This window comes from Pseudomonas sp. GW456-12-10-14-LB2, assembly GCF_002884345.1.
Lineage (GTDB): Bacteria > Pseudomonadota > Gammaproteobacteria > Pseudomonadales > Pseudomonadaceae > Aquipseudomonas > Aquipseudomonas paraglycinae.
Window position 1 is genome coordinate 57672 of the sequence record NZ_POHV01000006.1, and the last position, 57671, is coordinate 115342.

Consider the following 57671-nt stretch of genomic DNA (forward strand, 5'->3'; position numbering starts at 1 on the left):
GTAGTGGCTCGACACCAGCAGGTAACGCACGACTTCCGGGTGGTACTTGTCGAGCACGTCGCGAATGGTGAAGAAGTTGTTCAAGGACTTGGACATCTTCTCGCCATTGATGCGGATCATGCCGCAATGCATCCACGCGTTGGCGTAGGTCTTGCCGGTGGCCGCTTCGCTCTGGGCGATTTCGTTTTCGTGGTGCGGGAACTCGAGATCGCTGCCGCCGCCATGAATGTCGAAGGTCTCACCGAGGCAGCAGGTGGACATCACCGAGCACTCGATGTGCCAGCCCGGACGCCCGGCGCCCCACGGCGATTCCCAGCTCGGCTCGCCCGGTTTGACGCCTTTCCACAGCACGAAGTCCAGCGGATCTTCCTTCGCTTCGTCGACCTCGATCCGCGCACCGATGCGCAGGTCTTCGATCTTCTTGCGCGAGAGCTTGCCGTAGCCCATGAACTTGCCGACGCGGTAGTACACGTCGCCATTGCCCGGGGCGTAGGCGTAACCCTTGTCGATCAGGGTCTGGATCATCGCGTGCATGCCAGGGATGTGATCCGTGGCGCGCGGCTCCATGTCCGGCTTCTTGATGTTCAGGCGCGCTTCGTCTTCGTGCATCGCGGCGATCATGCGCTCGGTCAACGCTTCGAACGACTCGCCGTTCTCGTTGGCCCGGTTGATGATCTTGTCGTCGATGTCGGTGATGTTGCGCACGTAGGTCAGGTCATAACCGCTGAACCGCAACCAGCGGGTCACCAGGTCGAACGCGACCATGCTGCGGCCATGGCCCAGGTGGCAGTAGTCGTACACGGTCATCCCGCAGACATACATGCGCACCTTGTTGCCATCCAGCGGCTTGAAGACTTCTTTGCTCTTGGTGAGCGTGTTGTAGATCGTAAGCACGGTGTTTCCTTAAGACTTGATCACTGGCCCCACGAATCGCGCAGGGTCACGGTACGGTTGAATACCGGCTGACCTGGTTTCGAGTCCTTGATATCCGCGACGAAGTAGCCTTCGCGCTCGAACTGGAAACGGTCTTCCGGCTGTGCATTGCCCAGCGAAGGCTCGGCACGACAACCGGTCAGCACTTGCAGTGAGTCAGGGTTGATGTTGTCCAGGAAACTCGCGCTGTCTTCGGCCTTCTCTGGGTTCGGAGAACGGAACAGGCGATCGTACAGACGCACTTCGCACTCGATGCTGGCAGCGGCCGGCACCCAGTGGATCACGCCCTTGACCTTGCGGCCTTCAGGGTTCTTGCCCAGGGTGTCCGGATCGTACGAGCAACGCAGCTCGACGATGTTGCCGTCGGCGTCCTTGATCGCTTCGTCGGCACGGATCACGTAGCTGCCGCGCAGACGCACTTCGCCGTTCGGCTCCAGGCGCTTGTAGCCCTTTGGCGGCTCTTCCATGAAGTCATCGCGGTCGATGTAGATTTCACGGGCGAACGGCAGCTTGCGCACGCCGAGTTCTTCTTTCTGCGGATGACGCGGCAGTTCGAGGTTCTCGACCTGATCTTCCGGGTAGTTGGTGATCACGACTTTCAACGGACGCAGCACGCACATGGCGCGCGGGGCGTTCGCGTCCAGGTCCTGACGGATGCTGAACTCGAGCATGCCGAAGTCGACCACGCCGTCGGAACGGTTGGTGCCGATCATCTCGCAGAAATTGCGGATCGACGCCGGGGTGTAGCCACGACGGCGGAAGCCCGACAGCGTGGACATGCGCGGATCGTCCCAGCCGTTGACGTGTTTCTCGTCAACCAGTTGCTTGAGCTTGCGCTTGCTGGTGATGGTGTAGTTGAGGTTCAGACGGCTGAACTCGTACTGACGCGGGTGCGCCGGCACTGGCAGTGCGTCGAGGAACCACTCGTACAGCGGACGATGGCTTTCGAACTCCAGGGTGCAGATCGAGTGGGTGATGCCTTCGATGGCGTCCGACTGACCGTGGGTGAAGTCGTAGTTCGGGTAGATGCACCACTTGTCACCGGTCTGATGGTGATGGGCGTGGCGGATGCGGTACATGATCGGGTCGCGCAGGTTCATGTTCGGCGAGGCCATGTCGATCTTGGCGCGCAGCACACGGGCACCGTCCGGGAACTCACCGGCGCGCATGCGGGCGAACCAGTCCAGGTTCTCTTCCACCGAACGGTCGCGGAACGGGCTGTTCTTGCCCGGCTCGGTCAGGCTGCCACGGTATTCCTTGGCTTGCTCGGGCGTCAGGTCGTCGACGTAGGCCTTGCCGGCCTTGATCAGCTCGATGGCCCAGTCGTGCAGCTGGTCGAAGTATTGCGAGGCGTAGCGCACTTCGCCGGACCATTCGAAGCCCAGCCATTTGACGTCGCTTTCGATCGCGTCGATGTATTCCTGGTCTTCCTTGGCCGGGTTGGTGTCGTCGAAACGCAGGTGAGTGACGCCGCCGAACTCCTGGGCCAGGCCGAAGTTCACACAGATCGACTTGGCGTGGCCGATGTGCAGGTAGCCGTTGGGCTCAGGCGGGAAACGGGTGACGATCTGCGTGTGCTTGCCCGAGTCCAGGTCTGCCTGGATGATCGGCCGCAGGAAATTGACCGGCACGGCAGGGCCGGACTTGGCATTCGAGGTAGGGTCGACAGTGGGCTTGCTCATAGGATCCTTGACTTACATGTGCGCGGCCGCAGAGGGGGCCAGACAAAACAAAGCCGCTATCATAGCCGATGCTGTCAAGGGGCTGACAGAGCAGGCCCTATAAAGGAGTGCATTTAATCGCAGGGATTTGGAAAAACAGCCTCGAAATTCGCGCCTGTCACGCTAAACTGCGCACCTTGGCCCTCACGGGCTGAACCGGTAAAGGGCGCAAATGTCCCAATACCCACGAATTCCTTATAAAGAGTAGCGATCATGACTCAAGTAAAACTGACCACCAACTTCGGTGACATCCTCATCGAACTGAACGCTGAAAAAGCCCCGATCACCGTGGCCAACTTCATCGAGTATGTGAAAAAGGGTCACTACGAGAACGTCGTGTTCCACCGCGTCATCAAAGGTTTCATGATCCAGGGCGGCGGTTTCGAGCCAGGCATGAAAGAAAAGAAAGACAAGAGCCCGAGCATCCAGAACGAAGCCGACAACGGCCTGAAGAACGAGAAGTACACCCTGGCCATGGCCCGTACCATGGACCCGCATTCGGCTTCGGCGCAGTTCTTCATCAACGCCTCCGACAACAGCTTCCTGAACCACACCGCCAAGACCGCTCAGGGCTGGGGTTATGCCGTGTTCGGTAAAGTGGTTGCGGGCACCGACGTTGTCGACAAGATCGAAGGCGTTTCCACCACCTCCAAGGCAGGTCACCAGGACGTACCCGCAGACGACGTGATCATCGAGAAAGCCGAGATCATCGAAGCGTGATATTGCTGATTTCAGACTTGCATCTGGAAGAGGAGCGCCCGGACATTACCCGGGCGTTTCTGGATTTGCTCGCCGGACGCGCCCGCTCGGCGAGTGCGTTGTACATTCTGGGCGACTTTTTCGAGGCGTGGATTGGCGACGACGCCATGACCCCCTTCCAGCGTTCCATCTGCCAGGCCCTGCGCGACTTGAGCGACAGCGGCACGGCCATTTTTCTGATGCACGGCAATCGCGACTTCATGCTCGGCAAGGCCTTCTGCAAAGAGGCCGGCTGCACGCTGTTGAAGGATCCGAGTGTCGTGCAGTTTTACGGCGAACCGGTACTGCTGATGCACGGCGACAGCCTGTGCACCCGCGACGAAGCCTATATGAAGCTGCGCCGCTACCTGCGCAACCCGCTCAGCCTGTTCATCCTGCGCAACCTGCCCTTGCGCACCCGGCACAAGCTTGCGCGCAAGTTGCGCAGCGAGAGCCGGGCGCAGACGCGGATGAAGGCCAATGACATCGTCGATGTCACGCCGGAGGAAATTCCGCGGATCATGCAGGAGTTCGGGGTGAAAACCCTGGTTCACGGGCACACCCATCGCCCGGCCATCCATAAATTGCAGATCGGCGACCAAGCGGCGAAGCGGATCGTGCTGGGGGATTGGGATCGTCAGGGTTGGGCGTTACAGGTGGATGAGAACGGGTTTGCGTTGGCGCCATTCGACTTTGCCCAGCCGCTGGCATTGCCGCACGGCTGAAGATCGCTACCCCCCTCACCCCAGCCCTCTCCCCCAGGGGGGCGAGGGGGAAAGGGAGCAGAGCGTTGTGCTGTTCAAACCTGAGTTCGACTCGAGCTCGCAAGCCAGATCCTTAAAGACCTGAGTACAACTCGGTATATCAAGTCGGCGTAACTCGAACATCCCACTCGGTCAGTCCCCTCTCCCTCCGGGAGAGGGTTAGGGTGAGGGAAAGCTCTTGATCTTAGTGCCCGGAAGCCGCCGGCCCTGCCTTCGCAGCAAACGGCGGTTTAGCCAGCCAAACAATCAGAATCAACCCCATGAACCCCCAGCCCAGCAGCGTGAAGTAATCCACTGTGGAGAGCATGTACGCCTGACTGGTGAGGATCTGATCCATCTGCGCATAGGCCGATTGGCTCGCACCACCCAGCGAATGCAAAGTCTCGCGAGTCGCCGGCTCATAAGTGCTGATGCTTTCGCTCATATACGCATGATGCTGATCCGCCCGGCGAATCCAGATCCACGTAGTCAACGACGCCGCAAAGCTGCCGCCCAGTGTCCGCAGGAACGTCGCCAGACCCGCGCCATCGGCAATCTGGCTCGGCGGCAGGTCCGACATCAGAATGCTCAGGGTCGGCATGAAGAACAGCGCCACCCCAATCCCCATGAACAACTGCACCAATGCGATGTGCTGGAAGTCCACTTCGTTGGTGAACTCGGCACGCATGAAGCAGCTCAGGCCGATCGCCAGGAACGCCAACCCGGCCAGCAGACGCAGGTCGAACTTGTGCGCGTACTTGCCGACAAACGGCGACAGCAGCACCGGCAGAATGCCGATCGGCGCCACCGCCAGCCCGGCCCAGGTCGCGGTGTAGCCCATCTGGGTCTGCAACCACTGCGGCAGGATCAGGTTGATGCCGAAGAACCCGGCGTAACCCAGCACCAGTACCAGCGTGCCGATGCGGAAGTTGCGATAGGCAAACAGCCGCAGGTTGACCACCGGATGCTGGTCGGTCATTTCCCAGATCACGAACACCGCCAGCGCGATCACCGAAATCGCCGCGCCGATGATGATGAAGTTCGACTCGAACCAGTCCAGGTCATTGCCCTTGTCGAGGATCACCTGCAACGCGCCCACGCCGATGATCAGCGTGATCAGCCCGACGTAATCCATCGGCTGATGACTGGTGACCACCGGGCGCTTGGCCAACTGCTGGCGCACCACCATCACCGCGAAAATCCCGATCGGCACGTTGATGAAGAAAATCCACGGCCAGCTGTAACTGTCGGTGATCCAGCCGCCGAGGATCGGCCCGGCAATCGGCGCCACCACCGTGACCATCGCCAGCAACGCCAGGGCCATGCCCCGCCTCGCCGGCGGATACACCGCAATCAGCAGCGTCTGGGTCATCGGGTACAACGGCCCGGCCACCAGGCCTTGCAGCACGCGGAAGCCGATCAGTTCCGGCATCGACGTGGAAATACCGCAGAGGAACGAAGCCAGCACAAACAGGATGGTCGCCCACAGAAACAGCTTCACCTCGCCGAAGCGACGGCTCAGCCACCCAGTGAGTGGCAGCGCGATGGCGTTGCTCACGGCGAACGAGGTGATGACCCAGGTGCCCTGCTCCGAACTCACGCCAAGGTTGCCGGAAATGGTCGGCAACGCCACGTTGGCGATCGTGGTGTCGAGCACCTGCATGAAAGTCGCCAGCGACAGGCCGATGGTGCTGAGCAACAGGCTGGGCGGCGTGAAAGAGGCGTTATTGCTCATCGCGAATCCTATGAAGCCGGGTTGGCGCCGTGTCTGTTACGGACACAGCTGCCCTTTGTGGGAGCAAGCTCGCTCCCACAGGGGAAAGAGGTCAGCGTTGCGCGGTCTTGCTGACCGCCGCGCTGTTGTCGTGGATCAACTGGGTGATCATCGCGTCGGCTTCGGCCAGTTGGCGGTCGTAGACGTTGGTGCTGAACGAGGCCTTTTGCGGCGGCTGCTGGGCCAGTACCGGACCGCTCTGGTCGTGCAGGTTGACCTCGACATTGGTCGACAGACCGACGCGCAGCGGGTGTTTGGCCAGCTCTTCGGCGTTGACGTGAATCCGTACCGGCACACGCTGCACGATCTTGATCCAGTTACCGGTGGCGTTCTGCGCCGGCAACAGGGCGAACGCGCTGCCGGTGCCTGCGCCGAGGCTGTCGACGGTGCCGCTGAACTTCACGTCGCTGCCGTAGATGTCCGACTCGATCTCCACCGGTTGGCCGATGCGCATGTCACGCAGCTGGGTTTCCTTGAAGTTGGCGTCGATCCACAGCTGATCCAGCGGAATCACCGCCATCAGCGCGGTGCCCGGCTGCACACGCTGGCCGAGTTGCACGGTGCGCTTGGCGACGTAACCGGTGACCGGTGCAATCAGCGTGCTGCGAGCATTGGTCAGGTAGGCCTGGCGCAGTTGCGCAGCGGCGGCCATCACATCGGGATGCGACGAGACCACGGTGTCATCGACCAGCGCGCTGGTGGTTTTCAGTTGCTGTTTGGCGTTGGCCAGGGCGTTCTGCGCCGAGGTCAGGTCATCGCGGGCGTGGGACAGTTCTTCCTGGGAAATCGCCCCGCCGGCCGCGAGGTTTTTCCGCCGGTTGAAGTTGTCCTGGGCTTTCTGCACTTCGGCCTGTTGCGCGTTGACCTGGGCCTTCATGCCGTCGACGTTGCTGTACAGGCCGCGGACCTGACGCACGGTGCGGGCCAGATTGGCCTTGGCACTTTGCAGGCCGACTTCGGCGTCGTTCGGGTCGAAGTTGATCAGCACCTGGCCTTCATGCACCAGATCGCCATCGTCGGCACCGATGCTGACCACGGTGCCGGTCACCAGCGGGGTGATTTCCACCACGTTGCCGTTGACGTAGGCGTCGTCGGTGCTTTCGCTCCAGCGCCCGATGAATTCGTGATACGCCCAGACACCGGCACCGGCGAGGGCAACCACAACGGCCAGCACCAGCAGCATCACTTTGCGTTTGCGCGGATTGCCAGTGTCCTGGGCGTTGTCTTGAGCTTGTGTGTTTTCGGCAGTGGCCATGACAAGTACCTTGAATTAGTTGTGCGGCGTGGCTGGGGTGGCGTTGGCTGCGGTCAGGGTTTGCCCCTGGAAGCCGCCGCCCAGCGCTTGCATCAGTTGAATCGACAGGTCGATCTGCTCGGCATTCAGGTTGGCCAGCTGACGCTGGGCCTGCAGCAATTGCTGCTCGATGCTGAGCACGTCCAGGTAGTTGCCGATGCCGGAACCGTAACGCTGGACGACGGTGTTGTAAGAGTCCTGGGCAATCTCGGTCGCGTGCTGCTGGGCGCCGATCTGCCGGCCGATGTCGCGCAACTGGTTGATCGTGTCGCTGACATCGCCCAGGGCTTTCACCAGGCTTTTGTTGTACTGCGCCACGGCGAGGTCGTAATCGGCGTCACGGGCATCGAGGTTGGCGCGCAGGCGTCCGCCATCGAAGATCGGCACCGAAATCGTCGGGGCAATGTTGAAGAAGCGACTGGCGGAACCGAACATCGCGTCCCCCAACAAGGATTCGGCACCGGCCGAAGCCGACAGGTTCAAGTTGGGATAGAAGCGGGTCTTGGCCGAATCGATGTCCTTGCTCGCCGCCTCGACACGCCAGCGCGCGGCGACCAGATCCGGGCGACGGCCCAGCAGTTCGGCGGGAAGCACCGATGGCAGTGCGACAGCGCTGGCTTGCAGGACTTTCGGCCGAGCGATTTCGTTACCGCGATCCGGGCCTTTGCCGAGCAATACGGCCAGGGCGATTTTGGCGCTGTTCAGGCGCTTTTCAGCGTCGATCAGGCTGGCTTCGGAGCTGGCTTCCAGGCTTTGGGTCTGCTGGAACTGGTACTGGCTGTCGATCCCGGAACTCAGGCGGCGCTGGCTCAGGTCGAGCATCTGTTTGGTGCGTTTGAGGTCTTCGTTGGCCAGGTCATAAACGATGTGCGCCTGACCGAGATCGCTGTAGGCCCGGGCCACGTCGGCGGCGAGGGTCAGTTGCGCGGCCTGACGGTCGACTTCGGCGGCGCGGGCCTGACCGAGTGCGGCTTCCCAGGCGTCACGCTGACCGCCCCACAGGTCGAAGTTGTAATTGAAGCCGGCGCTGATGTTGCGCACGGTGGAGTAAGCCCCGCCCTGCCCCAGCGGATCCTGATCCCGGGCCAGACGCGAACGGCTGATGCCGGCGCTGGCGTCGAGGGTCGGATAACGCTCGGCATCGGCGGCGTACGCGGCGGCGCTGGCCTGATGGGCGCGGGCGTCGGCGATCTGCATGTCCGGGCTGTCTTTCAGGGCTTCGCGGATCAGACCGTCGAGCTGCGGATCGCCGAGGCTGGTCCACCAGTCGCTCTTCGGCCACGCGGCCTGGGACAGGGTGACGCCGTTGAGCGATTGCCCGGTCTGCAGGGTTTTCGCATCGAGGCTGGTACCCTGGGTATCGAGGCCACTGTAGTTGGCGCAACCGGCGAGGATCATCGCCGACAGCACCAGTGTCAGGCTGCTGCGCAAGGTTTTACCGCTCATTGTGTTCACCTAACCGCTGGATGGTGATCGGGTCACCGGCTGCCAGCAAAATTTTCTTGAGGATGTATTCCAGGGTTTTCAACTCGTCCGGGGTCACGGCGCCGGCCAGTTCATTCATGGCGTCGGCGCCGATGTGCGGCAGGCGATCGGCCAGTTGCTGGCCCTGCTCGGTGAGTTTGAGTTGCACCTGACGGCGATCGCCTTCGCTCCGTTGGCGAACCAGGAAACCTTTCTGCTCCAGACGGTCGAGCATGCGAGTCATCGAACCGCTGTCCAGCGACAGATGCCGGCACAGCTCGGCCGGGGTGTCGACGCCGAACTGGGCCATGATGATCAACACCTTGAACTGCGCGGCGGTGATGCCGTGGGGTTCCATGTGGGTGTCGATGATCTTGTCCTTGAGCAAGGCGGCACGGCCGAGCAACAGGCCGAGATGGCAATGCTGGAATTCGTCGGGGGTGAAATGCTTCATGTGCTCACCTAATAACTGCCTAGGCAGTGAATGTATGTCGAGATGTTACTGCCTAGGCAGCGAATGTCAACGTAATAGTTAGGTTGCTTTGTAATTAGTTGACCAGTGGGCTGGGTTTTCTGTTGTCCATGCAGACGCCATCGCGAGCGGGCTCGCTCCCGCAGGGGATCTCACGCATACACGGATCAATGTGGGGCGAGCCTGCTCGCGATGGCAGCAACTCGGTGCAGAGCCCGTCAGGATTTGTCGGAGGGATGATTCATCGGTGGTGGCTGAAGGGGATGGACTTCACGCCCACGCAACGCAGTTGCCACATAACCGCAGGCGCGCCTGGCTCCCGCGTAAATGCCGTGCCAGCCCGGCGGTGCCGGCTCGATGGCGGCATGCAACGCCCGCGCATAATCAAGCACCAGGCCCGGTGTCCAGGCCATGGCCTCGGCGCGCTTGCGCACTTGGGCCGCGACCCAGAATTCGGGACTGATGATGACCCGGGCGAAATCCAGCATGCTCGAATGCCTCCGGTTCATCGCGCCTTCAAGGGCTGCCTCAAGGCTGTGCGCAACGGCACTCGAACAGTTGCGGCTGGTGAGGTTGTAGGTGGTGGTCTGTCGATAGGCCGCCCAGAACGCCTGAAGCCGCGCGGCGTCGTAGTGCGCGAAGCTGACCTGAACCGACGACGGGCACCAGTCGGCCTCTTCGCTCGCATAGTCCGGCAGAAACCGCCCCACCACGTCGTTGTTCGGCGTAGCTCGCAGCAACCGCACGAAATCCCCCGCCGAGCGATCGATATCGTCCAGCGGGTAATGGCTGATGTAAATGTCCGGCCCGCATTCCAGTGCCGCGTGGCCGGCAGAGATGACGCCGTTGATATCGACCGCCGCGATATAACGATTGAGGAAGCGGTTGCGCACCAGGGTGTCTTCAACCGTGCCGCTGGGTGTCCAGACATGGATCACCATTGCGCTGTTGCATGCAGGGGCATGGACCGGGGAAGGCGTCACCGGCGACGGTCTGTTCTTGAACCGCCATGCCTGCTGCAACAAGGCACAGCCCGAAAGAAAGATGCTCATGCCGATGCAGAACGGCACCGTCCCCTTATAGAGGCTCGGATACGGTTCGAGGATGAACACGCCAAAGCCGATCTCGAACAGCGCCACCAGCAGTGACATTCGCCAACCGACAAAGCGCACCACCACCGCAGCCGCCAGTCGAAAACCGCCATCGAGCAGAAAAGCCGCACCGAACAGCACCGCGAGAATCACACCGGCAGCATGCTGTCGGTCGACGATCAGCAGCCCCAGCAGCAGAAACGCCAGACCGCGAGCCTTGCGCAAAACCGCCGCTGTACCGGTTTTCGGGGCCGGCACCAGCAGAATGATCAGGGCTTCGAGCAACAACAGATAGCCGAACACATGCAGCGGAAAATACAGAACGCCGTCCAGCGCATCGATGAAGATGGCCACTCCGGCCGCGCCCCAGACAACGCCGGTCAATGCCAGGGCTGACCAGCGCCGGCGTACAAAATCGTGACCGAGCAAGACCATACTCAAACGAACCATTGGCGCCCCCGGGGCGTTTCGGGCAGCCGCAAACGGCGCCCTTCAAGCTGCGGTCAGTCTAATACATCCAGAAAAAAGCCGGATCGTGGTGACACGATCCGGCCAGGGGGAACGCGGGCTAGAAATCCCGCTTGTAGAAGATGTCCAGCGAACTGGCCACGCCGCTGGCGGCTTCGAGGTAGACCTTCTTGCTCAGCTTGTAGCGCAAGGCGATGGTGTTGGCCGGCTCGAACACGCCGACGCCGTAACGCAGGCTGAGTTTTTCCGAGATGTTGCCGCTGGCCACCACGCTGGTGGTGTTGCCGCTGCCCTGGGTGTCGAGCTGGAAGTCCTGAATGCCCAAATCACTGGCCAGACTGCTGGTGACCCCGGAACTGCCCATCAGACCCAGACCGAGCGCCGCCTGCGCGAGCATGTTGTTGTCCTCGCCGGTGGTGCTCAGCGGACGCCCCAGCACCAGATAAGACAGCGCTTGTTCCTGGCTCATGGCCGGTTCCGAGAAGATCTGTGTCGTCGGCTGCTCGGCGCTGCCGCTCAGGCGGATACCGGCGATCACATCATCGGTCTGGCGAATCGCTTCGATGTCCAGATATGGCTGATCGATCGGGCCGGCAAACAGCAGACGCGCGCGACGCACCGTCAGGCGCTGACCATAAGCGCGGTAGCGTCCGTCGTTGAGCCACAGCTCGCCACGGGTGTCCATGTTGTCGCCGATGTGCACCTGGCCTTGCAGGTTGGCGGTCAGGCCGAACCCGGCGAAGCTCAACTTGTCCTGGCCGACCACCACGTCGATGTCCATTTTCATCGCCAGCGGCGGCTTGCCCTCTTCGGTCTGCGCGCCGACGATGATCGTGTCATCGGAGACTTTCACCGTCGATGGCGGCAGTTCGCGCACGGTGATTTCGCCTTTCGGTACCAGCACCTTGCCGGCAATCGCCAGCTCATCGCCGGCCATGGAAATCTTCAGGTCCGGCGCTACTTCCAGTTTCGCGTAGGGCTCGACCGTGACCGGCAATTGCGTGCCCTTGAGCGCCAGATCCACCACCAGCGCCTGACCCCAGGCGATGTTGCCGTTCAGACTGCCCTGCCCGCTCTTGCCGCTTTTCCAGCCGCCGTTCAATTGCACGGCTTCACCGGCGATCACCGCTTGCAGTTGCAACGCTTGCAGCTCGATCGGCAACTCCGGCCCGGACACTTCGCCGTCGCTAAGCTGCACGGTGCCGTTGACCAGCGGCGCGAGCAGCCCGCCGGAAATCGTGCCGCTGCCGTTCAGCCGCCCGGTGAGTTTCTCGACCATCGGCACAAACGGCCGCGCCACCGACAGATCCAGTCCGCTGAGGCGGAATGTACCGCTGAGCGGTTTGTTCTTCGGCAGCGGGTTGAGCTGCGCCTGCACCATCAGCTCACCGAGCTTGCCGCCGACGAAGTTGAGATCAGTGTCGATGCGTTTCGGCGTGAGTTTGCTGGTGAGCTTGAGGGTCTGGTACGGGAAGTCGACCCACTGATCCTTTTCCTTCATGCGCAAGGTGCCGCCGCTGGCGTCAACGCTGATCTGGCCGTTCGGGCCGCTGGCCGGCAGGTCCAGTTGCAGGTCGGCGTTGAGCTTGCCCTGCCAGGCGAAATCCTTCGGCAACCACTGCGCCAGGCTTTCGATCGGGAACTGCTTGAGGTGATAACGCAGCTTCGGCTCCGGCATAAGGCGTTGATCTTCACCGCACAGGCTGGCATTGCCGGACATCCAGCAATGGGCGCCAAAGTTGATCTTGCCGTCGGCCAGACGTTCGAGTTTGGCCGGGTTTTGCAGCTTCCAGTCTTGGCCGCCGGCCTGAATGTCGCCGCTGGCCAGACGCCCGCGCCAGTTGCCCTTGTCCAGATTGCCGTCCAGACCCAACGCCAGTTTGAGCTTCGGCCCGAGCAGGTCGAGGTTGAGTTTCTGGTTTTTGATATCGCCCTGGGCGCTGGCGGTCAGGGTGCCCAGCGACGTGTCGCCGGCCTGGATGCCGCTGCCCTTCAGATCGATTTTCGCCCGTTGCGCGCTGTCGAGGGTGGCATCGAGGTTGAGACTTTGCAGGCGGTTGTCCTGGAACGCCAGTTGCGAACCTTGCAGGCCGAGCTTGCCCTGCGGCGCCTTGAGCGTACCGGCGACATCGACCCGACCGTTGATCTGCCCGCGCAGTTGCGGCCAGAGCTGGGCCAGACGCGCCAGTTTGATGTCGATCTGCCCGTTGAGCTTCTGTTGCAGGCTGCCCTTGCCGTTGATGCTGTTGTCGCCGAGACGGATTTGCAGAGTATTCAGATTCCACTGCTCGCCAGCGCCGTCAGCCTTGGCTTGCAGGATCGCCGGTTGCCCGCGTAGCTTGCCTTTCAGATCGAGATCGGCATTCAGGCTCAGGCGCTCGTTCTTCATTTCGCCTTTGCTTTTCAACGGGCCGGCCAGGGTGCCCGGCAACTCCGCAACCCAGTACGCCGGGTTGAGCGCCGACAACTCCAGCGCGGTATCCCAGGCAATGCCATCGGCGAACTGCACGTCCACATGGCCTTCGGCCTTGCCCTGCCCGGCTTCGAGTTTCAGTTGTGGCAGGAAAATCTGCTTGAGATTGCCGCTGAACGGACTGCTCAGGGTGAACGCTCCCGCCGGCCCATCTGCAGCGGCGGCAAAGTTACCGAGGTACTGACCGTCGGTGTAGGAGACTTCGCCGGTGAAGGTACGCAACGTGACCTGCGGCTCGTCGATCTCCGGATAGAGCCGGTGCCAGGGAAAATCCAGCCAGTTGATATTGGCTTGGGCGCTGAGGCCTTTGCTCCAGTCGACGTTGCCGGTGAGCTTCAGGCTTTGCTTATCGTTGGCTGTCAGGTCGAGGCCGGCAATCTGCGCGCCTTTGGCGTCGACCTTGCCTTTGAGCAGCAACGCCACCGGGCCTTTTTCAGCAGGCAGTGTCGCATTGCCGAGCAATTGGTAAGCGTTCTTCAGGTCGCCTTCGCCGGTCAATACCAACTGATTGAATTGCAGGGTTTCCGGCAGATCGGCGCTCGGCTTGAACGCCTCCGAGGTGATCCGCACCTTGGCCGGCAGGTCTTCTACCAGCGGTTGCAGCTCGCCGCTCAACTGGCCGTCGAGGTAGCCACGGCTGTCGGCGTGCAGGTTGAGGGTTTTCAGCAGGTCGCCGTCGACTTTCAGCGCCAGCGTCCACGGTTCGGGTGCCGGCGACGGCAAGGTCAGATCACCGGTGATGTTCAGCGGCCAGTTGCCGGTCGGTTGCAACAGGCCGGACAGGTTCAGGCTCAACTCGTCGCGTTGCAGTTTCACGCTGTCGATCTGCATGCCCTTGGCGGTCCAGTGCGCCGCCAGTTGCAGGCCTTTCAACTCTTCACTGCCGTTGAACAGCAGGCTGCCGACCTGCACGTCGCCCAGCTCGATGGCCACTGGCAATTGCAGATCAGGAAGTTTGATCGGGCCGCTTTCAGTGACTTCTTCGCTCGGCGGGAATCGCAGGCCGACGGTATCGGCCTTGAGCTGTTGGATGCACAACGTCATGCGCGTCAGGCACAGCGGCGACCATTCGAAGATCGGCTTGCTCAGCTCGACGCGGCTGGTGTCTTGCTGCCAGAGCAGATGATCGGCACTCCACTGCCCACCGAGGCGACCCTGGAAATTGTCGACGCTCAAACCCGGCACCAGACCCAGCACCCCACGGCTGCCGGCCTGCGTTCCGAGCACAGCGGTAATGCTCAATACAATCAGCAGCACCAGCGACAACAGCGCCAGCGCCGATATTTTCAAACCACGCTTCACAGCTCAGGCCCCATGGAAAAGTGCAGCCGGATGCCGCCATCGTCGTCGAGCGCATGGGCCAGGTCGAGGCGGATCGGCCCCACCGGCGAAACCCAGCGCACACCGATACCGACCCCGGTCTTGAGGTTCGGCAGTTCGAGTTTATTGAAGGAGTTGCCCTGATCGACGAAGGTCGCCACGCGCCACTTCTCGGCAATCGAATATTGGTACTCGACGCTGCCGGCCACCATGTAGCGCCCGCCGATGCGGTCGCCCTCGGAGTTCTCCGGGGACAGGCTCTGATAGTCGTAGCCACGCACGCTCTGATCGCCACCGGCGAAGAAGCGCAGCGACGGCGGCACCGATTTGTAGCCGTTGGTGGCGCTGCCGCCGACCTGCACCCGGCCGAGCAAGCGATGCTTGTCGAACACGGTAGTCAGGCCCTTGATCAGCGCCGTGCCATAAAGCAGGTTGTTGTCCGAACCGAGGCCTTCTTTCGCCACTTTGCTTTCGAAGGTCAGGCGATAGCCGTTGTGCGGGTCGATGCGGTTGTCACTCTTGAGGTAGGAATAGCTGACGCCGGGCATCAGCAAGGTGCTCAGACCAGAGTCGTCGCCGAGCTGGTATTCCTCGCGCTGCCATTTCAGCGAGATCACCCGCTGCCAGCCGCTGGGCAATTTGCTGTGCCATTCCGGGCCGAAGGTCAGCAGCTTGCTCAAGGTGTCGGAACCGTCGATGTCCTCGTATTGATAACCGCCGGCCCAGCGCAGCTTGTCGGTCAGCGGCGGGTCCAGCGGGATGTCGTAGAACAGGCCGACGTTTTGCCGTGGCGCCGACAGTTCGGCCTCCCAGCCATAACTGTCGCCCTGCGGGTTGACCCAATGGCGGGTCCAGTTGGCCTTGATTCGCGGGCCAACGTCGGTGGAATAACCGAGACCCAGGCCCATGGTGCGCGGCTTGCGGGTGTCGAGTTTGACGTCCACCGGGATCACGTCGTTTTTCGCGGCGGTCGGCGCGGCGTCGACCCGCACGCCTTCAAAATATCCACTCGATTGCAGGTCGCGGTTGAGTTCGGCGATCAGCTCGGAGTCATACGGCTCGCCAGCCTTGAACGGCACCATGCGTTGCAGCAAATCTTCGTCGAACGGGGTGTCGCCTTCAAAGCTGACCTTGCCCAGCGCATAACGCGGGCCGCTTTCGTAGATCAATTCGACGTCGGCGACCCCGGCGCGGGGATCGACCATCAATTTCTGGCTGGTAAAACGGCCGCTGAAGAAGCCGTAGCGCGACGCCTGGTTCTGGATCAGGCGCTTGGCGTCTTCATAACGCCCATGGTTGAGCACCGCGCCGGGCTTGAGCACGTCACTCTTGGGGACTCGAAAGGATTTGAGGGAGGCCGCCGGGCCGTCAACACGCACGGTCACGTTGCGCAGGCGAATCGGCTCGCCGGGATCGATGTTCAGCACCAGACGCGGTTTTTCTCCGCCCTTGACGTCACTTTCGATCTGCGGCTGGTAATAACCCAAGGCCTGGGCCGCCTTGCGCGCCTGTTCTTCGGCGCCGCGACTGAAGCGCTGCAAGGCTTCTTCGTCACGATCGCCGAGGCTGCCGATATAGCCTTCTATATTGGCTTTCAGTTCATCGTTGGACGGTTTGATCCGCACATCCAATTCACTTTGCGCCAGCGCCGCGCAGCTGGTTAACAGCATGAGCACGCCACTGGTAAATCTTCCTGGAAACTTCATAGGCGCGGATGCTATCACGGGCTTGGGAGCGTGATAGAACAGGAAATTTCCCAAAAAGTTCGACGGTCATCCCGTTGCAGTTTGTAACACCTGCGGGTTGGCGTGGAAAAACACGTGCTCGCGCACCGGGCCGACGGCCACTTCACCGATTTCCTCGTAACCCTGACGCTTGTAGAACTCCAGGTAACGCGGGTTGCCGGTGTCGAGGATCACGCCTTGGGAGCTTTCGTCCACCGCGCACCAGTTGTGCACCGCTTGCAACAGCTGTTCGCCGAAGTGTTTGCCCTGAAATTGCGGATGCACGCCGAGCAGCGGCAGCATGTGCACCGAGTCGGTCGGCACGCAGGCTTCAACGGCGGCGTGATACTCCAGATAACGGCGGGTGCAGCGGAAACCGGTGCTCAGCACCATGCGCAAACGCCAGGCCCAACTTTCGGTAACGCCCAGACGCCGTTGCGGCGGCGCGATCAGGGCAATGCCGATCAAGCGGTCGTTGACCAACAGGCCGATGGCCGGCAGATCCTGCAGAAAATGCTGTTTGACCAGCTCCCGCACCGTGGCCCGCACCCGCTGCTCGTAACCCGGACGCTCGGCTTCGAACAGGTAAGCGAAGGTCGGCTCGTGGCGGTAAGCCTGATAAAGAAGGGATCGCGCTTCCCGGGAATAGCCGCGGTCGAGCATATGAATGTCGGCGATGGCGGTTTGGGTTTCAGGCATGACGGTGATTCTCCCTGGACGGGACTCAACAGGCCCCGTTCTTGTTATACGAGCCTTGGGCTGAAGGGATCGTTCCCACACCCGAAAGACATTAGCAGCGCATATGGACTACCGCCACGCTGGCCCAGATCCTACATGTCAGCTAGCATCGCCCTTTTGCCAGGACTGCCGACCATGAAGATCGTTTCCTTCAACATCAACGGACTGCGGGCCCGTCCGCATCAGCTGGCGGCGCTGATCGAAAAGCATCAGCCGGACGTCATCGGCCTGCAGGAAACCAAGGTCCACGACGACCAGTTCCCGCTGGATGAAGTGCGGGCCCTGGGGTATCACGTGTATTTCCACGGCCAGAAAGGCCATTACGGCGTCGCCCTGCTCTCGCGCCAGGAACCGATTGCCGTGCACAAAGGCTTCGCCACCGATGAAGAAGACGCGCAGCGGCGCTTTATCTGGGGCACATTCGCCGACGCCAACGGCGTGCCGGTGACGATCATGAACGGCTATTTCCCACAGGGTGAAAGCCGCGACCACCCGACCAAATTCCCGGCCAAGCAGCGCTTCTACAGCGATCTGCAAGCCCTGCTGGAAAGCCAGTTCCACAACGAACAGCCGCTGGTGGTGATGGGCGACGTCAACATCTCTCCGGAAGACAGCGACATCGGCATCGGCCCGGACAACATGAAGCGCTGGCTGAAAACCGGTAAGTGCAGCTTCCTGCCGGAAGAGCGCGAGTGGATGGCCCGCCTGAAAAACTGGGGCCTGACCGACAGTTTCCGTCATCTGAACCCGGACGTGACCGACACGTTCAGCTGGTTCGACTACCGCAGCCGCGGGTTTGAAGACGAGCCGAAACGTGGCCTGCGCATCGATGTGATTCTGGCGTCCCACGGTTTGCTGCCACGGGTGAAAGCCGCCGGCGTCGACTATGAACTGCGCGGGATGGAAAAGCCTTCGGACCATGCGCCGATCTGGCTGGAATTGAGCTGACCCGCTTGAAGCAGAAGATCACAGCCAGCGGTTGTGATCTTCTGCCCTGTCATCTTTCAGCAACCTCACTGACTTAATCTCCCCGGCAATCCCCTTGGCTGCAATCGGTGCCGGCATGACCCTGCGTGTTCTGTTCATCTTTCTCCTGAGCGCCTGGCTGCAGGTTGGGTTTGCGGCGTTGCCCATTCCCGAGAACGGCCCGGTATTGCGCATCCAGGGTTCCAACACCATCGGCGCGGCGCTCGGCCCAGCGCTGGTGGAAGGCCTGCTTCAAGATCAGGGACTGTTGAAAGTCCACAGCGAAACCCCGGACACCGCCAACGAACAACGGGTCGTCGGTCTGACGGCTCAAGGCCAAAGAGTCGTGGTGGAGATCGCCGCCCACGGTTCGAGCACCGGCTTCACTGCACTCAAGAACGCCAGCGCCGATCTGGCCGCCTCGTCGCGCCCGATCAAGGACAGCGAACTGCTGAACCTGCAAGCCCGGGGCGATCTGAAAAGCCCCGACGCCGAGCAGGTCATCGCCATCGATGGCCTGGCGATCATCCGTCATCCCGACAATCCGCTGAATCAATTGAACACCGAACAACTGGCGCGAATCTTCAGCGGCGAGGCGAAGACGTGGGAAGACATCGGCGGCAAGGGTGGGACGATTCATTTATATGCGCGGGATGATCAGTCCGGCACCTACGACACCTTCAAGGAACTTGTCCTCAGCCGTCGTGGGAAATCCCTGAGCAATGCCGCGAAACGGTTTGAATCCAGCGAGCAGTTGTCCGACGCCGTGAGTGGCGATCCGCAGGCCATCGGTTTCATCGGCCTGCCCTATGTGCGTCAGGCCAAAGCCGTGGCGATTGTCGACGGGCAATCCCAGGCAATGCTGCCGCTCGCCAGCCTGATCGCCACCGAAGACTATCCGCTGTCGCGTCGACTGTTCTTCTATCTGCCACCCGACAGCAAAAATCCGTGGGCCAAGGCATTGGTGGAGTTTGCGCAGAGCCGCCGGGGTCAGGCGATTGTCGCGGCCAACGGTTTTATCGCCCAGACCGTGCAGGCCATCGCCGTCACGCCGAATGCGCTGATGCCCGAGGGTTATCAATCCCTCAGCCGCCACGCCCAGCGTCTGACGGTGAACTTCCGTTTCGAAGAAGGCAGCGCCAGCCTCGACAACAAGGCCCGCCAGGATCTGGCCCGGGTGTTCGACTATATAAAGCACCACGACAAGACCGACCGCGCGGTAACACTGGTGGGCTTCGGCGACGCCAAGGACGACCCGGCACGGGCGGATTTGCTGTCGAAGCTGCGGGCGATGGCGGTACGCAGGGAGCTGGTGAAAAACGGCGTGGTATTGCGCGAGGTGCGCGGGTTTGGCGCGCTGATGCCGGTGGCGACCAACAGCGGGGATGAAGGCCGGATCAAGAATCGGCGGGTTGAGGTTTGGGTTTACTGAATCTGATGGTGATGCGTTGCAGCCACTGACGCCTTCGCGGGCAAGCCCGCTCCCACAGGGATCTTCGGTGAACACAAACGGTGTGAACACCACAGACTTGTGGGAGCTGGCTTGCCAGCGATGAACGACAACGCGCTTTTGGATCAGCGCTCGCTACGCAGCATTTCCTTCGGCACGTACTTGCCGATCTCGAACTTGCCGATCGCCGCGCGGTGCACTTCGTCCGGGCCGTCGGCCAGGCGCAGGGTGCGTTGCATGGCGTACATGTAGGCCAGCGGGAAGTCGTTCGACACCCCTGCCCCGCCATGAATCTGGATCGCCCGGTCGATCACCCGCAACGCGACGTTCGGCGCCACGACTTTGATCTGCGCGATCTCGCTCTTGGCGACTTTGTTACCCACGGTGTCCATCATGTACGCCGCTTTCAGGGTCAGCAGGCGTGCCATGTCGATTTCCATCCGCGAGTCGGCGATCTTGTCGACGTTACCGCCCAGACGCGCCAGCGGTTTGCCGAATGCAGTACGGCTCACCGAACGTTTGCACATCAGTTCCAGTGCACGCTCGGCCATGCCGATCGAACGCATGCAGTGGTGAATCCGGCCTGGGCCAAGGCGACCTTGAGCAATTTCGAAGCCGCGTCCTTCACCGAGCAGGACGTTTTCGTACGGCACTCGCACGTTGTCGAACAGCACTTCGGCGTGACCGTGGGGTGCGTCGTCGTAACCGAACACCGGCAGCGGACGGACGATCTTCACGCCGGGGGTGTCGACCGGCACCAGGATCATCGAGTGCTGGGCATGGCGCGGGGCATCGGGATTGCTCAGGCCCATGAAGATCAGGATCTTGCAGCGCGGATCGCAAGCGCCGGAGGTCCACCATTTCTTGCCGTTGATGACCCACTCGTCGCCATCGCGCACGGCGCGGGCGGCCATGTTGGTGGCGTCGGAGGACGCAACGTCCGGCTCGGTCATGGCGAACGCCGAGCGGATCTCGCCGCGCAGCAGCGGTTCGAGCCAGCGCTGTTTCTGTTCGTCGTTGGCGTAACGCACCAGCACTTCCATGTTGCCGGTGTCGGGTGCCGAGCAGTTGAACGGCTCGGGCCCGAGCAGCGATCGGCCCATGATTTCCGCCAATGGCGCGTATTCGAGGTTGGTCAGGCCGGCGCCCAGTTCCGACTCAGGCAGAAACAAATTCCACAGCCCTTCGGCTTTCGCCTTGGCCTTGAGTTCTTCCATGATCGCCGTCGGCTGCCAGCGATCGCCTTCTGCGACCTGGCGTTCGAACACGGCTTCGGCCGGGTAAACGTAAGTGTCCATGAACGCGGTCACGCGCTCACGCAGTTCTTGCACCTTGGGCGAATAAGCGAAATCCATGAGCAATTACCTTTTTTCGGCAGGTTGTTTAAGTCATGCAATCGATGCTAGAACAGCGTTGATAATTTACCTAGCCTATTCTCGGCGTGTATAAACATTCATCACCGATATATGATTGATTGATTTTCCTGGCCGCCCTGACCCGCGCCATCCACCTATAACAAGAGAGCCGCGTAATGAATCTGAGCAAGGTCGACCTCAACCTTTTCATCGTCTTCGACGCGATCTACACCGAAGCCAACCTGACCCGCGCCGGGCAGATTGTCGGCATTACCCAGCCAGCGGTGTCCAACGCTTTGGCGCGGTTGCGCGAGACCTTCAACGACCCGCTCTTCGTACGCACCGCCCAGGGCATGGTGCCGACGCCCATGGCGCAGAACATCATCGGCCCGGTGCGCAACGCGCTGTCGCTGTTGCGGGTATCGGTTCAGGAAAGCCGCATTTTCAACCCCTCGCAAGCAGTCAAGACTTACCGTATCAGTATGACCGACCTGACTGAGGCTGTGATTCTGCCGCCGCTGTTCCAGCGTCTGCGTCGTCTGGCGCCGACGGTGATCATCGAAAGCTTTCTGTCCAAACGCCGGGAAACCACCAAGGAACTGGCCGCCGGGCGCCTCGACTTTGCCGTGGATGCGCCGCTCAACACTGACCCGCAGGTGCGCCACGTCAAGCTGATGGAAGACCGTTACGTCTGCGCGATGCGCAAGGGTCATCCGCTGGCGACCAAAGAAAAATTCACACTCGACGATTACCTGTCGCTGACCCACATTCATATTTCCAGCCGGCGCAGTGGCCTGGGCCACGTCGATCTGGCCCTGGGCAAAATGGGCATCCAGCGCAAGATCGCCCTGCGCTCGCAGCACTATCTGATGGCGTCCCAGGTGTTGCAGCAGACCGACATGGTGATGACCGTGCCGGAGCGTTTCGCCCGCCGCCATGACCTGCATGCGTTCAATCTGCCGGTCAACGATGTGCCGCCGGTGGAAACCCATTTGTACTGGCACGAAAGCACCGATCAGGACCCGGCCAACCGCTGGATGCGCGAGCAGATGATCGAGTTGTGCCAGCAAGTGACAGCGCACGAGAAGAAGCTCGACAAGCTGCAGGCGCCCGCTACTTGACGTAAACGTCAACCTGCCATTAGCTTAGCGCCAAGACCCTTCTTCGAGCGCTTTCATGAGCAGCCAGACCTATAGCATTTCCGACCTCGCCCGCGAGCTGGACATCACCACCCGGGCGATCCGCTTCTATGAAGAACAAGGCCTGCTCAGCCCCGAGCGCCGAGGCCAGGAACGCATCTATTCGCCACGCGACAAGGTCAGCCTGAAGCTGATCCTGCGGGGCAAGCGCATCGGTTTTTCCCTGGCCGAGTGCCGTGAACTGATCGAGCTCTATGACCCTTCCAGCGGTAACACCAAACAACTCAACAGCATGCTGGCGAAAATCAGCGAGCGCCGGGCACAGCTTGAACAGCAACTGCTGGACATCGAACAGATGAAGCTGGAACTCGACACCGCCGAAGAACGCTGTGTGCAGGCGCTGGAGCAGACGCTCAAGAGTCAGCAAGTCGCGCAGTAGCCTCCCGACAACCACAACAGGTCAACGCCATGTCCCTCCCCTCCCAAGTACGCCTGATCGAAGTCGGCCCGCGTGACGGCCTGCAAAACGAAGCCCAGCCAATCAGCGTCGCCGACAAGGTGCAATTGGTCGAAGCCTTGAGCGCCGCCGGCCTCGGCTATATAGAAGTCGGTAGTTTCGTTTCGCCCAAGTGGGTGCCACAGATGGCCGGTTCCGCCGACGTGTTCGCGCAGATCCAGCGCAAGCCCGGCGTGACCTATGGCGCGCTGGCGCCGAACCTGCGCGGTTTTGAGGATGCGCTGGCCGCCGGGGTCAAGGAAGTCGCGGTGTTTGCCGCCGCGTCCGAAGCGTTTTCGCAGCGCAACATCAATTGCTCGATCAGCGAAAGCCTGGCGCGGTTCGCGCCGATCATGGAATCGGCGAAACAGCACGGCGTTACCGTGCGCGGTTACGTGTCCTGCGTGCTCGGCTGCCCTTATGAAGGCGAGGTCGCCCCGGAACAAGTGGCCATGGTCGCCCGCGAGCTGTACGCGATGGGCTGCTACGAAGTGTCGCTGGGTGACACCATCGGCACCGGCACCGCTGGCGCCACTCGCCGGCTGTTCGAGGTAGTGTCGAAGCAAGTGCCGCGAGAGAAACTCGCCGGCCACTTCCACGACACCTACGGCCAGGCCATGGCCAACATCTACGCCAGCCTGCTGGAAGGCATCGCGGTGTTCGACAGCTCGATCGCCGGCCTCGGCGGCTGCCCGTACGCCAAGGGCGCCAGCGGTAACGTCGCCACCGAAGACGTGGTGTACCTGCTCAACGGCCTGGGCATCGAGACCGGTATCGACCTCGACGCCTTGATTGCCGCCGGCCAGCAGATCAGCTCCGTGCTGGGCCGCCCGACCGGTTCGCGCGTGGCCAAGGCTCGCAGCGCACAGTGAGGGGATGGTGTTACCGCCGAGCGCGAAACGTGGGCACAAGCGAGTAACACGGAAACAAATTGTCTGGTTTTGCCTGAAGGATAAATCCTTCAAAAATCTCAAGCCCTTGATTTACAAGGGTTTTGAAAAGTTGGCACGGCTTCTGCTATCTCTATGGCATAACAAGAATAAAAAGCAGCAAACCAATAAAAATAAGACGTACCGACTCTGACATAACAAGAACAACACGGCAGAGACGCAGCTAACAGATTTTTTTGGAGAAGGTGTGCTTTTCAGGGTATTCCTCGGAATGACCCGCAACCGGGCAGAGAACAATAAAACTACCTTCAGGTAGCTCCCGAATCGGTTGGATCGCTAGACGAGAAAGCAGATCAGCGCTCAAAAAAATACGTTTGCTCTTGACCCCGGATGGGGGTCGCCAAAAAACAGCGGTAAAGGGCCACGGTTGCCAAAAACAACAACAGACCGCCCCTCAATAATAAAAAAGAGCACGCGACGACAAAATTAAAGGGGAGCTTCGGCTCCCCTTTGTGCTGTCTGGCGTTCTGAAATTGTCCGCGACGGAACTCCCCCCATCTCGATCTTCCTGCAAGCGCTTACTCGGCATGATCTCAATAAGGCAATTGATGCCGTGCCTCAACATCCAGCCCCACATACAAGTAATCCCAACAAAAACACGGTGGGTTCACGGCTTTCGCTGTGTGTAAACACGACGCCGCATGCGCGTTTAAAGTACACGAACCGTTACGCCATAAGGGCTACAACACCTTGCGTCGTTGCCTACGCGTACGCCAGAATCCGCCGGCTTACGCGGCTATGGGGTGGGCTATATCGTTTCCCTGTCACTGAAAAACAGTGATCGGGTTTGGTAGCCCGTCTGTAATAGCTGTATGGCAACACCGTATGCAGGCCCTTTTGGGGGCTCTGTCTTATGGTGGTCATGCGTGGGGCTCATTCGTGAGCGCCGGGTTCCTATTGCAGCCGGTCTACCAACCCGCGTATGGCCGCCACCCATCGTTTGGTAGCGTGGGTGATGGCTCCTTGAGATCTGCGATAGGAGTTACACGTATGTTCAAAGCCACACCAAACCCACCAGATACCGATTCAATCCCCTACGACGCCGCACTGGAAGCCGAAAACATAAAATCGGCCACCGAGCGGGCGATCAATCATTACCTCGATCCTGGGGCGCAGAAGACGTCCAAGCCATCGCGCAAGCCGGGCAAGATCTACCTGGTCAATCCAACGATGGATGACGAAACGCTGCTGGTCGAAGCGTGCGAAACGCTGTCGTCGGCCAGTGACATGGCCCGGGATCTCGGCAACACCGTCGATCCGTCGCAGCGCAAGGCGATGCAGATACTGCAGCAGGTCATCATGCTGAGTGAGCTGCTGGTCAATCGTGTGCTGGACAACCATCACGTCTCGCGGTAGTTGCCGCCCCGGTGAGGGGCTTGTCCCCTCACTGCCTGGCAGCCGTCGATAAAAATCCTCAAGCGACTCTTTTCCGGAGTTCCAGCTGATGTCCAAGACCGTCATTCCACCGTTAGAAGATCCGGTGTCCCCCTACGAATTTCCCGATTCAAGAAAGCTCCACGACGCCGCCGAACGCGCCCTCGACTATAACTTGACCCCCGCAGCCCAGATTATGGCCACGCCTTACACCCCCAACGACATGTTCATGGTCAACCCGCAAACCGACACGGAGTCCTTGCTGGCCAACGCCTGCGAATCCCTGGCTTCAGCCACGGTCATGCTCGGTGACTTTGCCGGCCTGCTGGAAGGGCCGAACCGCAAGACCCTGTTGGGCATTGTGCAAGTGGTAATGTTGGGGGAGTTAGCGGTTAATCAGGCGTTGGAAAATGTAGAAGTAAAGCAATAAGCGCCGCTTTCGAAGCCAGGATCCGCGCCCTGGCTTCGAAAGCTCTAATCGTCAGCCCTCGTTGCTACGTAACTCCTCGATACTGATCTCGCGCATCCGGAATTTCTGGATCTTGCCCGTCACCGTCATCGGAAACTCCTCGACGAACTTGAAATGACGCGGCGTCTTGAAGTGAGCGATGCGCTCCTTGCACCACGCTTGCAGCTCTTGTTCGGTCGCGCTGTGGCCGGGGTGGAATTTGATCCAGGCGACGATTTCCTCGCCGTAACGCGAGCATGGAATGCCGATCACCTGCACGTCCGCCACCGCCGGGTGGGTGAAGAAGAACTCTTCCAGTTCACGCGGGTAAATGTTCTCGCCGCCACGGATGATCATGTCCTTGTTACGCCCGGCGATGCACACATAACCCTCGTCGTTCATGCTCGCCAGGTCGCCGGTGTGCATCCAGCCTGCCGCGTCGATGGCTTCGGCGGTGGCATTCGGGTTGTTCCAGTAGCCGAGCATCACGCTGTAGCCACGGGTGCACAGCTCGCCGATGGTGCCGCGTGGCACCGGATTGCCGGCCTCATCGATGATCTTGCTTTCGAGTTGCGGCTGGGTGCGGCCGACGGTGGTGACGCGCAGCTCCAGTTCGTCGGATGGGCCGGTCTGTAGCGAGACAGGGCTGGTTTCGGTCATGCCGTAGGCGATCTGCACTTCGCTCATGTGCATTTCGTTGATGACCCGGCGCATCACTTCGATCGGGCAAGTGGCGCCGGCCATGATCCCGGTGCGCAGGGTCGACAGGTCGAATTCGGCGCGCTGCGGCTGATCGAGCATGGCGATGAACATGGTCGGCACGCCGTACAGCGCGGTAGCTTTTTCTTCGGCGACGGTGCTCAGGGTCAGCAGTGGATCGAAGGCATCGTTGGGATAAATCATCGTGCTGCCGTGGGTGATGCAGCCGAGGTTGCCCATGACCATGCCGAAGCAGTGATACAGCGGCACCGGGATCACCAGGCGATCAGCAGCGGTCAGGCCGAGGCTTTCGCCGACCATGTAACCGTTGTTGAGGATGTTGTAGTGACTGAGGGTCGCGCCCTTGGGGAAACCGGTGGTGCCGGAGGTGTACTGAATGTTGACGGGCTGATCGAAGTGCAGGCTGTCGCTGCGTTCACGCAATTGTGCTGGCGAGACACTGGCGGCCAGATCGGCCAGTTGCGACCACGGGAGAAAACCCGAAGGCGGCTGCGGATCGAGGCTGATCAAGCCGCGCAACTCCGGCAGGCGCTCGCTGCGCAGTTCGCCGATGGATTGCTCGGCCAGTTCCGGCAGCAAGCCTTGCAACATGCCGTGATAGTTGGAGCTCTTGAACGCCCCGGCGCAGACCAACCATTGGCAGCCGGATTGCTTGAGCACGTATTCGAGTTCGGAGCTGCGGTAGGCCGGGTTGATGTTGACCAGGATTACGCCGAGCTTCGCGGTGGCGAACTGAGCGATGCACCACTGCGCGCAGTTCGGCGCCCAGATGCCAAGTCGGTCACCGGTCTGCAAACCCAACGCCAGCAGCGCTCTGGCATGCACGTCTACCGCGTCGGCCAGTTGCCGCCAGGTGTAACGCAGCTGCTGATGGCGCACCACCAGCGCCTCGCCGTCCGGGTACTGCGCGACGGTCTCGTCGAACCTCTGCCCGATGGTCATCGCCAGCAAGGCTTTGTCCTGGGAACCACGGGTGTAGCTGCGCTGCGGGTTTGCACTGGGTTGATCCATGACGACCCCTATTGTCTTTATTAGTGGGTGGTGGAACGGAGCTGCGGCAGCTCCGACCATTCAGAACTGGCCCTACTCTCGCTCAAGTTGACGTTAACGTAAAGGGTGATTGACAGCCATTCGTCACAGGTTTACGTTAACGTAAAGGTGAGAACTGAAACGCCCTTCTCCCCACCCTACAAAAAAGCCAAAAGGTGACCCATGAGCTACCCATCCCTGAACTTTGCCCTCGGCGAAACCATCGACATGCTGCGCGATCAGGTTCAGTCCTTTGTCGCCAAGGAGATCGCCCCGCGTGCCGCGCAGATCGACAGCGACAACCTGTTCCCTGCTGATCTGTGGCGCAAGTTCGGCGACATGGGCCTGCTCGGGATCACCGTGCCGGAAGAGTACGGCGGCGCTGGCCTGGGTTACCTGGCGCACGTCGTGGCGATGGAAGAAATCAGCCGCGGCTCCGCTTCCGTGGCGTTGTCCTACGGCGCCCACTCCAACCTCTGCGTTAACCAGATCAACCGCAACGGCAATCACGAACAGAAAACCAAATACCTGCCGAAGCTGATCAGCGGCGAGCACGTCGGCGCTCTGGCGATGAGCGAGCCGAACGCCGGTTCCGACGTGGTCTCGATGAAACTGCGCGCCGATAAACGCGGCGACCGTTTTGTGCTCAACGGCAGCAAGACCTGGATCACCAACGGCCCCGACGCCAACACCTACGTGATCTACGCCAAGACCGACCTGGAAAAAGGTCCGCACGGCATCACCGCGTTCATCGTCGAGCGTGACTGGAAAGGCTTCAGCCGCAGCAACAAGTTCGACAAGCTCGGCATGCGCGGCTCCAACACTTGCGAGCTGTTCTTCGATGACGTCGAAGTACCGGAGGAAAACATCCTCGGCGTGCTCAACGGCGGCGTGAAAGTGCTGATGAGTGGCCTCGATTACGAGCGCGTCGTGCTGTCCGGTGGCCCGACCGGGATCATGCAGTCGTGCATGGACCTGATCGTGCCGTACATCCATGACCGCAAGCAGTTCGGCCAGAGCATCGGCGAGTTCCAGCTGATCCAGGGCAAAGTCGCCGACATGTACACCCAGCTCAACGCTAGCCGCGCCTACCTTTACGCCGTGGCCCAGGCCTGCGAGCGCAACGAAACCACGCGCAAGGACGCCGCCGGCGTGATCCTCTATACCGCCGAACGCGCCACGCAAATGGCTCTGGACGCGATCCAGATTCTCGGCGGTAACGGCTACATCAACGAATTCCCGGCCGGCCGTCTGCTACGTGACGCCAAGCTGTACGAAATCGGTGCCGGTACCAGTGAGATTCGTCGCATGCTGATCGGTCGCGAACTGTTCAACGAAACCCGCTAAACGGAGCTGTCCATGGCTATCCTGCATACCCAGCTCAACCCTCGTTCATCGGAGTTCGCCGCCAACAGCGCAGCGATGCTCGAACAGGTCGACGCCCTGCACACTCTGCTCGCCCAAGTGGCCCAGGGCGGCGGCGCGAAAGCTCAGGAACGGCACACCTCGCGCGGCAAACTGCTGCCGCGTGAGCGGATCAACCGCTTGCTCGATCCGGGCTCGCCGTTTCTGGAAATCAGTCAGTTGGCCGCCCACGCTGTGTATGGCGAAGAAGTGCCGGCCGCTGGCGTGATTGCCGGGATCGGTCGCGTGGAAGGCGTCGAATGCATGATCGTCGCCAACGACGCGACGGTGAAAGGCGGCTCGTACTACCCGCTGACCGTGAAGAAACACCTGCGTGCCCAGACCATCGCCCAGCAAAACCGTCTGCCATGCATTTATCTGGTGGACTCGGGCGGCGCCAACCTGCCGCGTCAGGACGAAGTGTTTCCGGATCGCGAGCACTTCGGGCGGATCTTCTTCAACCAGGCCAACATGAGCGCCATGGGCATTCCGCAGATTGCGGTGGTCATGGGCTCGTGCACCGCCGGCGGCGCTTACGTGCCGGCGATGGCCGACGAAGCGATCATGGTGCGCAATCAGGCGACGATCTTCCTCGCCGGCCCGCCCTTGGTGAAAGCCGCGACCGGTGAAGTGGTCAGCGCCGAAGATCTCGGCGGGGCCGATGTGCACTGCAGGATTTCCGGGGTCGCCGACCATTACGCCGAAAGCGATGAGCACGCCCTCGCCCTCGCCCGCCGCAGCGTCGCCAACCTCAACTGGCGCAAGCTTGGCGAAGTGCAGCAGCGCACGCCGATTGCGCCGCTGTACGCCAGCGATGAGTTGTACGGCGTGGTTTCGGCGGACGCCAAGCAGCCGTTCGATGTGCGCGAAGTTATTGCGCGACTGGTCGACGGTTCGGTGTTCGATGAATTCAAGGCTTTGTTCGGTACGACGCTGGTGTGCGGTTTCGCTCATCTGCATGGCTACCCGATCGCGATCCTCGCCAACAACGGCATCCTGTTCGCCGAAGCCGCGCAGAAAGGCGCGCACTTCATCGAACTGGCCTGCCAGCGCGGGATTCCGCTGCTGTTTCTGCAGAACATCACAGGCTTCATGGTCGGCCAGAAATATGAGGCCGGCGGCATCGCCAAACACGGCGCCAAACTGGTGACCGCCGTGGCGTGCGCCAAGGTGCCGAAATTCACCGTGATCATCGGCGGCAGCTTCGGCGCCGGTAACTACGGCATGTGCGGGCGGGCCTACGATCCGCGCTTCCTGTGGATGTGGCCGAACGCGCGGATCGGCGTGATGGGCGCCGAACAGGCGGCCGGCGTACTGGTCCAGGTCAAGCGCGAGCAGGCCGAACGCAGCGGCCAGGCGTTCAGCGCCGAGCAGGAAAGCGAGATCAAACAGCCGATCCTCGACCAGTATGAAGAGCAGGGTCACCCCTACTACTCCAGCGCACGGCTATGGGACGACGGTGTCATCGACCCGGCGCAGACCCGCGATGTGCTGGCCCTGGCCTTGTCCGCGTCGTTGAACGCGCCTATCGAACCGAGCCGCTTCGGCGTGTTCCGGATGTGATCGGGAGATCCCTATGAGCGACTTCAACACCCTCGAATTGCACAGCGATCCACGGGGTTTCGCAACCCTGTGGCTGAGCCGCGAAGAAAAGAACAACGCGTTCAACGCCGAGATGATCCGCGAACTGATCCTGGCGCTGGACAAGGTCGCCAGCGATGCCAGCCTGCGCTTTTTACTGGTACGCGGACGCGGCAAACACTTCAGCGCTGGCGCGGATCTGGCCTGGATGCAGCAATCGGCCGAACTCGATTACCACACCAACCTCGACGACGCCCGGGAACTGGCGGAGCTGATGTACAACCTCGCCAAACTGAAAATCCCGACCGTGGCCGTGGTGCAAGGCGCGGCGTTCGGCGGCGCGCTGGGTCTGATCAGTTGCTGCGACATGGCGATTGGCGCCGATGACGCGCAGTTCTGTCTGTCGGAAGTGCGCATTGGCTTGGCGCCGGCGGTGATCAGCCCGTTCGTGGTGCAGGCCATCGGCGAACGCGCGGCGCGGCGTTATGCGCTGACGGCTGAGCGATTCGGCGGGCAGCGGGCGCGGGAAATCGGTTTGTTATCGGAAAGCTATCCGGCAACCGAACTTGAACAGAAAGTCGAGCAATGGATCGACAACCTCCTGCTCAACAGCCCCGCCGCCATGCGCGCCAGCAAGGATCTGCTGCGTGAGGTCGGCAACGGCGCGCTGACCCCGGCCCTGCGCCGTTACACCGAGAACGCCATCGCCCGCATCCGTGTCAGCCCGGAAGGCCAGGAAGGTCTGCGGGCGTTTTTGCAGAAACGTCCACCGAGCTGGCAAGCCGCAACCACCACCAAGGAGCCGCGTTGATGAGCGCACCTGTTCTCACCACCCTGCTGGTGGCCAACCGTGGCGAAATCGCTTGCCGGGTCATGCGTACCGCCAAGGCGCTGGGCCTGACCACCGTCGCCGTGCACAGCGCCACCGACCGTGAAGCGCGGCACAGCCGTGAAGCGGATATCCGCGTCGATCTGGGCGGCAGCAAAGCGGCCGACAGCTATCTGCAAATCGATAAATTGATCGCAGCGGCCAAGGCCAGCGGCGCTCAGGCGATTCATCCGGGTTATGGCTTTCTGTCGGAGAACGCTGGTTTTGCTCGCGCCATTGAAGCCGCCGGCCTGATTTTCCTTGGCCCGCCCGCCTCGGCCATCGACGCGATGGGCAGCAAATCCGCCGCCAAGGCCCTGATGGAAACTGCTGGCGTGCCGCTGGTTCCGGGATATCACGGCGAAGCTCAGGATCTGGACACCTTCCGCGATGCTTGCGAGCGCATTGGTTATCCAGTGCTGCTCAAGGCCACCGCTGGCGGTGGCGGTAAAGGTATGAAAGTTGTCGAGGACGTCAGCCAGTTGGCTGAAGCGCTGGCCTCGGCCCAGCGTGAAGCGCAGTCATCGTTCGGCGATTCGCGGATGCTGGTGGAAAAATACCTGCTCAAGCCGCGCCACGTGGAAATCCAGGTATTCGCCGATCAGCATGGCAATTGCCTGTACCTGAACGAGCGCGACTGCTCGATCCAGCGCCGGCACCAGAAAGTTGTTGAGGAGGCGCCGGCACCGGGGCTGAGTCCGGAGCTGCGTCGTGCGATGGGCGAAGCGGCCGTGCGTTCGGCGCAGGCCATCGGTTACGTCGGCGCTGGCACAGTGGAGTTTTTGCTGGACGCTCGCGGCGAGTTCTTCTTTATGGAGATGAACACGCGGTTGCAGGTCGAGCACCCGGTGACCGAAGCCATCACCGGGCTCGATCTGGTGGCCTGGCAGATTCGTGTCGCCCGTGGCGAAGCGCTGCCGATCACTCAGGATCAGGTGCCGTTGAACGGGCATGCAATTGAGGTTCGGCTGTACGCGGAAGATCCTTCGAATGATTTCCTGCCGGCGACCGGGCGTCTGGATCTGTATCGCGAATCCGCCGCAGGGCCGGGGCGCCGTGTGGACAGCGGCGTTGAGGAAGGCGATGAGATTTCGCCGTTCTATGACCCGATGCTCGGCAAGCTGATTGCCTGGGGCGAGGACCGTGAACAGGCGCGTTTGCGGCTGCTGAGCATGCTCGATGAGTTCGCGATTGGCGGGCTGAAGACCAACATCAACTTCCTGCGGCGGATCATTGGTCATCCGGCGTTTGCGGCGGCGGAGCTGGATACTGGGTTCATTCCGCGCTATCAGGAGCAACTGCTTCCAGCGCCTGCGGCGCTGAGCGATGAGTTCTGGAGTGTGGCGGCGCAGGCTTTTGCGCAGAGTCTGCCGGGGATGGCTCGGGCAGATGATCCGGCCTCTCCTTGGGCGCTTCACAGCGGTTTGCGCGCCGGGTTGCCACGTGAAATTACTCTGCATCTGAGCTGCGAGGGGCAGGATCGGGCGTTGACGCTCGGTGCTGGCGGCAGTGCAAAACTGATCGGCGAGCAACTGATACTCGAGCACGACGGGCTGCGTCGACAGCTGCGGGCGATTCGTCGTGAAGAGGTGCTATTTCTGCAATGGGACGGCGAGTTGCGACGCGTTGAAACGTATGACCCGATCAGCGCTGTCGAAGCCAGTCACAGCCATCAGGGTGGTCTGACGGCGCCGATGAACGGCAGCATCGTCCGAGTGTTGGTGGAGGCCGGGCAAGCGGTTGAAGCCGGTGCGCAACTGGTGGTGCTAGAAGCGATGAAGATGGAGCACAGCATCCGCGCGCCCCACGCCGGGGTGATCAAGGCGCTGTATTGCCAGGAAGGCGAAATGGTCAGCGAAGGCAGCGCACTGGTCGAACTGGAAGAAGCTTGAAAGATGGATCGATCCTACGCCTGGCGAGGATCGATCTGACTAGTATTTGGCCGTTGCCTGAACCACGACGCCGATAATTCGGCACTCGTCGGTCAACAAGGCTTTCGGCCAGGTCGGATTGAGCGGCACCAGGTAACGCTGGCCGCCCTCTTCGATCAGTTTGCGGAAAATCGCCTCGTCGCTGTCAGGCCACTGGGCGATCACCAGTTTTCCGGGCTCGGCTTCCAGCGCCGGGTCCACCAGAATCATCATCCCTTCGCCGATGCTCTGCCCCGTGGGCGCAGTCATCGCATTCCCCATCACGGTAAGCCAGAACGCCGGGCCACGGGCGTGGTAATCCGTCAGTTCGAAACGCCGCTTGTCCTTGGCACTCGAATACGCTGGCTGGCTCTCACGGGCCTCGACCGGCGCATTCCACTCGCTGACCGGGTAGCGAAAGTAAGGGTTGTACTTCTGCGCCAGAGGCATTTCGTCATCCGCATCGATCTGCGGTTCGCGAATCACCACCGCGACCTCGAGATACTCCATGCCCAGCGCTTTCAGCACGCGGTTCATCTGCGTGATGCCGGGCTCGCGGCGCTTGTTCAGCCAATGGCCGATACCGCCCTGAGACATGCCGACGCGCTCGCCGAGCTCGACTTGAGTGACGTTGAGTTCACTCATTTTGGCCTTGACCAACTCAATCCATTTATCCATGTGCGGCACCATACGTGGACGCCTGCGGCCGGCAAAACACATATTGTAGTATTTAAATTCTGGTCACAAATACTGATAGTACTATGCTTGAGTCACGGATTTGAATCGACCAAGGAGTGACCTTTCACCATGAATATCACCAGCAAAGACTTGCCCGACCTGCAAATGGACACCACCTTCACGTCCCCGCAAGGGTGCGCCGCTGCGCAACGGGCGTTGGACTATTACTTGAAACCAGCTGTGTCAGAACCGGAAGTGGATGAGCGCTTTTTCGGCGTAAACAGCAATCTGAGCGGCGAAGAATCCCTGGTCCACGCCTCCGATCTGCTGCGATGTGCAGCAGCGACGGCGTTCAAGGCGGCGGACGGCCTGCAGGGCGTCAATCGGGATCTGGCGTTTTCGGTCGTGCACATGGTGGACATGGCGCGGGCGATGGTTGATCACTCGCTCGATGGCGCAGTTCGCTGAACACGGGAGTTCGGACGGACGGGAAAGAATTTTCCAATCGCGCAGATAAAAACATTTGACTTGCAAATGATAATGATTATTATTGCAAGCAACTGGTCGCGAGATCAGTCGATGGACCAGAGACCTTAGGTCGGTCTTCTGGACTATCTCCTCATCAGGCTAATCACGGTTTTTGACCCGGCTTTTTGCCGGGTCTTTTTTTTGCCAGTTTTCTGGCTTGTGGCTTCAGGCTAATGAAGTCTTTGGATGCCGCAAATTCGATGGCGCGGATAATATCAAAAGAATATTGCTTGGCAAGCGGACCCCGGCCACATTGGGGCAAAGTAACGCCAATTAGCACTTGAGAATCAATCGCACAGCCACTAAGCTGCATCCGCGTCACGGAAGACGCCCCCCGCCGCAACCCGCAATTTCCCTCGGTTTCACCCCTGTCTTGCGTGTAAAGTAGCCGCCATAAAAATCATATTCAGGAACCGATTATGACCGTGGCCAAATCTTCGTTCGACATCAGCGCCAACTTCGACAGCGGCAACATCCAAGTCATCGACATCAGCAATCCGCTCAACCCGGTTCTGGCAATTCGGCCAGATACCCGCAGCGCTCATTTCCAGTGGTTCCACTTCAAGGCCAGCGGCCTGCATGTTCATCAGGAACACTGGTTCCGCCTGGTCAACGCCAGCCAGTCTTCCTACAACAAAGCCTGGACCGGCTATCAGGCGGTCGCTTCCTACGACCACGTCAACTGGTTCCGTATCCCGACTCAATTCGAAGGCGACAGCCTGCGCTTCTGCCTCGAAGCCGAGCAGACCCACGCCTGGTTCGCCTATTTCGAACCTTACAGCCGTGGCCGTCATGACTGGCTGATCGAGCAAGCACTGACCAAGGCCGGCACCGAACTGCTGGCCACCGGCAAAAGCGTCGAAGGCCGCGACATCCAGTTGCTGCGCAAAGGCACTGGCGCCGAAGGTCGCCGCAAGATCTGGATCATCGCCCAGCAGCATCCCGGCGAGCACATGGCCGAGTGGTTCATGGAAGGCGTGATCGAACGCCTGGAGCATCATGACGATCCGGTACTGAACAAACTGCTGGCCAGCGCCGATTTGTACCTGGTGCCGAACATGAACCCGGACGGCGCCTTCCACGGTCACCTGCGCACCAATGCCATGGGCCAGGACCTGAACCGCGCCTGGCAGAACGCCAGTCAGGAAGTCAGCCCCGAAGTACTTTTCGTACAACAGCAGATGGAAAAGTACGGCGTCGATCTGTTCCTCGACGTACACGGAGACGAAGAAATCCCCCACGTGTTCACTGCCGGTTGCGAAGGCAACCCGGGTTACACCCCGCGCCTGGAGAAGCTCGAAGAGCACTTCCGCAGCCACCTGAAGCACACCACCAAAGATTTCCAGACCAAGTACGGCTACACCCGCGACGAACCGGGTCAGGCCAACATGACCCTGGCTTGCAACAGCGTCGGCCAGAAGTTCGACTGCCTGTCGCTGACCCTGGAAATGCCATTCAAGGATCACGATGACGCGCCGAACCCGCTCACCGGCTGGTCGGGCAAACGCTCGAAGCAACTGGGCAAAGACGTGCTGACCACCATCGCAGACATGGTCGACACTTTGCGCTAATCCCCTCGGATTTTCGCTTCACGAAAGATCGCAGCCTGTCTGCGATCTTTTTTTTGCGACGACTTTTACCCAATCAGGTTGCAAATCAAAACTGGATTACTTACCGTCAATCAAGTTTCAACTTGAAACCTGAAAGGATCCGGGACATGAACACTGCAACACTCGATAAAGGTGTCGTACTGCTTTTCGCCATCGCTTGCGGCCTCGCGGTGGGCAACGTGTATTACGCCCAGCCGCTGCTGGATGCGATGGCCGACGCCTTCGGCCTGTCGCCGGGCAGCATCGGTATCGTCATGACGCTGACCCAGGTCGGTTACGGCCTCGGGCTGTTATTGCTCGTGCCCCTCGGCGACATGCTCAACCGCCGCCGGTTGATCGTCACGCAAACGCTGTTGTCCGCCGCTGCCTTGCTGATGATCGCTCTGGCCTCGAACAGCGCCTGGCTACTGATCGGCGTCACCCTGACCGGCCTGCTGGCCGTGGTCACCCAGGTGCTGGTCGCCTACGCCGCTACCCTGGCCGTCCCGGCACAACGCGGAAAGGTTGTGGGCGTGATCACCAGCGGTATCGTCGTCGGCATTTTGCTCGCGCGAACGGTGGCTGGGGGGATGGCTGATCTGGCCGGCTGGCGCTCGATCTATCTGCTGTCGGCGGGGTTGACGCTGGTGATGGCCGCGCTGCTGTTTCGGGTGTTACCCAAAGATGAAGACGCACGATCGACCACGCGTTACGTGGCACTGATCGCCTCAGTGTTCAGCCTCTTTCGTGAGGAACCGGTGCTGCGCCAACGAGCAATCCTCGCCCTGCTCACCTTCGCCAGCGCCATGGTGTTGTGGACGCCGATGGTGTTGCCGCTGGCCGCCCCGCCGCTGTCACTTTCCCACAGTGAAATCGGATTGTTCGGACTCGCTGGCGCGGCAGGCGCACTGGCCGCGGCCAGAGCCGGACATCTGGCGGATCGAGGATTGGGGCAATGGGTCAGCGGCCTGTCGCTGCTGCTGATGCTGGGCTCGTGGCTGCCAATCGCACTTACCCAAACTTCGTTATGGGCACTGCTGCTTGGCGTCATCACCCTGGATCTGGGCTTGCAGGCCGTGCACGTCACCAGCCAGAGCATGATCTACAGCGTCCGCCCAGAGGCACAGAGCCGACTGACTGCCGGCTACATGCTGTTTTACTCGATTGGCAGCGCCTTGGGCTCAATCGCCTCGACGGCCATGTACGCCTGGGCAGGATGGCCGGGCGTGTGCTGGCTGGGTGCCGCAATCAACACGGTCGCGCTGCTTTATTGGTGGAGCACCGTGGCCAAACAGAAACGTGGCGAGGCTGCTTGCGCCCTCGCCACGTCGGACTGACACACGATCAACCGCGATTGCGTCCCCGCAGCATGCTGTCGAGCACCTCGTCGCGGCGCACCCAGCCATGGAACAGCGCCGCCGCCAAATGCAGCAGCACGGTCAGGAACAGCAGATACGCCAGATACCCGTGAGCCTTGCGCAGCAACGCAAATACCTGCGCATCCGCCGGCACGATCGACGGCAATTGCAGCGACGTGCCAAGCATCACCGGATCCCCCGCCGCGCTGATCATCGCCCAGCCCAGCAGTGGCAACACCAACATCAGCGCATACAACAACAGATGAGAAGCCTTGGCCGCCATCACCTGCCAGCCCGGCAGATCCGCCGGCAGCGGCGGCTGACGGGTGCCGAGCCGCACCAGAATGCGCACGATCACCAAAGCGAGTATCGCGATGCCCAATGGTTTGTGCAGATTGATCAACCATTCATGCCGCGCCGACACCGAGGTCACCATGCCGGCGCCGATGAACAACATCGCGATGATCATCAACGCCATCAGCCAGTGCAGCAACCGCGCCAGCGGATTGAAATGAGTCGGTTGCGTGCTCATGGGCGAGCCTCCTTTTTGCCGGTTGGCAGTTGGCTGACTTCGCTGGTGCGACGCAGGTAGGAATCGGCGTAACCGGCCGAACGCGCGGCCAGCAACGGATCGTCGGAACCCTGAATGCCGGCCGGCAGCACCAGCGGATCGTAGTTGATGTCACGGCATTCGCCGCTGAGTTGCGGCTGGGTCTTTTCCAGCACCAGGGTGCCGGCGTTCAACACCTTGCGACCGGCGGGCCAGGTCTTGCTCGCATCGTTCACCGGATCGTCGGCGTTGGCCAAGGTGATGTTCAACTGAAAGCGCAGCGGCCCTTCGGCCAGGCGCTGCACCAGATCCTTCTCAAGGAAATCGCTACCTTCGGGCGCAGTCGCACCGGCAGCATCCTGGGCCAGAGGCGTCATGCTCCAGCGCACTGCTTGCTTCTTGCCGCTGGCATCCACCAGATAGAACGCGTTGACGCTGTTGTAGGTTTCCGTCGCGTAACTGGCCGAGGGTTTGGCGGTTTTTATCCAGGTCAGAAACGGCACGGCTTCCGGGTGTGAGGCAAAAAATGCCGGCACTTTGGTCGGATCCGGTTTACCGGTGGCAGGATCCGGCGATTGCGCCTGCTGCAACTGATAGAACGCCTCGGGCGTGCCGACCGGGAACACCGGCATGCTGTTCATCCCGGTGCGCCACTGCTGGCCGTTTGCCTGAGTGAAACGCAGCGCCAGACTGCGGATCGGTACGGCGCTGTCCGGCGCATACGGACTGCCGGCCGGCAACGCAAAGCGCCCGACCACCGGCGTGCGCGGCTCATTGAACACTTGCGCGACAGAATACGCGCGAGCCTCGCCGCTGCTCTCGAAATGTCCGATCACGCAAACACCTTTGGCGTGATTGCGGCGAAAGCCGGGATGCACACCGTTGTTCTTTTCCAGCACATCGACCAACGCTTTTGGCGTCAGGCGTTGTGGGTCAAATGAACCATGGACGTAGGCAAACGCCCCGGCCAGGGCTGCGACCACCACGGCGATTCCGCCAAGACGCAACACCAGGTTCGCGGCACTCAGTGGCGGGCGTTGAGGCCCGCCGGGCGGTGAGCTGCGATCAACCATGAAAGACTCCAGGGCCATCGGCCATAGGGAAAGGTGCTATGAGACGCACGCCTCGTAGGATTATTCCCTCTGAACTGTAGTTTCTTTCATGGAGTGGCGTCGGAGTCCAATCGCGGCCGGCTAAATCTGATCGAAACGCGGCTCGCGTTTTTCCAGAAACGCCTGCATGCCCTCCTTCTGTCCAGGTGTCGCGAACAGGCCGTGAAACGAGCGTCGTTCAAACAGAATGCCCTCGCGCAATCCCGACTCTGACGCCCGGTCCACCGCTTCCCGGGCAGCCCGTGTCGCCGTGCGGGGAAATCCGCCGATGCGCTGTGCAATGTCCATGGCCTGCTCCAACAGGTGATCGGCGTCTGTCACCCGCGACACCAACCCTGCCTGCTCGGCCTCACGGGCGGACATGGTGCGACCGGTCAGTATCATGTCCATGGCTTTGGCGCGGCCAATCAACCGGGTCAGGCGTTGCGTACCGCCCATGCCCGGCATCACGCCCAGAGTGATTTCCGGCAATGCGAACTTCGCGGACTCGGCCGCCACGATCACGTCGCACATCATTGCCAATTCACAGCCTCCTCCGAATGCGAAGCCCGCCACCGCCGCGACTTTTGGCGTGCGCAGAGCGGCAAACGCATCCCAGCCGGCGAAATGGTCTTCCTTGATCATTTCCAGGCAGGACTTTTCGTACATCTCCTTGATGTCGGCTCCGGCAGCGAAATAATCCCGGGTACCGGTGATGAGGAAACATCCGACACCCGGATCACTGTCCAGCGGTTGCAAGGCCTCCAGCAATTCGCGCATCAGTGATGTATCCAGCGCATTTCGTGCGTGCGGGCGGTTGAGGCGGATCAGTACCACGGGGCCGTGTCGTTCAATCAATAGGTTCATCGCAATCTCTTTGAATAGCGGAGTGAGTGGAAAAACACCGACGCGCCGTCAGGAATCCCAGATCGCGCCGTAGGCCGGAATACCCCGGGATTCCATTTCCTCGACCACTCGCTCGGTCAGCTTCTGATTGGAAATACAGATCACCGCCTCCGCACCGCGGGCTCGAACGGCGGCATACGCCAGCGCCACCAGATCTGGTTTGCCCAACCGGTCGGTGTCCCAGATATGGGCATCGGGTTGTGCCTGCAGGATTTCCTCCACCAGCGCATCACCATAGGTCTCGCGCGGGCTGCGGGTGGACCAGATCAGGTGGATCGGCACCTGCCGCGCCAGCAGATGCGGCAGCACCGGCCCAATGCCACTGCCGGTGGCGACGTACACCACTGACTTGAACAGGGTTTCGATATGGGCGACGCCTGCCGTGGTGATGCCCTTGACCCAGACATGGCTCGGCGGCTGCTCGATCAGTTCACCGGTCCAGTCGCCGGCACGGGAAATGATCAGGCGAAAACCCTGTTCGTCCGGTGCAGGAATGTTGGCAAACGAGTGCCATTCCCACAGCGGATGGCGACTGATTGCGGTAGAGGATCCGGCGAACGGTGTGTGGTGATTGAACCGGGCAATCACCGCATGCGACGACGGTTTGACCAGCGTCACTGGCACCTTGCGCAGGCGCAGCCAGGGCAAGGCAATGCTGAGTGTCAGGAGCGGCAGCATCCAGAATGAAACGGACGTCAACAGTACTTGCGCCAAGTCGGCGCCAGGATGACGATCCCGGGCAAACACCAGCGTCATGCCCCAGAACAGCAGCAGCGCCGCCCAACCGGCGAACCGATGTGTGCGTTCGAAAGCGTTGTGAAACCGTGAGCGAATCCCCGGCAACGCCATGATCGCCATCAGCAGCAACAACCCCAGAAGCGCGGCGCTGATGGCCAGCAGCGTCAGCGAAACCCCACCTGCCCCGTCGGTCCTTTGCCAGATCATCGAGCCGAGCAGCGCAATGAACCAGACAATCGCGGCCATCGCCCCGCCACTGTGCAAACCGCCGAAGTGATAAACCTTGGCCAGCGAGCGACGAATCGCCAGCGGCCAACACGTGGGAGCCCGGGTCGCCAGCCAGAACAGCAGATTGATCAAGTATTGCTGACGAATCAGGATCGCCATCGACAGGTTCGCCAACACCAGCTGCGACAATGCCTCCAACGCAACCTCCGAGGCCGACCACCACTGTCCGACGGTGATCCCGTACACCAGCGCCCCGAGGTTCGCCAGCAACACCAGCGCAACCAGGCGGTTGTAATGTGAAAACAGCGGCAGCGTTCCCAGGCGCCGCCAGAGCGGACGTCGCGGTGGCAGGGCAAAAGCGTCGTCGACCTGACTCATTGCCCCGCCTCCTGCCGGGCGGCAGCGAGCTGCGCCTGATGCGCCTGTGCCCGCTCAAGCAACAAGCGTTTGTCGACCTTGCCCCTTGAAGTCAGCGGGATGTCGTCCACCGGCAGAATCATCGAAGGCACGCAGTAATAGGCCAGTCGTTCTTCGCAACGGCGTCGCGCCACATCGGTGTCCGTGGATGCAGGGAAGACGAAAGCCACCAGATGACGGTTATCGAACTTCAAGGTCACCGCGCGCTCGCAGCCCGGTGCGGACTCCAGCGCAGCCGACACCGAGTCCAGTTCAACGCGAAAGCCCCGGACTTTCACCTGATCGTCCACCCGGCCCAGGTGCTCCAGTTCGCCGTCAGCAGTCCAGCGCCCCAGATCACGGGTGCGAAACATCATGCGGCCCTGTCCCAGAAACGGATCGAGGCGGTAACGCTCGGCAGTCAGGGCAGGATTGCCCAGATACCCGGCCGTCACACAGTCGCCACCGGCCCACATTTCGCCCTGCTCACCCGGCGCGCACAGTTGGCCCGTTTCATCCAGTACATACACGGTGTTGTTCGGCGTTGGCTTGCCGATCGTCAACGGGCCCGTGCCTCGGTAATGCTGCATGGTGTTGACGATGGTGGTTTCTGTGGGGCCGCAAGCATTGTAGAAATCGCAAAAGGACGCCCAGCGATCAGCCAGGGGCTGCGGGCACGGTTCGCCGGCCAGGGCCACCACCTTCACCTGACTGCAGCGCTCCGGATCCAGCGTGGCGAGAATCGATGGGGTCGCGATCAGCACGTCACACTGCTCGGCGGTTTCGGCAATGTCCTTGCCCCGGATCAGCAGCGTCGCGCCATGGGCCAGACAGCCGAGGATTTCCCAGGCGGCCATGTCGAAGGCGATATTGAGAATCTGCCCGACGTTCATGCCCGGCCGCATGCCGAGATTGCCGGGGCCGGTCAGCAGAATGTTGCAGACATTGCGCTGGGTCACCCTGACACCGTTGGGCTGGCCGGTCGTACCGGACGTAAACAACACAAAACACAGGGCATCCGGTGACGAAATGTCCTCCCCCACATTCACGTCATCGGCAGCCGAGCCCGGTGAGTCGATGAACGTATCCAGATGAATGCAATGCTGCCCGGCTGTCAGCGGAATCCCGTGGGCCAGTGTTGAAAGCGTCAACACCACCTGCGTCGAAGCAACCGACATGATGTGGCTCAACTGCGTGGCCGGAGTAATGCCGACATGCTGGGGAATATAGGCGGCCCCCACCTTCAAGGTCGCGAGCATGCCCACCAGCATCGGGATCGAACGTTCGACAAACAGCGCCACGTGATCGCCCGCGGCTACGCCATGACTCGACAACAATCTGGCCAACCGGTTGGCCTGGCGGTTCAATTCGCCATAGGTAAGGCTCTGCCCCTGAAAACGCGCGGCCACATGCTGCGGATGAGTCGCCGCCCGCGCTTCGATCGCACGGTGGATCAACGAGAACTCGGGCTCGGCCACCGGGCCGCAGCCGAATGTCCGCCAGGCGTCATAACCTTCGCTCGGTGTGGCTGGGGTATTCATTACGATTGCATGCATCTCAAACATCCCTTTTGCTCAAATCATCGTTTCAGCCGCTTCGTCCATCGATTGCCTGTTGGCGACATCGATGGCTGCTTGCGCTTGTCGGACGGGTTGAGCCGGGAGATTTGAATCCATTACACGCACTACAGAACGCGGCGAACTTTCCTACGTCGCCAGTAATGAAATCTTTCAACTCCTGGAATGGAATAAGCTGTGTCGAGAGGCGTCTTTCCTACCACTACCGCGCTTCTGGCCCAGAGCATGTCCCTGTCATGAATACACTCGACGAGCAATTACGCGATCTGATTCCCAGATTGCGCCGCTTCGCGCTTTCGCTGACACGCAACAGCAGCAGCGCCGACGACCTGGTACAGGCCAGCCTCGAGCGGGCACTGTCGGCTTGGGGCGAGAAGCGCGCCGACGGCGATCTGCGCGCCTGGCTGTTTTCGATCCTGTACCGGCAGTTTCTCGATGCGCATCGGCGCTCGCGGCGTTATGCGCGGATGCTCGAATTCTTCACCGGCCGCGATGACGCCGAGCCCTCGGTGGAACGCACCGTGATTGCCCAATCGACCTTGCAGGCTTTCGACCGACTGCCCACCGAACAGCGCGCGCTGCTGCTGATGGTATCGGTGGAAGGCCTGACTTATAAGGAGGTCGCCGAGATTCTCGACGTCCCCACCGGCACCGTGATGTCGCGCCTGTCCCGTGCTCGCCAGGCCCTGCGCCAGCTCAGCGACGGGGAAATCAGCAGCCCTTCCTTGCGGATACTCAAATGATCAGTCTGCCCCCCAACGAACGTGACCTGCACGCCTACGTCGACCACCAGCTCAGCGAGGCCGACCGGCATGTGCTGGAAACCTGGCTCACCAGCCATCCGAACGAAGCGGCGCAGGTTCGCGCCTGGCAACAGGACGCCCAGCACCTGCGCGCCGCCCTCGGCGGTGCCTTGCAACAACCGGCCAATCCGGACCTTGATCCGTCGCTGATTCGCCAGCGACTCAAACGCCAGTCGCGCCGCCAATGGGCCAGCGCGGCAATGCTTTTGATTGCCGTCAGCCTCGGCGGTGTCGGTGGCTGGAAAGCCCGGGACATGACCGTGTTTCATCCCCCGGCACCGATGACGGACGCCTTGCAGGCGTACCGCTTGATCGCCCAGCAAGGACTTCTGCCGGCGGACTACAAGGTCGATGGTGACGGCGACATCCAGCGTTGGCTCGACCGTTATTTCACTCAGGCCAATCGCCTGCCGGACCTGACGTCGGCCGGTTTTGCACCGGTCAGCGGCCGTCTGCTGAGCACCGATGAAGGCCCGGCGGCGATGGTGATGTATGAAGACCAGAGCGGGCACAAGGTGAGTTTCTACGTGCGCCCACCGGGACCTAAAAATACCTTTCTGCCCCGGGGCAGCCGCCAGGACGGGGATCTGCAGGCCGAGTACTGGTCCGGCAAGGGCTACAACTACGCAATGGTCAGCCCGACCGATACCCCGGCGGCGAAAATGCTCAAGCAATCCGTGAGTTTCTAGCCGGTTCAGAACCCCACATCCAGCACCACATTGTCCAGATAGGTTCCAGCGGGCGGTGTGGTCTGGTCGGTGTAGATTTTCGCGTTGTAATTGAAGATCTGGCTGCCGGTGCCCAGCCCGTTGCCGGGGTTGACCTCGGCATCGCTGCTGGCCCGACGGGCCGCGCCGACACTGCCCCAACGGGTGGTCCCGGCGCTCTTGAAAATGTCGTAGGCCAGATAGTTGCTGCCGGAAATCATCCGCCGCCGTCCGCCGACACTCAGCGCATTCTGCCCGTCGTTCAGCCCCACGGTGTAGGCACTGCCCTTGGTGCAGGCGAGGTTGATGGTCTGCCCGGTCACCGGGGTGAACGCACTGACCACCGGCGCGCTGCCGAAAGCGATGTTCGGGGCAGTGATGGTGCAGTCGTTGGACACCGTCAGGTTGACCGTCAGCGTCGTCGTGCCGCTGTTGATGTCACGACCCAGGCACAGCCCGCCCGCACCGATGCCCGAACAATAATTCCAGTTCCAGAAAATGCTCAGGGTTTCGGTGTATACCCCCGCCGCCACGTTGCTGCCGATGGTGGTCCCGAAATAGAGCGGAACGGTTTTCGGCACCGTACCGCCCAGCAAACCCAAGGCATCGATAATGCCGTTGCGGGCGAAGTCATAGGCGGTGCCACGCGTCAGCGGGTAACTGGTGCTGTTGTTGGCGTAGATCGTGTAACCGATCACGTCGCCGGTGGGCCCGAGCAAACCGCTCTGGGTCGAGGTAACGGTGGCCCAGAAATGATCATTGTTGGTCAACAGAGACAGCAGCGAACCGGTGCAACTCAAGCCTCCGTTCAAGGTGGAACTGGGTTGCGAGGTGGTGCGCACGGCAATCGAACTGATGTTCCCGAACCCGGCCGGTGTGGTGGTGACCACCGAACACAGCGCCTGCGCCAGTCCCGGCAACAGCAACAGCAGCCACAAAACAAACCGCGCCCGGATCATTGGCACACCAGCGGGCCGATCAGCGGCACTTCATCCTGCTGCAGGTCGACGCTGAATTGCGCCTGGCAGGTCTTGCCGTCCGCGAGAGTCACCCGCAGCGAATTCTGCGCCTGAAGATTTTCCAGATAGACCAGTCCATCCCAGCCGACCACCGTCCGCGTACCGCTCTGCTCGTGCAGCACTCCACTGCCCAGCGGCAATTCCTTTTGTTGCGCGTCCACCAGCACGATACTCGCGGCGATCACCCGGCTCAGCGGAAACTCCAGCAGATAGCCACTGCCCCGGCGCACCGCTACACGCTGTTCGACATTCGGGCTGCGTACGTTGGCCGGAAGGTTCAGCGGATCGATTTCGTACTTGCCGCGGTAATAGGCGCTGCTCCACGGCACCAGCAAGTGGCCGTTACGGTCGGTCTGGCCGACCTGCTGGTTCTCGTAACGCACCGGAATGTCCGCGTAGCCGTCGGTGCTGACCACCACGAACGCATCGTCGATGCGATTGGCAGCGAACACTTGATCGTCCATCCACACCAGCGAACCGCTGGCATCGGCCCAACGGGTTTCGGCGTCGGACGTGCCGTAGACGCCCGCCTGCAATTGCACCGATTGCAGGCGCCAGGTCAGGTCCGCCTGACGGTAATCGGCGCCGTCGCCCTTGGCATAGCCGAGATTGAAGCCCACCCCGCCCTCGGACGGTACGGCGCGGCTGTAGTTGACCCGTTGCTGCGTCTGTCCGGTCTTGCTGCGTTCGCTGCTGATGGCCAGGCTGCCGCGCAGGTCGAACGGAATCACCAGTTGCGCCTGCACCGCCCAGTTGCTGTCGCCGATTTCGCGGTTGGCCGACAGGTAGAAACTGCTGTTGCGCCACAGCGGTTTGCTCCAGCTCAGGTTGAGCAACCGTGTGCGCGTTTCGTCTGCCGCACGAATGTCAAAATACCCCACGCCGAGACTGCCCCAGCGTTCGAGATTGAGGCTCAGGGTCGCCTGCTCACTGCGCTTGCTGAGTGTGGTGTAAGGGCTGTCGACCACGGTCAGGTCGGCGTAACGGTCGCGGCGTTGCAAACGCTGATAGGAAAAGCTGTAGCGTTGGCCGCTGTATTGATAACCGAGGCTCAGTTGCTGACCGCCATCGCCGTCGAAACGACTCTGGCTGATCGCGCTGTTGAGCACCCCGAAATTGCCCAGCCGCAAGTTACCGCCCAGCCCGCCGAGCGTCAGGGTATCCGCCGCCTCGGCGTGACTCTCCAGAGTAAAGGTGTCGCTGACGCCATAACGCAAACTGCCCGAGGTGACGCCCGGCCCATAGCTGAAATCCTTCAGGCCGTAATCCCGGCGTAGCGTACCGGCGGCCACCGAAAAATCGCTCAGGCCCTTTTGCAGCAGGCTGCTGGTGACATAGAACGGCACCGTGGTCGACACCTGCCGGCCCAGCGCATCGGTGGTCACCACCACCGCCTCACCCGCGCCGTTGATAAACGGAATGTTGGTCAGGGTGTACGGCCCCGGTTGCAGGTCGGTGCTGCTGGATTTGTAGCCGTTGATGAACAGATCCACCGAGGACGGCACCGCCGCTTCCCCGGCAAATTGCGGTAGCGGATAGGTCACCAGATCCGGACGCACTGCAAAATCCCTTGAGAACTGCACACCGCCCAGCCGCACCGAACTGCTCCAGGGCAAGGCGCCGCTGACCACGTCCCCGGCCTCGTAGGTCAGCATCCGTTCGTCATCGGAGTAACGCCAGGTGGTGTCGTAACGCAGATAACCGTTGTCCAGCGTGCTGACCGCATCCCCCGACAACGTACGGCGATATTGCCCGGTGTTCGACAACGTGCCCCAACTGTCGAACACCCGCACTTCGTTCCACGCCGCCAGATAGGTGCCGGCGTCGTCGGTGTCATTGAGGTACAGGTCATAGTTGAACAACGCGCCGAAACTGCTCAGCGCCGGGGTGCGCGGATAGACTTCACGGTTGCCGATGAACTGCTCCGGCAGCCAGTCCGGTGGCACGTCGAGCAGCAGTCGCTGGCTGACGCTGTCGTAATCGCTGTGCAGGCCCGGCAGGCCGTCGAGATCGACTTCGGTACCCGCCTCTTCCGGCAGCTTCATGCCGGTGTCGCGCAATACGCTGGCCGGCAGGAACAGGCGCCCGCCGCGCTGCTCCACCGCCACCACCCGACCGGTATTCATCTGGTTGACCACCAGTTCCAGAAACAACTGTGCATCGCTGACGGCCTCCATGCCGCTGGGAGGCGGCGGCAATTCGCCGGCCCCGGATGGATGAATGAACATCAGGCACCACGCGCCGGTCATGAGCCACAACGGACGCTGAATACGTCGAGCCCATCCTGGACTCATTAGCGTGTTACGTCCGTCAATGGACTGATTCCTCCTGAAACCGCTGGTGCCGAAACCCGAAAGTTTCGACATGACTCGCTACGGCTATCGCGCCGGCGGAATGCTCTGCACCTTCGCCGCGCCATTGATCCGCCCGGCCAGCTCTCCCGCCACCGGTCCCGGTGCCGGCCAGCGCATTACCGCGCCGGGCAATACGTAGCCGAGCAATCCCTCGGCCAGCGGCTTGCTTTGGCTGCCCTGCTTTATGGCCACATCGGTCAGTCGCGCATGAACCGCGCCCTGATTGCGCACTTCCACATAAGGACGCCTCTCCACCGCCACCGTGCGCCAGCTCAGTTGCGGCAGGCCGATGCCCTTGGGGTCACGTTGACGGGCGCTGTCTTCCTTGCTCCACAGGCCCGCGCCATAGGCGAACAGCGGCACCGAGTAGCGCATCTGGAAGCGAATCGCCGCAGCGGTCTTGCCGTCTTCGGCAACGGGGGGCTGAGCCGAGGGGATTTCATCGATGATGATCCGGTACGCCAGTTCCTGGCCTGGCGGCACGTCCTTGGTGCGGGTCAGGCGCACCAGTTGCTTCTGGCCCGGCTCGATCTTCGCCACTGGCGGGCTGCCGATCACCTCGCGCTGATTGCGGTATTGCTCTTCGAAACCGCTCTGGCTCCAGCCGAACACGCGGATCTGCAGGTTGGCGGTTTCCGTGCCGCGATTTTCCAGCCACAGCGCACTGGCCTGCTGATCGGCCTCCAGCACCGGATCGATCGGCCAGATCAGCACCGAACTGGCGGCCTGGGCCTTGAGCGTCCCGAACATGACCAGCGCCAGCACGGCGCAACAAACGGACGAATAGCGTGACGTGAAAAACCCCATAAACCTGCTCCTTGTCATTTCACATCACCACGACAGCTGCACCTGCAACACATCGCTGTATGTCCCCCCGGGCTGATTGCCCGGCAATTGCACCTGACCGTAGATCGGCAGACTGATGTTGTTCGCATCGCTGTAGGCCACTGCCACACTCTGGCCGATGCCCAGGCTCTGGCTGTACGCCGCATCGCGAAACAGCGCATACGCCACCTTCGCGCTGCCTCCACTGATCTGCATGCGTCGCCCGCCGCTGTTGTACTGGCCGCCATCGACCGTCATGTTCAGCGCCACCCCCGGCGTGCATTGCAGCGTGACGCCACCGGTCGCCGCGACCTGCACCGTGCCGGTGGCCAGCGCCGAACGCGAACCGAAATTCAGCCCGCCATAGTTCGATACGCCCCCCACCACCAGACAACCCGGTGTCACCGTGGCACTGACCTGAAAACTCTGGCTGGTCACCGCCGCCAACGGCAGCGGCAAGCTGCCCGCACATAGCAGAAGCAGCGCCGCACAGCGATGTCGGCCCATGACACTAGAACGTCAGTTCAACGGAAATCGTGTCGGTGTAGGTGCCCGCCGGCAGCCCGGCCTTGCCCACCGCCTGACCGTAGATGTTCACGGTCTGCGCCACACCGGTACTGGCGGCGAGGTTGATCACCCCGTCGATGGCCAGCAATTGCGAGTGCCCGGCGTCGGTGTACAGATCGTACGGCACATAGTTGGCAACCCCGTCGTACAACGCGCGGGTACCACCCGGCGAGAGCCCGTCATGGGCGCCGGCGCGGACCTTGACCGTCGGCGTGGTGCCGGCCGAGCACAGGATCGACAACGCCCCGCCCCCGCCGCCCAGCACCTGCCCGGTGGCCGTGGTGAACAGGCTGTTGGCGGTGCCGAAGTTCAACGCACCGAAGTTCAGCCCGGTAGAACCGCCGGAACCGTTGACCTGGCAACTGCTGATCAGGATCAGGCTGGAGGTGATCTGGCCGGTGACCGTGGTGGCGGCATTGACGCTGGAAGCGAGCGTCAGGCCGAGCAACGACAAACCTATCCTTGATGCAATCGTACGCATGGTGTCCGTCCTCTACGGGGTTACCAGTCGAGCGTCACCGTCAGGGTGTCGGTATAGACACCGGCCGGTACCGCACGGGTGTTCGCCACCACCGAGCCAAATACCGGGATGGGTATCTGTGCGCCGCTGGTGACAGCGAAATTGTGTTGTTGACCGATGCTGTAGCTCTGGCTGCCCGAGGCATCGAGGAATAGCTGATAGGGGAGCGTCTGGCGCCCGTTGCTCAGGCGGCGTGTGGTGCCGTCGCCATGGCTACCGCCGTCGATGGTCACGGTGAACCCGGTGACCGAAGGATTGCAGGCGACATTCAGCTGGCCGCTGTCCGCTTCGCTGAGACTGGCCTTGATCGGTGCGTTCCAGGTCGGGCCCTGCTGGCCGAAATCGAGAGAGCCCAGCCCATCCACCGGGCTGGCGGGGCTGGTTGCGTTGGTCACTTCGCAGCCGGCAATCAGCGTCAGCCGCGCAAGGATCTGCCCACTGACTGCCGCTGCCGCGGTCTCGGTGAACAACAGCAATGTGGCTGCGGCGATTACCCGCCCGTGTCTGCCCATCATTGAGCCCCTACTCCTTCAGGATCACTCGACCACTGCGCTCGTCATTGAACGCCCTTCCCTGCGCCACCCGGCTCAACCGGATGGCTGAAAAAACTCCCCGATCACCAGGTGACCGTCACCTTCACCAGATCCGAATACCGGCTGACCCGTGGCACCTCCGCCATCCGCTCGATCCGCCCGTATAACGGCAAGTCCACCGTGCCGCTATCCGGCACCCGGCCGCTGACCGGCACGTCTACCACCAGCGGCACCCGCCGTGCGGCGTCCTGATACAGGCGATAAGGAATCGGCTTGCTGCCGGCCTCCCCCGCCATATAACGCACCTCGCCAACGCCACCGTGCAGGCCGCCATCGACGCGCAACTGGTACGGGGTGTCCGGATTGCATTCCAGACGCGGCAGGCGCGAATTGGTCAGCGCCGCACCGAGTGGCCCGTCCCGGTCGCCGAGCCGCGCCGTGGTGCCGAAATCGAGCACGCCCAGTTGCTCGATACCGGCCTCGCGTTGCTGGCCGATCAACTGGCAACCGCGCTGCACATCGACCCGCACCTCGACCTGAAGGTCGGCGGCGTGGACCGGTATCGCGAGCCCGCCCAGCAATGCCCAGACCATCCCTGCATTCACCGCCCGTTCCTTGATGGCGACAGCGTCTCTGTCGTTACAGTGTTTCAGGTTAGCAACGCACGCCGATTGCGCCAGTCGATTGGATCCAGTTACCCGCCGGGATTTGTTTCGAAAGGTTGGCAACACGTCGATTTAAAGTGTTGAAAAATCCTGTACACGCCGCAGATTGCTCTGCGGAAAAACGACAAGGCGCAGTGGAAGCAAAACTATCCGTCTGGTTAAACTACCCCGCCGCGCTCGCGGGGAGCCGGCCCGATGATGACGGAGTGAATGCAGTGCCCGCCCGACCGCCCGAACGTTCGCGTCTGACCCAGCGCTGGTCAGCCTTGCGCCATTTCTTCGGCAAACGCTCCGTCACAAACGCGGGCCAGTGCGCCGCCAGCGCGCAATCGGTGCGTGACTATTTCCGGCAAAAGGCCCACGGCCAGGGCTACACCCTCAGCCACAGCCAGCAGCGGGTCATCGACTGCATGGCTCATCAGGCCGGTCTGTTGTTCGGCACCCCTGCGCAAACCCCGCCCAGCCTGTATCTGCACGGAGCGGTCGGGCGCGGCAAGAGCTGGTTGCTGGACGGATTTTTCCAGGCGTTGCCGATCGAGCAAAAACGCCGCCTGCACTTCCACGGGTTCTTTGCCCAGTTGCATCAGGGCATGTTCGAGCACCGCGACCGCGATGACGCCCTCGCCGTCACTCTCGATACGTTGCTGACGGACTGTCGGGTGCTGTGTTTCGACGAATTTCATGTACATGACATCGGCGATGCGATGCTCATCACCCGTCTGTTCAAGGCGCTGTTCAAGCGCGGAATCCTGTTGCTGGTGACCTCCAACTACCCGCCCGAAGGTTTGCTGCCCAACCCGCTGTACCACGCGCGGTTCAAACCGGTAATCGACCTGATCAATGCGCGCATGCAGGTCATTGAAGTCGGTGGCCCGCACGATTACCGCAGCCAGGCGCGTCGTCACGCGCATCAGGTGTTCACTCAGGGCCATTACGTCTGGCCGGCCAGCCCGGCGCAGCGCCAGGCCTTGAACCTGCCGCCACTCGACGCCACGCCGTTGCCTCTGGCGGTCGGCAGCCGGCATTTGCAGGCGCGGCTGTGCGAAGACCGGCGCATCGGTTTCACCTTCAACGACCTCTGCGAACAGCCCACGGCGGTGATGGATTATCTGGAACTGTGTCGACGCTTCGACCACTGGATCATCGACGAACTGCCGGAGCTGGGCGAATGTTCGATCGCCGCCCAGCAGCGCTTTATCAACCTGATCGACGTACTCTACGACCAGGACAAACACCTGACCCTGCTCGGCCAACTCCCCTTACACGAAAGCCTCGGCGGCCAGGCCATCGATCTGGCCCGCACCCGCAGCCGGCTCGGGCAATTGCGCGAAGTGCACGAACAGGGCTGATTTGCCGTTATCATGCGGCCCATTTCCGGCGCCCCGCGCCTTCTCGAAAGCGATCCTTTTCATGCACACCCTTGCACAACTGCGCGCTGGCGAACTGTCGGGCATCACCCGGCTGGATCTGGCCGAAGGCCTGACTGAATTTCCGCCGGAGATTTTCAACCTGGCCGACACGCTGGAAGTGCTCAACCTCAGCGGCAATGCCCTGAGCAGCCTGCCGGACGACTTGCATCGTCTGACGCGCCTGCGCGTGCTGTTCTGCTCCGACAATCGGTTCACCCAATTGCCGGCGTGCCTGGGCCAGTGCCAGACGCTGTCGATGATCGGTTTCAAGGCCAACCGCATCACTCAGATACCCGGCGCGGCGCTGCCGCCGCAGTTGCGCTGGCTGATCTTGACCGACAACGCCATCGAAACCCTGCCCACGGAACTGGGCGAGCGCCCGTTGCTGCAAAAACTCATGCTTGCCGGCAATCGCCTGCGCACCCTGCCGCCGTCACTGAGTCAGTGCCATCGGCTGGAGCTGATCCGCATCGCCGCCAATCAGTTGACCGAGTTGCCGCAATGGCTGCTGACCCTGCCAAGCCTGACCTGGCTGGCCTACGCCGGCAATCCGCTGGAAACCGAAGCCGATGCCGCCGCCCTCGACAAAGCGCCCCTGATAGACTGGTCGGCGCTGCAGCTGGAGCAACGGCTGGGCGAAGGCGCTTCCGGGGTCATTTACCGGGCGCAGTGGCAGCCTGCGGATCAGCAGGCCACGCCAGTGGCGGTCAAGCTGTACAAGGGTGAAATGACCAGCGACGGCTCGCCGCTGCATGAAATGAACGCGTGCATCACCGCCGGGCTGCACCCGAACCTGATCCGCGTCGAAGGCCGCATCGACCAGCATCCCGATGACCAGCAAGGCCTGGTGATGCAGTTGATCGATCCGAGTTACCGCAACCTCGCCGGGTTGCCGAGCCTGGCGTCCTGTTCACGGGATGTGTATGCCGAGGATTGCCGTTTCAGTGCCGATGTTGCCCTGCGCATCGCCCGGGGCATTGCGTCGGTCGCCGGGCATCTGCATCGTCACGGCATCACCCACGGTGATCTCTACGGACACAACATTCTGTTGAACGATCAGGGCGACTGTCTGCTGGGGGATTTTGGTGCGGCGTCGTTCCATGCCACGGCGGACACGCCTGAAACCCGTGCACTGCAACGCCTCGAAGTGCGGGCGTTCGGGATTCTGCTGGGGGAACTGCTGGCGCGCATCGACTCGGGGTTGAGCGATGAACAGCGACAGGTGCTGGAAGCCCTGGAACAGCGCTGCTGTCAGCCGCAAGTGCTGGCGCGGCCGGGGTTTGGCGAGATCGTTGAGGTGCTGCAACAGTAATGACCGCTGCGCGGTCAATCGCGAGCGGGCTCGCTCCCACGATCGACTTGTATCACCCCTGTAAAGGGGAACAACACTGATCAAGTGTGGGAGCGAGCCTGCTCGCGATTGCGGTGTTACTGACTCGAAAAATCAGCCGGCCAGACCGACGAACATGTCCTGCACGTCGTCATGGTTGTCCAGGCCTTCGAGGAACGCCTCGACTTCAGCCATCTGCTCGTCGCTCAGGCCGCTGACCGGGTTCTTCGGCTGGTAGCCCAGTTTGGCCGACAGCACGGTGAAGCCTTGTTCCGGCAGGGCTTTCTGCACCGAGTCCAGATCAGTCGGGTCGGTCAGGAACAGGGTCGCGCCCTCTTCGCCCGGCTCGAAATCCTGGGCGCCGGCTTCGATCGCGGCCATCTCAGGATCGGCGTCCGGGGTGTCCGGCGACGCTTCGATCATGCCGACATGGTTGAAGTCCCAGGCAACGGAACCGGAAGCACCCAGTTGGCCCTTGCGGAACGCCACGCGGATTTCCGCCACGGTGCGGTTGATGTTGTCGGTCACGCACTCGACGATCAGCGGCACCTGATGCGGTGCGAAACCTTCGTAGGTCACGCGATGGTATTGAACGGTTTCGCCCAGCAGGCCAGCACCCTTCTTGATGGCGCGGTCCAGGGTTTCCTTGGGCATCGAGGCTTTCTTGGCCTGTTCGACCACCAGACGCAGGTGTGCGTTGGTGGCGGTATCGGCACCGTTACGCGCAGCAATGGTGATTTCCTTCACCAGTTTGCCGAAGATCTTGCCCTTGGCGTTGGCTGCCGCTTCTTTGTGTTTAACCTTCCACTGTGCGCCCATTACTCACTCTCTTGATCTGTGGCGCCGAGACATCTATTGGCCGACGCATGGCGCCAAGTTTATACGGCCTAAAGTCGGCAATCGACCAAAAATTCCGATGCGCATCGACATCTTCTACGCGCCTTGTAGGGCGATTCTGAAAAACCGGTTTGCCACGTCCATTCAACGTCGTGTTTTCGTACCCTCTGTGGCCCGTATTGCCTGAACAGAGCCCGCCCGAATGCTCAATGACAAGGAAAGTCCGTTTTCGCTGACCCTGGCCGAAGGCGGGATAAGCCTGCCGGTCCTGCGCTTCAGCGGTCATGAAGCGCTGAATCAGCCCTTTCGGTTTGAAATCGAAGTCATGGGCCTGGCACCCGCGTGGTCACCCGGCACGCTGCTGCATCAGGCGGCGTTTCTGCACCTGGATGACGACCACGGGATTCACGGCATCATCCAAAGCGCCAGTTGCGAACACCGCGCGACGCACCGGATCGCCTACCAACTGGTGCTGATGCCGCATCTGCAAGCGCTGGAGCAACATCCCGTACGCCGGGTCTTCACGCAACTGAACGTGCCGGCCATCCTTGAGCAACTGCTCAGCGAACATCACCTGCCTGCCCACAGCTACCGGATCGAGATGACCGTCGGCCACTACCCGCCGCGCCCGTTCTGCATTCAGTACGAGGAAACCGATCTGGCCTTTTTGCAACGGCTTTGTGAAGAGGAAGGCATCCACTATCACTTCGAACATCAGCCGGACGGCCATGTGGTGGTGTTCGCCGATGACAGTCTGAGCCTGCCGCAGCAACCGACGGCGATTGCTTTCAACACGCAGATCGATGCGCCGGCAACCGGCCTCAGCAGCCTGTTCCAGCGCCATGAGGCGGTGCTGCCTCAGATTCCTGCCGGCGTGCGTGAGCGAGGGCATTCGATTACGGGCCAGGAGGCCGCCAATCACACACTGGACAGTGCCTTCGCGCCACCGGGATTTCTGCCGACTGCGCACCGCCACGCGGCCCAGCGCAGTCGTCGCCTGCTGGAACGCCAACGCTGCCGGTCGCGCTCGATTCAGGGCCGCAGCGATTGTCCGCGACTGCTCAGCGGGCGCCTGCTGCAAGTCATGGAGCACCCGGTAAACGCGTTCAACGAGCAGTGGCTGATCACCGATTTGCGTCATCAGGGCCAGCAACCTTCGATTCTCGATCCCGTGCCGACGGTTCGTCGCTATCACAACGACTTCACCGCGCTGCCCTGGTCGACCCCGTTTCGCCCGCCGCCGAAACAACCGTGCCCGGGCATTCCGGGGTATCAGCCGGCGCAAGTGCTTGGCGCGCCGGGGCAACCGGCGCAGGTGGACGATCAGGGACGGATCGCCGTGCGGTTATGGCCTGACCAACCTGATGCCAGCGCCAGCGAAGGACTGTGGTTGCCAGTGGTCATGCCCCACGTCGGCGGCGGCCTGCCTCGGGAAGATCTGCCCTGCGCCGGCAGCGAGGTCTGGGTGAGTTTTCTCGACAGCGATCCCGACCGGCCGATCCTCTGCCTCGACGTCTGCCGACCCCGACCGGCACAGCCGAAAGAAACCGAGCCCGACGACGACCTCTTGCTCGACTGGCTGCTCAACCGCTCCGCCCCGCCGCGCTGACGATCAACCTTTGTCGGCCTTGCCCGCCGCCGCTGCGAATTTCGCCAGACGCACATCGAGGTGCCGGGGCCGCCGACCGTGATCCTCGGCGCGCTCCTTGCGGCGAATGGCGTTGCGCACCATCAGCGAGCCGAGGTAGCGGATCGGCTCCGGCGGAAAGTAACCCAGCGGCCCATTGACCAGCGGCGAGCGCGTCCACGGGTTGTCGAGGCCCTGCACCAGCGAGGCGAGAATCTGCCCGCCCATGTGGCACGGCCCGACGCCACTGCCGGAATAACCGAAACCGTAAAAGACGTTGCCGCTGGCACTCATCTGGCCGAAGAACGGCAGGCCGGTGACCGAGCGATCCGAGGGGCCGTTCCAGGTTGCGTCGATTTTCACATCAGCGAATGCCGGGAAGAAGTCGTCGAGACTGCGCTTGAGCAATCCGGTGTAGGGCGATGGCTGGTCGAACACCGGCAGCATCCGCCCGCCGTAAGCGAAGGTGTTGCCGCCCTTGCCGAGCATGATCCGGCCGTCCGGGGTGTTGTGGTAGTAGTGCACGAAAATCCGCGAGTCGAGCACGGTGACGCCGCTGGTCAAACCGATTTCCTGCAACAGATCCGGACGTGGCTCGGTGATCAGCATGTCGCTGGAAACGATCGCCACGCTGCGTTCGAACTGCGGAAAAGCGCGGGCCATCCACGCGTTCATCGCCAGCACCACGCGGTCGGCGGTCACGCAACCGTTCGCCGTGTGTAGGCGCGCCGGGCGGCCCTCCTCCAGCCCGGTCATCGCCGTGCCTTCATGAATTCGCACGCCCAGCTGCAACGCCACCCGGCGCAAGCCGCGCACCAGCTTGCCTGGCTGCACGCTGGCGGCGGCCGGCGAGAACCAGCCCTCCAGATGTTTTTCCGAACCGGCCATGCGCTGTACATCGGCGACCGGCCGCTGGGTAAACGAGTTGATGCCGTTGCGCTCGAGCGCCGCAATCACCGCATCGGTGGAGCCGCATTGCGCGCGGTTGGTGGCGGTGTAAAGCGTACCATCGAGTCGGTAATCGGCATCGACGCCGTACTGCTCGCAGAACTCGCCGATGGCGTGGATGCTGCGCTCCGATTCCTTGACCAGCCGCACCGCCTCTTCGACGCCGAACAACCGCTCGAGGGTGAAATACTTTGCCGACCACGACAGCGCGCAGCCGCCGTTGCGCCCACTGGCGCCGGCGCCGCAGATGTCGGCTTCGATCAGCAACACATCGAGTTCGGGGTTCTGCTGCTTGAGCATGATCGCCGTCCACAACCCGGTGTAACCGCCGCCGACGATGCACACGTCGGTGCGCACATCGCCTTGCAGCGGCGGGCAAGGTTCGGACGTGTCGAGCTGCAAAGCCTGCTCCAGCCAAAACGGTCTCATGAAAGTTCTCCAGTCAGTCGGCCACGGCACAGCCTGCCGCGAATGCCGCAGCAGGCCGCGAGGCAGGGTTTATTCAGTTACGCAGGGGTTTGATGGTCAGGGCACGATTGGGCACGTAGGCACGTGGCTCCATGACGCCGACCGGGCGGCTGTTCCAGTGCGGAATCAGCACCAGCGCCGAGAACAGCGCACAACCGGCGAACACGATGAACACCGTCACTGAGTCGAAGTAGCCCGGCAGCAAACCTCCGAGCACTGCACCGACCGAGCCGCAGCCGTTGACGAATCCCGCCGCCGTGGCGCCAGCCTTGGCCTTGCCGAAATCGATCGCAGCCGCGCCGCTGATCATCGAGTCCGGGCCGTACAGGGTCAGGCCCATGACGAACAACAGTGCGACCACCAGCATCACGCTGCCGGTGTGCAAGGCGCCCATGAACAGCGCAAGGGTCACGGTCAGCGCCAGCAGACTCAACACGCAGGCCGGCATGCGTCGGGCACCGAACAGTTTGTCCGAGGCCAGGCCAATCATGATCGGCCCCAGCAGTCCGGCCAGTTCAAACGCGGTGGGAATGATCGCCGCGCCGACCTTGCCGACCGAAGGCATCTGTCCGAACACGATCACCGGCCCCCACAGCAAAATCGCGTAACGCGCCGGTTTCAACAGGAAATACGCCAGCCCCAGCACCAGCACCGTGCGGTTGCGCAGGATTTCCTTGAGTGGCTCCCAGACGCTGAGTTTGCTGTTGGCTTCGGCCTCTTCGGCGCTGATGACCGGCTCCGGCTCCACGGCGGGCAGGCCAACGTCTTCTGGTTTGT

50 protein-coding genes (2 of these 50 cut by a window edge) are annotated in these 57671 nt (G+C 61.7%); 21 read left to right on the forward strand and 29 right to left on the reverse strand.

What is annotated here, in order from left to right; all coding sequences use genetic code 11:
* Together cysS and C1X29_RS05505 are read right to left on the reverse strand one after the other, a co-directional pair.
* Positions 1-894, reverse strand: partial view of a cysteine--tRNA ligase gene (gene cysS / locus C1X29_RS05500; protein ID WP_085690018.1) — the 5' portion only. It extends 489 nt beyond the left edge of the window; the window shows 894 of its 1383 coding nt (coding positions 1-894); it begins with the start codon at positions 892-894; the stop codon falls past the left edge of the window.
* A gap of 20 nt (positions 895-914) precedes the next feature.
* The gene (locus tag C1X29_RS05505) at positions 915-2615 is read right to left on the reverse strand and encodes a glutamine--tRNA ligase/YqeY domain fusion protein (protein WP_102687174.1); all 1701 of its coding nucleotides are present in this window, start codon (positions 2613-2615) and stop codon (positions 915-917) included.
* Positions 2616-2867: 252 nt separating this feature from the next.
* Here C1X29_RS05505 and C1X29_RS05510 point away from each other — a divergent pair, with 252 nt between their 5' ends.
* Both C1X29_RS05510 and lpxH read left to right on the forward strand, forming a co-directional pair.
* Entirely contained in the window at positions 2868-3374 is a 507-nt protein-coding gene (locus tag C1X29_RS05510) for a peptidylprolyl isomerase (RefSeq protein WP_102717014.1), read from the forward strand.
* A complete protein-coding gene (lpxH, locus tag C1X29_RS05515; protein WP_102717015.1) occupies positions 3371-4117 on the forward strand; it encodes a UDP-2,3-diacylglucosamine diphosphatase in 747 nt (248 codons plus the stop codon). Before C1X29_RS05510 ends, lpxH begins: the two co-directional genes overlap by 4 nt.
* A 223-nt stretch (positions 4118-4340) precedes the next feature.
* Here lpxH and C1X29_RS05520 read toward each other — a convergent pair whose 3' ends face one another.
* From C1X29_RS05520 to C1X29_RS05555, 8 genes are all read right to left on the reverse strand, one after another.
* The gene (locus C1X29_RS05520; RefSeq protein ID WP_102717016.1) at positions 4341-5870 is read right to left on the reverse strand and encodes a DHA2 family efflux MFS transporter permease subunit; all 1530 of its coding nucleotides are present in this window, start codon (positions 5868-5870) and stop codon (positions 4341-4343) included.
* 91 nt (positions 5871-5961) lie between these two features.
* Complete coding sequence (locus tag C1X29_RS05525) at positions 5962-7164, reverse strand: efflux RND transporter periplasmic adaptor subunit (protein ID WP_085745958.1); 1203 nt, start codon at positions 7162-7164, stop codon at positions 5962-5964.
* 15 nt (positions 7165-7179) lie between these two features.
* Complete coding sequence (locus tag C1X29_RS05530; RefSeq protein WP_102687171.1) at positions 7180-8649, reverse strand: efflux transporter outer membrane subunit; 1470 nt, start codon at positions 8647-8649, stop codon at positions 7180-7182.
* Complete coding sequence (locus tag C1X29_RS05535; RefSeq protein WP_011334990.1) at positions 8639-9121, reverse strand: MarR family winged helix-turn-helix transcriptional regulator; 483 nt, start codon at positions 9119-9121, stop codon at positions 8639-8641. The genes C1X29_RS05530 and C1X29_RS05535 overlap by 11 nt, the downstream gene beginning before the upstream one ends.
* A gap of 236 nt (positions 9122-9357) precedes the next feature.
* Complete coding sequence (locus C1X29_RS05540; protein ID WP_102717017.1) at positions 9358-10680, reverse strand: DUF308 domain-containing protein; 1323 nt, start codon at positions 10678-10680, stop codon at positions 9358-9360.
* Between the two features lie 118 nt (positions 10681-10798).
* Positions 10799-14473 carry a translocation/assembly module TamB domain-containing protein gene (locus C1X29_RS05545; RefSeq protein ID WP_102717018.1) on the reverse strand — a complete coding sequence of 1225 codons (3675 nt, stop codon included), beginning with the start codon at positions 14471-14473 and terminating at the stop codon, positions 10799-10801.
* Positions 14470-16197 (reverse strand): autotransporter assembly complex family protein, encoded by a 1728-nt coding sequence (locus tag C1X29_RS05550; RefSeq protein ID WP_064597778.1) that lies wholly within the window; start codon positions 16195-16197, stop codon positions 14470-14472. Before C1X29_RS05550 ends, C1X29_RS05545 begins: the two co-directional genes overlap by 4 nt.
* Before the next feature lie 66 nt (positions 16198-16263).
* Complete coding sequence (locus C1X29_RS05555; RefSeq protein ID WP_007951503.1) at positions 16264-16914, reverse strand: N-acetyltransferase; 651 nt, start codon at positions 16912-16914, stop codon at positions 16264-16266.
* A gap of 174 nt (positions 16915-17088) precedes the next feature.
* Between C1X29_RS05555 and xthA the strand changes: the two genes are divergently transcribed.
* Complete coding sequence (gene xthA, locus C1X29_RS05560; protein WP_085612688.1) at positions 17089-17901, forward strand: exodeoxyribonuclease III; 813 nt, start codon at positions 17089-17091, stop codon at positions 17899-17901.
* A gap of 115 nt (positions 17902-18016) precedes the next feature.
* The gene (locus tag C1X29_RS05565) at positions 18017-19351 is read left to right on the forward strand and encodes a substrate-binding domain-containing protein (RefSeq protein ID WP_102717019.1); all 1335 of its coding nucleotides are present in this window, start codon (positions 18017-18019) and stop codon (positions 19349-19351) included.
* Between the two features lie 143 nt (positions 19352-19494).
* Here C1X29_RS05565 and C1X29_RS05570 read toward each other — a convergent pair whose 3' ends face one another.
* The gene (locus C1X29_RS05570) at positions 19495-20724 is read right to left on the reverse strand and encodes an acyl-CoA dehydrogenase (RefSeq protein WP_102717020.1); all 1230 of its coding nucleotides are present in this window, start codon (positions 20722-20724) and stop codon (positions 19495-19497) included.
* Positions 20725-20900: 176 nt separating this feature from the next.
* Here C1X29_RS05570 and C1X29_RS05575 point away from each other — a divergent pair, with 176 nt between their 5' ends.
* The 5 genes from C1X29_RS05575 (at position 20901) to C1X29_RS05595 (ending at position 25113) form a co-directional block, all read left to right on the forward strand.
* A complete protein-coding gene (locus C1X29_RS05575; RefSeq protein WP_011334997.1) occupies positions 20901-21845 on the forward strand; it encodes a LysR family transcriptional regulator in 945 nt (314 codons plus the stop codon).
* A gap of 55 nt (positions 21846-21900) precedes the next feature.
* Positions 21901-22302 (forward strand): MerR family DNA-binding transcriptional regulator, encoded by a 402-nt coding sequence (locus C1X29_RS05580; protein WP_039767497.1) that lies wholly within the window; start codon positions 21901-21903, stop codon positions 22300-22302.
* A 29-nt stretch (positions 22303-22331) separates the two neighbouring features.
* Complete coding sequence (locus C1X29_RS05585; protein ID WP_102717021.1) at positions 22332-23231, forward strand: hydroxymethylglutaryl-CoA lyase; 900 nt, start codon at positions 22332-22334, stop codon at positions 23229-23231.
* Between the two features lie 1068 nt (positions 23232-24299).
* Complete coding sequence (locus C1X29_RS05590) at positions 24300-24665, forward strand: DUF6124 family protein (RefSeq protein WP_102687163.1); 366 nt, start codon at positions 24300-24302, stop codon at positions 24663-24665.
* Between the two features lie 88 nt (positions 24666-24753).
* Entirely contained in the window at positions 24754-25113 is a 360-nt protein-coding gene (locus C1X29_RS05595) for a DUF6124 family protein (protein ID WP_102687162.1), read from the forward strand.
* 51 nt (positions 25114-25164) lie between these two features.
* On the opposite strand, the gene C1X29_RS05600 is transcribed toward C1X29_RS05595, so the two are convergent.
* Complete coding sequence (locus C1X29_RS05600; RefSeq protein WP_102717022.1) at positions 25165-26862, reverse strand: AMP-binding protein; 1698 nt, start codon at positions 26860-26862, stop codon at positions 25165-25167.
* Positions 26863-27063: 201 nt separating this feature from the next.
* On the opposite strand from C1X29_RS05600, the gene C1X29_RS05605 reads away from it, so the two are divergent.
* From C1X29_RS05605 to C1X29_RS05620, 4 genes are read left to right on the forward strand one after another with little or no spacing between them, the layout of a single operon-like run.
* Entirely contained in the window at positions 27064-28227 is a 1164-nt protein-coding gene (locus C1X29_RS05605) for an isovaleryl-CoA dehydrogenase (RefSeq protein WP_064597789.1), read from the forward strand.
* 12 nt (positions 28228-28239) lie between these two features.
* Positions 28240-29847: a carboxyl transferase domain-containing protein gene (locus C1X29_RS05610; protein WP_102717023.1), complete on the forward strand. Its 1608-nt coding sequence runs from the start codon at positions 28240-28242 to the stop codon at positions 29845-29847.
* A 13-nt stretch (positions 29848-29860) separates the two neighbouring features.
* Positions 29861-30676, forward strand: coding sequence for a gamma-carboxygeranoyl-CoA hydratase (locus tag C1X29_RS05615; protein ID WP_085745947.1), 816 nt, complete (start codon positions 29861-29863; stop codon positions 30674-30676).
* Positions 30676-32625 carry an acetyl/propionyl/methylcrotonyl-CoA carboxylase subunit alpha gene (locus tag C1X29_RS05620; protein ID WP_102717024.1) on the forward strand — a complete coding sequence of 650 codons (1950 nt, stop codon included), beginning with the start codon at positions 30676-30678 and terminating at the stop codon, positions 32623-32625. Before C1X29_RS05615 ends, C1X29_RS05620 begins: the two co-directional genes overlap by 1 nt.
* Positions 32626-32664: 39 nt before the next feature.
* On the opposite strand, the gene C1X29_RS05625 is transcribed toward C1X29_RS05620, so the two are convergent.
* A complete protein-coding gene (locus C1X29_RS05625; protein ID WP_085746264.1) occupies positions 32665-33321 on the reverse strand; it encodes a LexA family transcriptional regulator in 657 nt (218 codons plus the stop codon).
* Between the two features lie 129 nt (positions 33322-33450).
* On the opposite strand from C1X29_RS05625, the gene C1X29_RS05630 reads away from it, so the two are divergent.
* Complete coding sequence (locus tag C1X29_RS05630; RefSeq protein WP_102687157.1) at positions 33451-33789, forward strand: DUF3077 domain-containing protein; 339 nt, start codon at positions 33451-33453, stop codon at positions 33787-33789.
* A gap of 163 nt (positions 33790-33952) precedes the next feature.
* On the opposite strand, the gene C1X29_RS29160 is transcribed toward C1X29_RS05630, so the two are convergent.
* Positions 33953-34171, reverse strand: coding sequence for a hypothetical protein (locus C1X29_RS29160; protein ID WP_146023252.1), 219 nt, complete (start codon positions 34169-34171; stop codon positions 33953-33955).
* Positions 34172-34268: 97 nt separating this feature from the next.
* Between C1X29_RS29160 and C1X29_RS05635 the strand changes: the two genes are divergently transcribed.
* Both C1X29_RS05635 and C1X29_RS05640 read left to right on the forward strand, forming a co-directional pair.
* Complete coding sequence (locus C1X29_RS05635; RefSeq protein WP_102687156.1) at positions 34269-35420, forward strand: M14-type cytosolic carboxypeptidase; 1152 nt, start codon at positions 34269-34271, stop codon at positions 35418-35420.
* A 146-nt stretch (positions 35421-35566) separates the two neighbouring features.
* Positions 35567-36775 (forward strand): MFS transporter, encoded by a 1209-nt coding sequence (locus C1X29_RS05640; protein WP_102717025.1) that lies wholly within the window; start codon positions 35567-35569, stop codon positions 36773-36775.
* 7 nt (positions 36776-36782) lie between these two features.
* Here the strand turns inward: C1X29_RS05640 and C1X29_RS05645 are convergent, their stop codons facing one another.
* The 5 genes from C1X29_RS05645 to C1X29_RS05665 form a co-directional block, all read right to left on the reverse strand.
* Positions 36783-37328, reverse strand: coding sequence for a cytochrome b (locus C1X29_RS05645; RefSeq protein ID WP_011335009.1), 546 nt, complete (start codon positions 37326-37328; stop codon positions 36783-36785).
* Positions 37325-38419 carry a catalase family peroxidase gene (locus tag C1X29_RS05650; protein ID WP_102717026.1) on the reverse strand — a complete coding sequence of 365 codons (1095 nt, stop codon included), beginning with the start codon at positions 38417-38419 and terminating at the stop codon, positions 37325-37327. Before C1X29_RS05650 ends, C1X29_RS05645 begins: the two co-directional genes overlap by 4 nt.
* Positions 38420-38539: 120 nt before the next feature.
* A complete protein-coding gene (locus C1X29_RS05655; protein ID WP_102717027.1) occupies positions 38540-39304 on the reverse strand; it encodes an enoyl-CoA hydratase-related protein in 765 nt (254 codons plus the stop codon).
* 48 nt (positions 39305-39352) lie between these two features.
* A complete protein-coding gene (locus tag C1X29_RS05660; RefSeq protein ID WP_102687152.1) occupies positions 39353-40687 on the reverse strand; it encodes a hypothetical protein in 1335 nt (444 codons plus the stop codon).
* Positions 40684-42246 (reverse strand): amino acid adenylation domain-containing protein, encoded by a 1563-nt coding sequence (locus tag C1X29_RS05665; protein WP_102717062.1) that lies wholly within the window; start codon positions 42244-42246, stop codon positions 40684-40686. The genes C1X29_RS05660 and C1X29_RS05665 overlap by 4 nt, the downstream gene beginning before the upstream one ends.
* A 272-nt stretch (positions 42247-42518) precedes the next feature.
* On the opposite strand from C1X29_RS05665, the gene C1X29_RS05670 reads away from it, so the two are divergent.
* Both C1X29_RS05670 and C1X29_RS05675 read left to right on the forward strand, forming a co-directional pair.
* Complete coding sequence (locus tag C1X29_RS05670) at positions 42519-43025, forward strand: RNA polymerase sigma factor (RefSeq protein WP_085745937.1); 507 nt, start codon at positions 42519-42521, stop codon at positions 43023-43025.
* Positions 43022-43774, forward strand: coding sequence for an anti-sigma factor (locus C1X29_RS05675; RefSeq protein ID WP_102717028.1), 753 nt, complete (start codon positions 43022-43024; stop codon positions 43772-43774). Before C1X29_RS05670 ends, C1X29_RS05675 begins: the two co-directional genes overlap by 4 nt.
* A 5-nt stretch (positions 43775-43779) precedes the next feature.
* Here the strand turns inward: C1X29_RS05675 and C1X29_RS05680 are convergent, their stop codons facing one another.
* The 7 genes from C1X29_RS05680 to C1X29_RS05710 form a co-directional block, all read right to left on the reverse strand.
* Positions 43780-44751, reverse strand: a complete 972-nt coding sequence (locus C1X29_RS05680; RefSeq protein ID WP_102717029.1) for a spore coat U domain-containing protein — start codon at positions 44749-44751, stop codon at positions 43780-43782.
* Positions 44748-47105 (reverse strand): fimbria/pilus outer membrane usher protein, encoded by a 2358-nt coding sequence (locus C1X29_RS05685; RefSeq protein ID WP_102717030.1) that lies wholly within the window; start codon positions 47103-47105, stop codon positions 44748-44750. The genes C1X29_RS05680 and C1X29_RS05685 overlap by 4 nt, the downstream gene beginning before the upstream one ends.
* Before the next feature lie 84 nt (positions 47106-47189).
* Positions 47190-47972, reverse strand: a complete 783-nt coding sequence (locus C1X29_RS05690) for a molecular chaperone (RefSeq protein WP_102717031.1) — start codon at positions 47970-47972, stop codon at positions 47190-47192.
* Between the two features lie 24 nt (positions 47973-47996).
* Entirely contained in the window at positions 47997-48497 is a 501-nt protein-coding gene (locus tag C1X29_RS05695; protein ID WP_102717032.1) for a spore coat U domain-containing protein, read from the reverse strand.
* Between the two features lie 4 nt (positions 48498-48501).
* On the reverse strand, positions 48502-49038 hold the full coding sequence (locus C1X29_RS05700) for a spore coat protein U domain-containing protein (protein WP_007951533.1): 537 nt from the start codon (positions 49036-49038) through the stop codon (positions 48502-48504).
* Positions 49039-49058: 20 nt separating this feature from the next.
* Complete coding sequence (locus tag C1X29_RS05705; protein WP_102717033.1) at positions 49059-49592, reverse strand: spore coat U domain-containing protein; 534 nt, start codon at positions 49590-49592, stop codon at positions 49059-49061.
* Positions 49593-49693: 101 nt separating this feature from the next.
* Positions 49694-50203, reverse strand: a complete 510-nt coding sequence (locus C1X29_RS05710) for a spore coat U domain-containing protein (RefSeq protein WP_102687148.1) — start codon at positions 50201-50203, stop codon at positions 49694-49696.
* Positions 50204-50490: 287 nt separating this feature from the next.
* On the opposite strand from C1X29_RS05710, the gene zapE reads away from it, so the two are divergent.
* The gene (gene zapE / locus C1X29_RS05715) at positions 50491-51624 is read left to right on the forward strand and encodes a cell division protein ZapE (protein ID WP_102717034.1); all 1134 of its coding nucleotides are present in this window, start codon (positions 50491-50493) and stop codon (positions 51622-51624) included.
* A 61-nt stretch (positions 51625-51685) separates the two neighbouring features.
* Positions 51686-52996: a leucine-rich repeat-containing protein kinase family protein gene (locus C1X29_RS05720; protein WP_102717035.1), complete on the forward strand. Its 1311-nt coding sequence runs from the start codon at positions 51686-51688 to the stop codon at positions 52994-52996.
* 132 nt (positions 52997-53128) lie between these two features.
* Here C1X29_RS05720 and C1X29_RS05725 read toward each other — a convergent pair whose 3' ends face one another.
* A complete protein-coding gene (locus tag C1X29_RS05725) occupies positions 53129-53833 on the reverse strand; it encodes a YebC/PmpR family DNA-binding transcriptional regulator (protein ID WP_007951538.1) in 705 nt (234 codons plus the stop codon).
* Positions 53834-54053: 220 nt separating this feature from the next.
* Here C1X29_RS05725 and C1X29_RS05730 point away from each other — a divergent pair, with 220 nt between their 5' ends.
* Positions 54054-55460, forward strand: coding sequence for a type VI secretion system Vgr family protein (locus C1X29_RS05730; RefSeq protein ID WP_102717036.1), 1407 nt, complete (start codon positions 54054-54056; stop codon positions 55458-55460).
* A gap of 3 nt (positions 55461-55463) precedes the next feature.
* Here C1X29_RS05730 and C1X29_RS05735 read toward each other — a convergent pair whose 3' ends face one another.
* Positions 55464-56855 carry an FAD-dependent oxidoreductase gene (locus C1X29_RS05735; RefSeq protein WP_102717037.1) on the reverse strand — a complete coding sequence of 464 codons (1392 nt, stop codon included), beginning with the start codon at positions 56853-56855 and terminating at the stop codon, positions 55464-55466.
* Between the two features lie 73 nt (positions 56856-56928).
* Positions 56929-57671: the 3' portion of an MFS transporter gene (locus tag C1X29_RS05740; RefSeq protein WP_102717038.1), read on the reverse strand. The gene runs 583 nt beyond the window's last position; the window shows 743 of its 1326 coding nt (coding positions 584-1326); its start codon lies beyond the right edge, outside the window; it ends in the stop codon at positions 56929-56931.

Excerpts from the sequence above, each read along its gene's own strand:
- C1X29_RS05650 (WP_102717026.1), bottom strand. The coding sequence starts at position 38,419 with ATGGTTGATCGCAGCTCACCGCCCGGCGGGCCTCAACGCCCGCCACTG.
- C1X29_RS05635 (WP_102687156.1), top strand. The coding sequence starts at position 34,269 with ATGACCGTGGCCAAATCTTCGTTCGACATCAGCGCCAACTTCGACAGC.
- C1X29_RS05525 (WP_085745958.1), bottom strand. The coding sequence starts at position 7,164 with ATGGCCACTGCCGAAAACACACAAGCTCAAGACAACGCCCAGGACACT.
- C1X29_RS05680 (WP_102717029.1), bottom strand. The coding sequence starts at position 44,751 with ATGATCCGGGCGCGGTTTGTTTTGTGGCTGCTGTTGCTGTTGCCGGGA.
- C1X29_RS05690 (WP_102717031.1), bottom strand. The coding sequence starts at position 47,972 with ATGGGGTTTTTCACGTCACGCTATTCGTCCGTTTGTTGCGCCGTGCTG.
- C1X29_RS05660 (WP_102687152.1), bottom strand. The coding sequence starts at position 40,687 with ATGAGTCAGGTCGACGACGCTTTTGCCCTGCCACCGCGACGTCCGCTC.
- C1X29_RS05685 (WP_102717030.1), bottom strand. The coding sequence starts at position 47,105 with ATGAGTCCAGGATGGGCTCGACGTATTCAGCGTCCGTTGTGGCTCATG.
- C1X29_RS05585 (WP_102717021.1), top strand. The coding sequence starts at position 22,332 with ATGTCCCTCCCCTCCCAAGTACGCCTGATCGAAGTCGGCCCGCGTGAC.
- C1X29_RS05555 (WP_007951503.1), bottom strand. The coding sequence starts at position 16,914 with ATGCCTGAAACCCAAACCGCCATCGCCGACATTCATATGCTCGACCGC.
- C1X29_RS05710 (WP_102687148.1), bottom strand. The coding sequence starts at position 50,203 with ATGGTCTGGGCATTGCTGGGCGGGCTCGCGATACCGGTCCACGCCGCC.
- C1X29_RS05565 (WP_102717019.1), top strand. The coding sequence starts at position 18,017 with ATGACCCTGCGTGTTCTGTTCATCTTTCTCCTGAGCGCCTGGCTGCAG.
- C1X29_RS05590 (WP_102687163.1), top strand. The coding sequence starts at position 24,300 with ATGTTCAAAGCCACACCAAACCCACCAGATACCGATTCAATCCCCTAC.
- C1X29_RS05625 (WP_085746264.1), bottom strand. The coding sequence starts at position 33,321 with ATGGATAAATGGATTGAGTTGGTCAAGGCCAAAATGAGTGAACTCAAC.
- C1X29_RS05675 (WP_102717028.1), top strand. The coding sequence starts at position 43,022 with ATGATCAGTCTGCCCCCCAACGAACGTGACCTGCACGCCTACGTCGAC.
- C1X29_RS05520 (WP_102717016.1), bottom strand. The coding sequence starts at position 5,870 with ATGAGCAATAACGCCTCTTTCACGCCGCCCAGCCTGTTGCTCAGCACC.
- C1X29_RS05540 (WP_102717017.1), bottom strand. The coding sequence starts at position 10,680 with ATGGTTCGTTTGAGTATGGTCTTGCTCGGTCACGATTTTGTACGCCGG.
- C1X29_RS05620 (WP_102717024.1), top strand. The coding sequence starts at position 30,676 with ATGAGCGCACCTGTTCTCACCACCCTGCTGGTGGCCAACCGTGGCGAA.
- C1X29_RS05600 (WP_102717022.1), bottom strand. The coding sequence starts at position 26,862 with ATGGATCAACCCAGTGCAAACCCGCAGCGCAGCTACACCCGTGGTTCC.
- C1X29_RS05505 (WP_102687174.1), bottom strand. The coding sequence starts at position 2,615 with ATGAGCAAGCCCACTGTCGACCCTACCTCGAATGCCAAGTCCGGCCCT.
- C1X29_RS05605 (WP_064597789.1), top strand. The coding sequence starts at position 27,064 with ATGAGCTACCCATCCCTGAACTTTGCCCTCGGCGAAACCATCGACATG.
- C1X29_RS05640 (WP_102717025.1), top strand. The coding sequence starts at position 35,567 with ATGAACACTGCAACACTCGATAAAGGTGTCGTACTGCTTTTCGCCATC.
- C1X29_RS05665 (WP_102717062.1), bottom strand. The coding sequence starts at position 42,246 with ATGAATACCCCAGCCACACCGAGCGAAGGTTATGACGCCTGGCGGACA.
- C1X29_RS05655 (WP_102717027.1), bottom strand. The coding sequence starts at position 39,304 with ATGAACCTATTGATTGAACGACACGGCCCCGTGGTACTGATCCGCCTC.
- C1X29_RS05570 (WP_102717020.1), bottom strand. The coding sequence starts at position 20,724 with ATGGATTTCGCTTATTCGCCCAAGGTGCAAGAACTGCGTGAGCGCGTG.
- C1X29_RS05575 (WP_011334997.1), top strand. The coding sequence starts at position 20,901 with ATGAATCTGAGCAAGGTCGACCTCAACCTTTTCATCGTCTTCGACGCG.
- C1X29_RS05730 (WP_102717036.1), top strand. The coding sequence starts at position 54,054 with ATGCTCAATGACAAGGAAAGTCCGTTTTCGCTGACCCTGGCCGAAGGC.
- C1X29_RS05670 (WP_085745937.1), top strand. The coding sequence starts at position 42,519 with ATGAATACACTCGACGAGCAATTACGCGATCTGATTCCCAGATTGCGC.
- C1X29_RS05595 (WP_102687162.1), top strand. The coding sequence starts at position 24,754 with ATGTCCAAGACCGTCATTCCACCGTTAGAAGATCCGGTGTCCCCCTAC.
- C1X29_RS05645 (WP_011335009.1), bottom strand. The coding sequence starts at position 37,328 with ATGAGCACGCAACCGACTCATTTCAATCCGCTGGCGCGGTTGCTGCAC.
- C1X29_RS05630 (WP_102687157.1), top strand. The coding sequence starts at position 33,451 with ATGAATATCACCAGCAAAGACTTGCCCGACCTGCAAATGGACACCACC.
- C1X29_RS05725 (WP_007951538.1), bottom strand. The coding sequence starts at position 53,833 with ATGGGCGCACAGTGGAAGGTTAAACACAAAGAAGCGGCAGCCAACGCC.
- C1X29_RS05530 (WP_102687171.1), bottom strand. The coding sequence starts at position 8,649 with ATGAGCGGTAAAACCTTGCGCAGCAGCCTGACACTGGTGCTGTCGGCG.
- C1X29_RS05550 (WP_064597778.1), bottom strand. The coding sequence starts at position 16,197 with ATGAAGTTTCCAGGAAGATTTACCAGTGGCGTGCTCATGCTGTTAACC.
- C1X29_RS05535 (WP_011334990.1), bottom strand. The coding sequence starts at position 9,121 with ATGAAGCATTTCACCCCCGACGAATTCCAGCATTGCCATCTCGGCCTG.
- C1X29_RS05695 (WP_102717032.1), bottom strand. The coding sequence starts at position 48,497 with ATGGGCCGACATCGCTGTGCGGCGCTGCTTCTGCTATGTGCGGGCAGC.
- C1X29_RS05510 (WP_102717014.1), top strand. The coding sequence starts at position 2,868 with ATGACTCAAGTAAAACTGACCACCAACTTCGGTGACATCCTCATCGAA.
- C1X29_RS05720 (WP_102717035.1), top strand. The coding sequence starts at position 51,686 with ATGCACACCCTTGCACAACTGCGCGCTGGCGAACTGTCGGGCATCACC.
- C1X29_RS05610 (WP_102717023.1), top strand. The coding sequence starts at position 28,240 with ATGGCTATCCTGCATACCCAGCTCAACCCTCGTTCATCGGAGTTCGCC.
- C1X29_RS05735 (WP_102717037.1), bottom strand. The coding sequence starts at position 56,855 with ATGAGACCGTTTTGGCTGGAGCAGGCTTTGCAGCTCGACACGTCCGAA.
- xthA (WP_085612688.1), top strand. The coding sequence starts at position 17,089 with ATGAAGATCGTTTCCTTCAACATCAACGGACTGCGGGCCCGTCCGCAT.
- C1X29_RS05615 (WP_085745947.1), top strand. The coding sequence starts at position 29,861 with ATGAGCGACTTCAACACCCTCGAATTGCACAGCGATCCACGGGGTTTC.
- C1X29_RS05580 (WP_039767497.1), top strand. The coding sequence starts at position 21,901 with ATGAGCAGCCAGACCTATAGCATTTCCGACCTCGCCCGCGAGCTGGAC.
- C1X29_RS05705 (WP_102717033.1), bottom strand. The coding sequence starts at position 49,592 with ATGATGGGCAGACACGGGCGGGTAATCGCCGCAGCCACATTGCTGTTG.
- C1X29_RS05700 (WP_007951533.1), bottom strand. The coding sequence starts at position 49,038 with ATGCGTACGATTGCATCAAGGATAGGTTTGTCGTTGCTCGGCCTGACG.